This is a genomic window from Pedobacter borealis DSM 19626 (assembly GCF_000708285.2).
GTDB classification, from domain to species: Bacteria; Bacteroidota; Bacteroidia; order Sphingobacteriales; family Sphingobacteriaceae; genus Pedobacter; species Pedobacter borealis.
Genome location: NZ_JAUG01000016.1, coordinates 57,672 through 114,752, shown reverse-complemented (window position 1 = coordinate 114,752; position 57,081 = coordinate 57,672). Strand labels below are relative to the sequence as shown.

Here is a 57,081-nt window from a genome sequence, read left to right as displayed (position 1 = left end):
ACCAAGTTTAACTTTATTTAACAAGCTAATATATCCTCTTCATTGCAAACGATGACTTTTTTAAAGATTTGTTGCATCAGCTTTTTTTGACTGTGGCTTTTTTAAGTTTTGACCACAGACTTGTGTTAGCTAAACCCGATAGGAGCGAACACGTAGTGCAACGGAGTAAAGTGTATAGCGGGACTGAAAATCCCGATGAAAAACCGAAGCACTCATTTTTAAAAAAAATAAAAAGGTTGAAAAAGAACAAAATGATAATGAGTTCGGGATTAATACTTTAAAAAAAACTATCAGGTTTTTAAATGCTGAGCGGTTTGATCGAGATATTTTTGTTGATAAAATCTGACAAAACCACCTGTCAAATTCCTTATTTTTGAAGAACCGTTATTATTCTAAAACGGTTAATTCTTTGCTGCACAATATGTACTTAATTTTTGATACTGAAACCACTGGTTTGCCACGTAATTATAATGCACCCATTACCGATACGGATAATTGGCCGCGTTGTATACAGATTGCATGGCAACTGCACGATGAGATGGGGAGATTGGTTGAACATCAGGATTATCTGGTTAAACCAGAGGGGTTTAATATTCCGTACGATGCAGAACGGATCCATGGTATTTCTACCGAACTAGCGGCCGAACAAGGCATCGGTTTCGACGAAATGCTGGCCAAGTTTAACGAAGTTTTAGATAAAGCCAAGTTTATTGTAGGCCAGAATGTTGGTTTCGACGTAAACATTATGGGCTGTGAGTTTCACCGTTTTGGTGTAGCTAACCGTTTGGCCGAGATGCCTGTGTTAGATACCTGTACCGAAGTTACCGCCCAGCTTTTACAATTGCCGGGAGGTAGGGGCGGAAGGTTTAAACTGCCAACCTTAACCGAGTTACACGCTTATTTGTTTGGCGTTCCTTTTAACGAGGCCCACAACGCAACTGCCGATGTGGAAGCAACTACGCGTTGTTTCTTGGAATTGGTAAAAAGAGAGGTTTTTAAAAAAGAAGAACTACAGGTTGACGTAGAATATTTTCCTCGTTTTAGAGAGGTAAACCCAGCTACGATTGAAGGTGTTGGTTTAAAACACATCAATTTAAAAGCTGCTTCTGATGAAATCCGTAAGCGTTTACAAAAAGCCGAAGGCGGAGGAATCTCTAAACAGGAACTCGCCGGGAACAAACAGGAACTTGCAGCAGCAACTTTTGTACATTTACATAACCATACCCAGTTTTCGGTATTGCAAAGTACCATCAGTATCCCCGATCTGGTAAAAGCTGCAGCAGCACAAAAAATGCCTGCAGTAGCCATGACCGATCATGCGAACATGATGGGGGCTTTCCATTTTGTAAATCATGTTTTAAATCATAACAAAGCTGCTGAAGCAAAAAATGCTGCTGCTATTGAGGCAGGCGAGCGCCCTACGGAAGTGGTAATGACACCGATTGTTGGGGTAGAATTTTTTGTTTGTAATAATCACTTAGACCGGACCGCTAAAGATAATGGTTACCAGATGGTGCTGTTGGCGAAGAATAAAAAAGGCTATCACAATTTAGCTAAAATGTCTTCTATCGCTTATACCAAAGGTTTTTATTACGTGCCCCGTATTGATAGGGAGGTAATTGAACAGTATAAAGAGGATATTATCGTTCTATCGGGTAACCTATCCGGAGAGATTTCGAACAAAATTTTAAACATGGGCGAAACCCAGGCTGAAGAAGCGCTGATCTGGTGGAAGAACATGTTTGGCGATGATTTCTATGTGGAGGTAATGCGTCACAACCAAGAAGATGAAGACCGTGTAAACGAATCGTTGATTGCACTGGCAAGAAAGCATGCTGTTAAATTGGTAGCCACCAATAATACCTATTACATTAACAAGAAGGATGCAAATGCGCACGATATCTTGTTGTGTGTAAAAGATGGCGAAAAACAGGCAACGCCAATTGGCCGTGGTCGCGGTTACCGTTATGGTTTGCCCAATCAAGAATATTATTTCAAATCTGGTGATGAGATGAAATCGCTTTTTGCCGATTTGCCGGAGGCGATTGTAAATATTAAAGAAATTGTAGATAAGATCGAAATTTATAAACTTGCCCGCGAAGTACTCTTACCTAAATTCGATATTCCAGAAGAATTTTTAGTGACGGAAGATGAGGCCGATGGAGGGAAACGTGGGGAAAATAAATTTTTGCGTCACCTTACTTATGAGGGAGCCAAAAAACGTTATGGCGTGTTAACCCCTGAGGTTATCGAACGTTTAGATTTCGAATTGCAGACCATTGAAAAAACCGGTTATCCTGGTTATTTCCTAATTGTACAGGATTTTATTGCCGAAGCCCGCCGCAGGGATGTTTCGGTAGGACCTGGCCGTGGTTCTGCAGCCGGATCGGTGGTGGCTTATTGTTTGTGGATCACGAATATCGATCCCATTAAGTACGATCTCCTTTTTGAGCGTTTCTTAAATCCCGATCGTGTATCCATGCCCGATATTGATATCGATTTTGACGATGAGGGCCGTGGCCGTGTAATGGAATATGTAATTGGCAAATATGGCTCAAGCCAGGTTGCGCAGATTATCACTTATGGAACCATGGCCGCTAAATCTTCTATCCGTGATACAGCGAGGGTATTGGATCTGCCACTTTTTGAAGCAGATAAGATTGCCAAGCTGATCCCGAATATGAAGCTCGCAAAAATCTTCACACTGGATGAGAAAACATTGAAAGAAGCTTTGCGCCCTGATGAATATGAACGCGTTGTTGAATTGAAAAACCTTGGCGCATTAAAAGATTTGAGTGCCGAAACCATTCAACAGGCCCAGATTTTGGAAGGCTCTTTACGGAATACCGGTATTCATGCCTGTGGGGTAATTATTACGCCAAGCGATATTACCAATTTCGTTCCCGTTTCTACCGCAAAAGATTCTGACTTATATGTCACCCAATTTGATAACTCGGTTGTAGAAAGCGCGGGTTTATTAAAGATGGACTTTTTGGGTTTAAAAACCCTTACCCTGATAAAGGATACCGTAAAACTGGTTAAAAAGCGATTTGGTATCGATCTTGATCCGGATAATTTTCCAATTGATGATGTATTAACCTATGAGCTTTTCCAGCGTGGTGAAACCATCGGGATTTTCCAGTACGAGAGTCCGGGCATGCAGAAATACATGAAAGAGCTGAAACCAACGGTTTTCGATGATTTAATTGCAATGAACGCACTATATCGCCCGGGCCCGATGGAGTATATTCCAAGTTTCGTTCGCCGTAAAAATGGCGAAGAAGAAATTAAGTACGATTTGGATGCCTGCGAAGAGTATTTGAAAGAAACCTATGGAATTACCGTTTACCAGGAGCAGGTAATGCTTTTGTCGCAGAAACTGGCCGGATTTACCAAAGGTGAGGCCGACGTGCTGCGTAAGGCGATGGGTAAGAAACAGAAAGACGTTCTTGATAAAATGAAACCAAAGTTTGTGAAACAAGCGGCCGAAAAAGGTCACGATGCGACAACTTTAGAAAAAATATGGAAAGATTGGGAAGCATTTGCATCCTATGCTTTCAACAAATCGCACTCTACCTGTTATGCATGGATTGCCTATCAAACCGCATACTTAAAAGCACATTACCCTGCCGAATATATGGCTGCGGTACTGTCTAACAACATGAGTGATATTAAACAGGTAGCTTTCTTTATGGAAGAATGTCGCCAGATGAGTGTTACGGTATTAGGTCCCGACGTGAACGAATCCGATCTCAAATTCTCGGTAAATGCCAAGGGCGAAGTCCGTTTCGGGATGTCGGCAGTAAAAGGCGTGGGTGAAAAGGCGGTAGAAAGTATTATTGAAGAAAGATTGGCAAATGGACCTTATGGTAATGTGTACGATTTTGCCAAGCGTTCCAACACCCGGATTGTAAATAAAAAAGCTTACGAGAGTTTTGTGTACAGCGGTGCTTTCGATGCATTTGGTGGGCACAGGGCGCAGTATTTTTATATCGGCCCGAACGATAAAATGAATGGTATTGAAAAGATTATTAAATATGCGAACGATTTTCAGAATAATGAAAGTACGTCACAAGCTTCCTTATTCGGTGGCTCTAAGGCCGATCTTATTTTAGAACCAAGTTTGCCAGTTTCGCCAGAATGGACATTAATGGACAGGTTAAAGTACGAGAAAGATGCTATAGGAATTTTCCTTTCTGGCCACCCTTTAGATAATTATAAACTCGAACTCGATAAATTCTGTACCCATGGCGTTAAACAGCTGAGCATCATCAACAAGGTGCGTATGGGCGATAACAACGAAGATATATTGGCCGAATTTGAAAAATTAAAAAACCGTGAGCTTTGCGTAGGCGGACTGGTGGTCACAGCATCACAAAGGATTACCAAAACAGGTAAGCCATTTGGTACTTTTGTTTTCGAAGATTATGATGATGCAAGTGAAATGGCCTTGTTCGGGGAAGATTTTTTAAAGTTTAAATCGTTTTTAACCGAAGGATATTTCTTACAAATTAGGGGTCGGGTTGGTGAACGTTTCGGTAAAGCTGGAGATTGGGAGTTTAAAATCACCGCCATTAACTTAATGTCTGAGCTGAGGGATAAATTAGCTAAAAGTTTAACTATCCAGGTGCCGATTGAGCGGGTTAACGATCAACTGATGCGTGAGATTGAAGCCATATTAGCAGACAATAAGGCAAATTCTGAGCAACAAAACTGCCAACTTAACTTCGCTATTTTTGATCGGGAAAAGGAGATTATGTTGGATATGCCATCCAAAAATCTTAAAATAAATCCAAACAATAAGTTTTTAGAACAATTACTCGGGCTTAATGTTGTAAATTACAAGTTAAACTAAGGTGTAAGGCCTAAGGTGAAAGGTTATAGCGCCTAAACCTTATACCTTCCACCTTTAAGCCCTCTACCTCAAAATAATGTCAAATTGACACTACAGATGGGTTGGCATTACAATTGAATACATATATTTGAACATAAAAAAAATAATTATGGCATTAGAAATCACAGATGCAAACTTCGAGGAGCTTGTATTAAAATCAGATAAACCCGTATTAGTAGATTTTTGGGCAGAATGGTGTGGCCCTTGTCGGATGGTTGGTCCAGTAGTAGAAGAAATCGCAAAAGAATATGATGGCAAAGCGGTAGTTGGAAAAGTAAACGTTGATAACAATCCTCAAATTTCAATGCAGTTTGGTATCCGTAACATCCCGGCTTTATTATATTTTAAAGATGGTCAGGTTGTTGATAAACAAGTTGGTGCTGTTCCAAAATCAGTATTGGCAGAAAAATTAAACAAGCAATTGGCTTAAATAAAGGTGTAAGGCGAAAGGTTTAGGGTAAATCCAAATTAAAAACTTCACTAATAATATTACAAAAACCCAGGTTCATTTGATGGATTTGGGTTTTTTATTGCAAACATAATTTTGTTTCTTTAATAAAAAACTAACAATCATGTCTACTAACCTATTCAACAATAAAACTTTAGGTATTTTATTGGCAAGTTTAGCCCTAAACTGTGCAAATATTGCATGTGTATCGGCGCAGAATCCTGTTGAAACGAACGAACCATCAGCAGATTATAAACCTGCATTTGCCGGGCAGACCCGAATTGGAGGAGTAAAAACCAAAACCCCTCTTGATATTACGATTATTAATGAAAAGTTAGAAAATCCATGGGCCATTTCAGTTCTTCCAAACGGTGGTTTTTTAATTACACAAAAACAGGGTACAATGGTGATCCTTACTCCTGATGGGAAATTAAGCAAAAAGATAACCGGTTTACCCAAGGTAGATCCATCTGGCCAGGGAGGTTTATTAGATGTAACTTTAGATCCAAACTTTGCTAAAAACAGAATGATTTATTGGGCTTATTCAGAGCCACAGGATAAAGGTGTTTTATTAGCTATTGCCAAAGGTAAATTAGCAGCTAATGAAACTACAATAGAGAACCAAACCATTATTTATCGCGCTACACCAGCTTATGGCGGTAAACTTCAATACGGTTCGAGAATTGTCTTCGATAAGAATGGTAATTTATTTATAAGTACGGGCGAACGTTCTGGTAACGATATCAGAATTCAGGCGCAGTATTTAAATTCTTCTTTGGGTAAAATTTTACACTTAACTACCAATGGTAAAGCTGTGGCGAACGGACCATTTGCTGGCAAAGCAGATGCAAAACCAGAAATTTATGCCTATGGATTGCGAAATCCAGATGGCTTAGCGATTAATCCTTTAACCGGTGATTTATGGGAAGCTGAATTTGGCCCTAAAGGTGGCGATGAGGTGAATATTATTAAACCAGGCAAAAATTATGGCTGGCCAATTATTACCTACGGAACAGAATACAGTGGTAAAAAAGTAGGCGATGGTATTCAGCAGAAAGATGGCATGGAGCAACCTATTTATTATTGGAACCCAAGTATTTCTCCTGGCTGTATTGCGTTTTATAACAGCAATAGTATCGCCGAATGGAAAGGAAACTTGTTTGTAGGTGGTTTGGGTGGTTCGCATATTATCCGATTGGTAATAAAAGATGATAAAATTGTTGGTGAAGAGCGATTACTGGAAGGTAAAGGCGAACGTTTCCGCGATATGGTAGAAGGGAAGGACGGAGCGCTTTATTCTGTAACTGATAATGGCCATTTGTTTAGAATAGCTAAGAAGTAAAATTATTTAGAAGATGTTGATCCCGAATTCATTTATTGAGCTCGGGATTTTTTGTTTTAAATCATTTTATTTGTTTTTGAAAATGTTGGGTTCAGTTTTTCATCGGTGTTTTAAGTAGGGGCGGGCGGTTAAAATAATATGAACTTATTCGGAAAGGTGCTTTAGTTTGCTTGGGTTTGTTCAGTCCTGCTGTTCGCTGTAGCCCTCATACTTCGGGGCTGCCGCTGCCATCAGGTTTAAATTAATTAGGTTTGGTGGTACTTGGGCTGGGTTGCCTTTCTGGCGTTGATTACTCCCCTCCTTGTTTTAAGGAGGGGTGCCCGCAGGGCGGGGTGGTTAGCGTTAGGGATTGTAAGGGTTTAGTACCGACCCTTCATCGGTACCGGAGCGTAGCGCAGCCCTGGAAAGCCCGCCCCTTGCGTAGCTTGGGGAACGCCCATATCAATTTGCAGTCTGCAATTCACAGTTTGTAGTTAGCCGGCGCTTGGACCTTTGAAACTTCGAAAGTCTTGGGTAGCTTTTTTATAAATCTTTTATTAGCTTTACCATATGCAGGCCGTAAACTACGAAAACGAAACAAGCTATGGTAATTTAGAATTGCTTGCACAGCAAGTGGTAGAAGGTTTTATCACCGGGCTGCATAAAAGCCCATTTCATGGCTTTTCTGTCGAATTTGCAGAGCACCGCCAGTATAATAATGGCGATAATGTTAAAAATATCGACTGGAAATTATATGCCAAAACGGATAAACTTTACAGCAAACGTTTCGAGGAAGAAACCAATTTGCGCTGCCAGTTTGTGATTGATGTGTCCTCATCAATGTACTTTCCTGAACCTAAAAATAACAAACTGATTTTCTCGATACAGGCTGCTGCATCTTTGATGTACCTATTGAAGAAACAGCGTGATGCTTTTGGATTAAGCTTATTTACGGATGAAATACTGTTGAATTCGCCAGCAAAGTCGACTACCGTACATCAGAAATATTTATTTACACAATTGGAAGAGCTGTTACATAAACCCAAGGTAAATGCACAGACTAATTTAAGTGAAGCTTTGCATCAGGTGGCCGAATTGATTCATAAACGTTCATTGGTGATTGTTTTTAGCGACCTTTTTAACACACAAAGCAGCACAGATAAAACAGACGAGTTTTTTGATGCTTTGCAGCATTTAAAATTCAACAAACATGAAGTGGTGGTTTTTAACGTGGTAGATAAATCAAAAGAAGTTGATTTCAATTTTGAGAACCGCCCATACGAGTTTATTGATATGGAAACCGGCGAAACGATTAAAGTACATACCAACCAGGTAAAGGAAAATTATACAGCGGCAGTTTCCTCGTATCGACAGCAGATTGCGCTAAAATGCGCCCAATATAAAATCGACTTAATTGATGCCGATATGAACGATGGGTTTTACCCTGTCCTTCAGTCTTACTTAATCAAAAGGCAAAAATTAGGCTAAAATTTGTTGCAAACAAACGCAGATTCAGCATTGTTTAAATATGTTAGAAAAAGGCGCTATAGCACCAGATTTCGAATTGAATGCTACTCCCGATCAGAAAATAAAACTTAAAGATTTTAAAGGTAAAAATGTTATCCTGGTTTTTTATCCTGCCGATTGGAGCCCCGTATGCAGCGACCAAATGGCACTTTATAACGAAATGCTAAAATATTTTAACAAGTATGATGCACAGATTTTTGGTGTTTCTGTTGATAGTGTTTGGTGCCACCTCGCTTTTGAAGAAAATAGAAAGCTGCATTTTCCACTTTTGGCCGATTTTGAACCAAAAGGCGCAGTGTCAAAAGCTTATGGTGTATACGATGAAGAACTTGGCGAAAGCAAAAGGGCACTTTTTGTTATAGATAAAGAAGGAAAAATTGCCTGGAGTTATTTGTCGCCAATAGCTGTTAACCCTGGCGCTGACGGAATTTTAGACGCATTGGAGGAATTAAACAAGAAATAAGCTATGAGTACTTTAAAACCTGAGGTAAACAATCAGGATCACATCCAAGGTGATGATTCGGCTAGTGTAACCATTGTCGAATTTGGTGATTATCAATGCCCATATTGTGGTAATGCCTACCCGATTATGAAGGAAATTGAAGAAACATTCGGTCATCAGATCAAATTTATCTTCCGTCATTTTCCTTTGGCAAATGCCCATAAGTTTGCTTTTCCGGCTGCCATTGCTGCAGAAGCAGCAGGTTTACAAGGTAAGTTTTGGGAAATGCACGATGCACTCTACGAAAATCAATACCGCTTAGATGGCGAGCTGTTCGATGAATTGGCTGAAACGATTGGTTTAGATCTGGAACAGTTTCAGCAAGACAGTGCCTCTGAAGAAATCAAAAGAAAAATAGAAGAAAATTTTGATAGTGGTGTACGGAGTGGCGTAAACGGAACGCCTTCATTTTATGTAAACGGAACTAAGTTTGATGGAGGGGCAACCGATTTGTACCAGATGCTTAAAGAAAGTGGTGAATAAGATAAAACATGCAAAGTGGCAATCAATCTTTTATATACAAGCTTAATAATTTATAGGGCAAGCCTTTTTTAGTCGAGCGAAAAGTTAACTTCTATATTGTATTTGATGCGAAGGCTTTTGATCACATGAACCTCACAATCATCCTTAGCTAAACGCTGGGAAATGATGAATGATTGATTAGGCTTAAGGTTAATCTTCTGCTTTATATTATATGTTTTATTGCAGCCTTTAGCCACATAACCATCCAGACAAAAAGAAATATCAGTTATTACTTGTTTTGTTGTGTTTTTAATCGTGATTTTGGCAAATGTACCTGAATCGCTATTGTGTGTATATTTGACTTCTTTCACGTACACGGTGTTTCGCCTGTTGGTGGTATCATTTAACATTGATTTTGATAATTCAGGTTTTTGAAAAGCCGTGATTTTATCCTGTTTTACCTGTTTGCTTATTTCCTGAAATGGCATTTTCAAAACTCCACAACAGATAATCATTAATATTCCTAATTCTTTAGTAAGCATAATTTGAGTTGTTGTGGTTCAATAACCGTAAGTTATTGCTTTTATTTAAATAAACCTACTGCATAATTTATACCCTCATGGTACAGAATTTTTCATAAAAAAACCTCATGTATTTTGCAATACATGAGGTATCAGATAAGGGTAACCGGAAAACTAAAAAACTAATTATGAGTTTTTAGAATTTAACAAAATTGAAATCGCTTCGTGTTTTGTTATTTCAAAGGTGCACTTCAATTATGAAGTTTTAGTGAAGAAAACTAAACCTTATCGCTATAGTCCTGCTTATGTTACTTCGCGAAAATAAAAATGAAAAGCCAGCAATATCTTCCTGGCTTTTGGCTTATTAAATTTATTGTTTTCTCGAATAGATCCCTTGCAGATGCGTTAATGCCGCTACCAATTTTTCTTCATCACCAGCTAAACAATAATATCTAATTCCATTTTTATCGTTATCGGGCTCATCTTCGCCTTTGTCAAAAACCGGATAGATTGATTTGATTTTTGTGCTGGTCTGTTCCAAGCTAACTTTGAAGCCTTTCCAGACGTTTATTTGCGATTTGTTGGTGGTTTCTTCTTTGGCATTATCCGAACTGGCAAAGCTTTTTCCAACTGTAAAAACCCCATAATTCATTTCTTCATCAATATAAAATGAATTTGCTGTAATTGTAAACGTGGTTTCTATTCCCTTACGTAAAATACGATCGGTTCCGCCTATAGCTTTTGCCAATAGTTGGTTGATGTTTTTAACAGTTTCGGCTTTTGTTTGGGTGAAGCCATTAATGGATGCAGCCAGCAATAAGGCCAGCATTAGTTTTGTTCTCATAATTAAAAGGTTTAAATATTTGTGTGTATTTAAATTTAAAGAATTATTCGTCAATAATATTATTTGAAAAGTTTTAACAGACAATAAATGAAATGATATATTTACGTTTTAAAAAAATAACAATGAATTACCGTAAACTCTTTACTTTAAGTGTACTATCCATCCTGTTAATCACATCTTTACCAATATTTGCTCAAAATGCATCCGATCCGGAAAAAGAACAGCAAAAAAGTCAGTTCGTAGGTCTTTATAAATATTTGGCCGCTAAAGTGCCATATCCTTCTAAAGCATTATTTAGTAATTTACAGGGAACAACTACTTTTCTTTTTCAAGTGGAAAACGGCCAAATACAGAACGTAGAAACAGCCTTAAATTTAGAGGGACTGAGTGAAAACGTTAAAAATTTAATTTCCGCTTACACAGGACTGTCCAAAACCATAAATGGGAAATATTGCATTGATGTTGTATTTCAAATGGAAAACAAACAAAATACATTGGTGCAAGAAAAACCAATTATCCCAGCTGATTATATTAAGTTAAGTGGTTTGAATATTATGGCGGGAGGTAGCCCTAAGAATCAAAATGTACCAGACAATTCTACGTATAAGATTGAAGAAGTAGACACGCCACCTAATTTCCCGGGAGGATATAAAGCGCTTCAGGCATATTTCTCTGAAAACATTAAATACTCAGAAGAAGCATTAAAAAACAAAGTAGAAGGAAAAGTATACTTTAGTTTTAAAATAGATTACGATGGCGATGTTAGAGACGTTAAAATAGTAAGAGGTTTAGGTTTTGGCTTGGATGAAATAGTGAAAAAAGTAATAAAAGACTGCCCGAAATGGAATGCTGCCATGAAAAATGGCCAAACGGTAAGTACTAAATTCAGCTACTTTGCAGAATGCAGATTGCCAAATCCTTAAATATAATTTCTAAAAGAATAGAAGGAGTGCCAGTACAAAAATAGTATTGTCATTCTGAGGGGTAATTTATTTTATAAAAATCAATATAAATGACGTTTAAATTTCAGACGGTATATAATTCCCCTCTTTTAGAGGGGTGTCCGCAGGACGGGGTGTTTTATTTGTCCTAGCCGGACAGGCTTCTTTCTTTTTGATGTAAAAAAGAAACAAAAACCACCGGCTGAAAATTTTTCTTTCGAAGCCAGCAGGTAGGCTTGGGCAGTGCAGCCCGAAAAATTTGTTAGGCCGGATTTAAGTAGAACGGGGATACGGTGCTAGGGCCTAGTTGGGCGGAAATACAAAATCGACATAAATCGTTCATATTTAAATGATTACAAATAATGTCAATGGTAGCCTGTCGAAGGACTTCATTAAATGATAAAATTAACAAGGCAATCAGAATATCTGGTTGCCTTGTTAATGATGTAATGTTACAGATTACCTCTCAATTCCTGTTCGCGTTCTAACGATTCAAATAAGGCTTTAAAGTTACCTGCTCCAAAGCTTTGTGCGCCTTTACGCTGAATAATTTCGAAGAAAAGGGTAGGGCGGTCTTCAACCGGTTTAGTGAAAATCTGCAACAAATAGCCTTCTTCATCACAATCGACTAAAATACCCAGGCTTTCTAATAATGCTATTTCTTCATCAATTTTACCTACACGTTGTGGCATCATGTCGTAATAGGCCTCTGGTGGCGCACTTAAAAACTCCACACCACGTGCTTTCAGCTCTTTTACTGTTTTAACAATATCTTTGGTCGCCACGGCAATGTGCTGAACACCTTCACCTTCATAATATTCCAGGTATTCTTCAATCTGCGATTTCTTTTTGCCTTCAGCAGGTTCGTTAATCGGGAATTTCGAATAGCCATTTCCATTACTCATTACTTTACTCATCAAAGCCGAGTATTCAGTATTGATCTGCTTATCATCAAAAGATAAGATATTTACGAAGCCCATTACATCCTCATACCATTGTACGGCTTCATTCATGCGGTTCCAACCTACATTACCCACACAATGATCGATATATAAAAGACCAGCATCGGCAGGTTGATAATCGCTTTCCCATACACGATAACCTGGCATAAAGGTTCCATTATAATTTTTACGCTCAACAAACATGTGTATAGTTTCGCCATAAGTATAAATACCGCTCATCCGAACTTCACCATTTTCATCCGTTAAAGTTTGAGGAGCCAAATAGGGTTTCGCACCACGTTTTGTGGTTTCTTCAAAGGCGCTATAGGCATCATCTACCCAAAGGGCTAATACTTTTACCCCATCGCCATGTTTTTTTACATGCTCTGCTATTGGATGATCTGATTTTAATGCTGTTGTTAAGATCAATCTGATTTTACCCTGTTGCAATACATATGATGAACGATCGCGTACACCGGTTTCAGGTCCGGCATAAGCCAGGCTTTGAAACCCAAATGCAGTTTTGTAGTAGTGAGCCGCTTGTTTAGCATTACCTACATAAAATTCGATATAATCTGTTCCGTTAATAGGCAGAAAATCTGGTGCTTTTGATATTTTTTCTGCGAATGTTTGTGTTTCCATTGTTGTTGTTATTTTAAATGGTTAACCGCTTAATTGTTTAAATCGGTTAACTGTGCATGTTACTTTAAAGAGCTTAAATCCTATAATCCCGAAATCTTAATCATCCTAGCTTTACTCTATATTAATCTGCCAGCTTTTATGGTAATTTTCATCCTCGATATCCAAGGCATCCTGTGTAAGCATTAAAGGTTTAAAAGGATCGATCATCACCGCCAGCTCATCTGTTTTTTCTTTTCCGATCGATTTTTCTACGGTACCCGGGTGTGGCCCATGTGGAATACCTCCTGGGTGTAAGGTAATTTGCCCTTTAACCACGCTCTTACGGCTCATAAAATCACCATCTACATAATAAAGTACTTCGTCGCTATCTACATTGCTATGGTTGTAAGGTGCAGGGATAGAATCAGGATGATAATCGTATTTACGGGGAACAAAAGAGCAAACCACAAAATTGTGTCCTTCGAAAGTTTGGTGAACCGGGGGCGGTTGGTGCAAACGGCCTGTTATTGGCTCAAAATCGTGAATAGAGAAGGCATATGGATAATGATAACCGTCCCAGCCTACATAATCAAAAGGATGTGTACCATACGTATATGGATAAATTAACCCTTGTTTTTTAATCAGTACTTTAAAATCGCCGTATTCATCAAAGGTTTGCAGGTTTTCGGGTAATCTTAAATCACGCTCACAGTAAGGTGCGTGTTCCATTAGCTGTCCAAACTGATTTAAATATCTTTTTGGCGGTCTTAACGGACTAAAACTTTCCACAATGAACAACCGGTTTTGTTCATTATCAAACTCCATCTGGTAAATGGTTCCTCTCGGGATGATCAGATAATCGCCATAAGCAAACTTAATTTCTCCGAATCCTGTTTTCAGCTTTCCAGAACCTTCATGTATGAAGATCATCTCGTCAGCCTGGCTGTTTTTGTAGAAATAATCGGTCATCGATTTTCTCGGCGCTGCCAAAATGATGTGTAGATCGCTATTTACCAGAACGGCTTTTCTGCTTTTTAGAAAATCATCTTCAGGTTTAATATTGAAACCGATTAAACTCGTGTGTTTCAGGTGTTTTTCGCGTGCAATTTTTGGCTCAACACTGTATGCTTCGCCCAAATGTTTAACAATGGTTGGCGGGTGACAATGATAAACCAATGAATATAAACTCGAAAAACCTTCGGTTGATACCAATTCTTCGGCATAAAGATTTCCATCAGGTTTACGAAAAACCGTGTGACGCTTAGCTGGAATCTGCCCCAATTTATGATAAATAGGCATAATAAAATGTTGTTATGGTTAGAAAAGAAAAAATCCTAATGAATTAACAATCAAAACGGTAATGCGTTTCAATTAAAAAGAAAGGGTAAGTAAAAATTACAGAGAATATTGAGCCATGATCAGCTTGGATAGCATCTTATAGCGACGGGCAGCAATAGCGTCGTTTACTAGATTAATATGTAATGCTTTTAAGATCATGGTTTTAATGGCACTAAGGTAAGTATTTTATTTAAAAGTTGAAATTTTAATTACCTTTAATTACTTATATGATCATCCCGATGAAATTTATTTTTACATGCTTATTTTTTTTAGCCTTGAGCTATGCCACTTTTGCGCAACAAAATGCCAAGTACACCATTAGGGTTATAGACCGAAGTGGAAAAGCAACAAGGGGTTCTTTTTACGCTGCAGCCGATGATGGTTTAACAATTATCAGAAACCGGAAGGATACCATAAAATTAAGTGCCGATAGTATTAGCGCATTATACATTCACCGAAAAGGGGTAGCCGCACCACTGGCCATTGCCGGAGGTTTAACATTTTTTGTATTGGCCGCAAAAAGCGATAAATTGGTCGAGTCGGTAGTGCTTATTGCTGCAGGTGTACCTGTTGGCGTATCGGGTGGAATGTTAATTGGTGGTTTACTCTCCAACAAAAAACATTATAAAGCACTCCAGGCAAAAGATTTTCCTTTAATTAAATCAAACCTTCAGAAATACACTGTGTTAAAATAATAACGCTTAAGTTTTATTTTGAATGGCCTAATTTCTTAGCTTTACCGCATATTTAACCAAATCATATATGAAACTAGTATCTTATGAAACCGAAGACAGGGAGCATCTTGGTATATTTATTAACGGACATATTTATAACTTAAATAGTTGCGATAAATTGCTCCCAGATAATATGAGTACGTTTTTGCAAGGTGGCGAAGTGTTAATGGAAAGAGCAAAAAGGATAGACGATCAAATAAAAGATGGTAGTTTAGCTGCTAAAGAAGAAATTTTTTACGAGATTTTAGCCCCTGTTCCGCATCCTACCAGTTGTCGCGATGGATACGCTTTCAGACAGCATGTTGCTGCGGCGCGTAGAAACAGAAAGGTTGATATGATCCCTCAATTCGATGAGTATCCAATCTTTTATTTCACCAACCACAATGCTATTCAAGGTACGGGAGAAATTGAATGTATGCCAGATCATTTTGATAAACTGGATTTCGAATTAGAGGTTGCGATTGTTATTGGTAAAAAAGGTAGAAATATTAAAGCTGCTGAGGCTGATGAATACATTGCCGGTTACATGGTAATGAACGATATGAGTGCCCGTACTTTGCAGATGGAGGAGATGTTGTTGAATTTGGGCCCAGCCAAAGGAAAAGATTTTTCTACCGTGATTGGCCCATGGTTGGTAACGCCTGATGAATTATTGCAATATAAAGTTGCGCCTAAAGATGGACATGTTGGTAATGCTTACGACCTTAAAATGACCTGCCGGGTAAATGGCATCGAAGTTTCGAAAGGAAATGCTGCTGATATGGACTGGACTTTTGCTGAAATTATAGAACGTTGTGCTTATGGTGTAGATATTCTTCCTGGGGATGTAATTGGTTCAGGAACAGTAGGTACGGGTTGTTTCTTGGAATTAAACGGTACTGGTTTGCTTAACGATCCAAATTATAAAGTACAGTGGTTACAGCCAGGTGATGTTGTGGAAATGGAAATAACAGGGCTTGGTGCTTTAACCAATACAATTACTAAAGCAGATACCGATTTTTCGATTTTGGCATTGAAGAAGTAAAAAGGTTCTTTAAATTGATGATATTTATTTAGAGATAATTTATTTAATTCTAGATTAATTATTAAGGCGGTCGTCATCCTGAATTTAGTTCAGGATCTATCTGATCAGATGCTGACCACGTAGTAGCTACAAGACAATTGAAAATGCTACTTCTACTTGTAAAACAAGTTCAGCATGACGACCGTTGCGAAAACCTAGAGAAAAAATATCATCAAAAGGGATTCAGGTTTAAATTACTTGGGCTAACCTTTTAACTAAACCCGATAGTAGCGTTATCTCCCGATTTTTTATCGGGAATATAGCGCATAGCGGACTGCTGTTTCCCACTAACCATTGCATTTGTTTTCCAAAAACATAATTATAAAATTTAATCATTTAAAGTTTTGGTATCACTTAAAACCGAAGATTTAACCCCCGTAGAGCTGCAAAATTATTTGCAATACGCTATTGCTCCGCGACCGATCTGCTTTGCCTCAACTATAGATGCCGAAGGGAATATTAATTTAAGCCCCTTCAGTTTCTTTAATATGTTTAGTACGAATCCGCCGATCTGTATTTTTTCCCCGTCAAGAAGAGTGCGTGATAATACCACCAAACATAGCCTTGAAAATGTACTGCAGGTTAAAGAATGCGTTATTAATATTGTAAACTACGATATGGTGCAGCAAATGAGTTTGGCCAGTACCGAATATGCCAAAGGCGTAAACGAGTTCGAGAAAGCGGGATTTACCATGTTGAAATCTGATCTGGTTCGGCCACCAAGAGTTGCCGAAGCACCGGTGCAGTTTGAATGTGTTGTAAATGAGGTGATTTCATTAGGCGATCATCATGGTGCAGGAAACCTCGTGCTGGCTGAAATAAAAGTGATTCATATTAACGAAGCTATTTTAGATGAAAACGGTAGGATTGATCAACATAAAATCGATCTTGTAGCGCGTTTAGGTGGCGATTGGTACTGTAGGGTTACAAACGACAATTTGTTTAAAGTAGCTAAACCCCTCGCTAAATTGGGCATCGGTGTAGACCGTTTACCACATTCGGTCCGTTTTTCTAAAGTATTATCGGGCAATGACCTGGGCATGCTGGGAAACGTTGAACATTTACCGAGCGACGAAGAAATCGACCTGATCAGTACCCATACAGAAGTAAAAGAAGTGCTCGATGCTACCATAGGTGATACAACCAACCGCGAAAGAGAGCTGCACGAACTGGCAAAAAAGTTTCTTCATAACGGAGCGGTAGAACTTGCTTTAAAGGTAGTTTTACTTTAAATTTATTAAGGTAATTTTTAAGCTATGCAGACAATTGTTCAGGTAGATCAGTACATCATTAATTCGGCAGAATTTGCGATCCCCATTTTAGATCATTTAAGGAATCTGGTACATAAAGCCGATGCACGGATTGAAGAAAAAATGAAGTGGAGCATGCCATTCTTTGATTTTAAAGGTACGGTTTGTCATATGGCATCTTTTAAACACCACTGTGCCTTTGGTTTTTGGAAAGGATCGTTAATGCAAGATGAATACGGTATTTTTAAAGAACGTTCTGAAGCGATGGGTTTGTTAGGGAAAATAACATCTTTGGAAGATTTACCTTCAGATGAGATCCTGATTGCTTATATACAACAGGCAATTAAATTAAATGAGGATGATGTAAAATTGCCGGCAAAGCCAAAATCTACAGCGCAGAAAGAACTGATTATTCCCGAATATTTGATCGAAGCATTAAAAGATGATCCTAAGGCCTTAGCCGTATTTCAGAATTTTAGCTTATCCAATAAAAAGGAGTATGTTATGTGGCTTGAGGAAGCTAAAACAGAGGCAACTAAGCAAAAACGACTGGATACCACATTGGAATGGCTCGCAGAGGGTAAAACAAGAATGTGGAAATATAAAAAGTAAGTTATATAATACTTACAATTTTCATGAAACGGGCCTTATAATGGCCATCAAGATCCGTAATGGTTACCTGATGCACTTTACCCGAAGAGGAGTGGATAAATTTGATCCCGTTTTCATCAATAGAATAAACAATCCCAACATGACCGATTCTTCTTATTCTTGAATTACTGCCTGTAAAAATCAATACATCGCCTACTTTTGCGTTTTCCAAGCTGGTTTCTTTACCCGCATAGCTAAACTCGCGTGAAGAACGTGGAACCTTAAAACCAAAATTGCTGAATACATAACTTACAAAGCCAGAGCAATCGAAACCAACTTTAGGGTTACTTGTTGCATAACGATAAGGGATGCCTAACATGCTTTTAGCAAAGTCTATTAAACTTTCAGATTGTTTAGCCGACGAATTGTTTGATGGTTTATCCTCTTTAGGGAGGCTGGCAACGAGCTTTTTAACTAACTCCTGGTACTGAGCCGGGATGATGGTTTGGGATTTTCCTGCCGTGGCAGACAAAATGAAAAACGCAATCGGGACTATTATTTTCTTCATATGTAGGAACCAAAGATATAAAAAATATCCAAAGTCGATTAAAATGTTGAAAATGAGTGCAAATAAAACAAGGCTGTATCATAAATATAGAATTGTCATCCTGTCCAAAGGACTTCTACGGAGAGCCTGTCGAAGGACCTGTTTAAAATATGTCGCAAGACGTTTCGACAAGCTCAACGTGACAAATTCGAATGGAATTACAATTTAGGATACAGCCCTAATAATTAAAATATTGTTTTCGATTAAATACTTGGGAACATGGTTTGTGCTTTATCTCCAATGAGTGGCAATGCTTTCTGCTCACTATTATTTGCGCTAACGGCACCCAAAATGATAAAAATAATGTAAACAATGTACACCAGATAGCTTAGGTATCCTAAAATTGCCGTTGGCAAAATCATGATAATTATCGTTAAGGCCACATTAATCACAATAATACCCAAATGCAGTAACAGAGATTGCCTTAAATGATAACTTGATAACGCTGTTTTGTTGTCTTTGTACATCGCAAAGTACGATACTAGCCAGCCAATAAGGAAAATGTAACTAACAATTGCTGCATTTTTTCCACTATCGGCTGTTTTAAAAGGTGAGTTTGTTTCCATAGGTTTTTTTAGTTTTTCGATTTAGCACGTAAATTACTAAATAATATGGATATTATGGCGTGGTAACAGCAACAGGTAAAATCTTTCCATTAAAGAATTTATGTCCGGTTTTAGCAAAGTCGGTAACATATTTCCCCATTTCGAATGCCATAACCGGGCTTTGGTAACCAGGGAAAGCAGCTTCAAGCATTTCCGTTTGTGCCGACCCTAATGCAAGACAATTGATTTTGATTCCTGTTTCAGCCAATTCGAACGCCAAACATTCAGTTAAGGTGTGCAGCGCTGCTTTACTCGCCGAGTAAGCTGAAAGTCCTGGGAATTTAACGCTCCCTTGAAAACCACCCATACTGCCGATGTTTACAATGTGGCTTCCGCTTTGCATTAAGGGTAAAATATGCTGAATCATTCTGAAGTGTGAAATCACATTGCTCTGTAACATTTCACCCAGATCAATTTCTGTGGTTTCTAAAAAAGGTTTATTAATTAAGGCCCCTGCATTGTTAATTAAGATATCAACAGATCCTAATCGTTCCTTTAAAAATGGAATTAATGCGGCATAATCATCATTTACAATGTCAAATTCTACTGGTAAAAGTGTACAGTCAGGATTAATGCCTTTAGCAATTTCTAAGAGTTTACGCAGTTTATCTGCCGATCGGGCAATGGCTACAATTTTGTTCTCTTTCTGTAAGCTAAACTCTAAAGCAGTTTCGAAACCGATTCCACTACTTGCACCTGTAATTATAATGTTCATTAAAAAATTTAAAAATTGTTGTAAAGTTAAAAGGTTTAAATGTTCCGAACCTGATGAAATCAAAGTTAGAAAAAAAAGAGTAAGTCAACTAGAACCATGTTTGCAAGGATTAGAGCATAGCGATTACATCACTTGATTTACACATTATGTTGCAAACGTGGTTGTCAGTCGTCCTCGTTATAAATAAGGATGATTGGAATTAATAATTAATTTAAGGTATTTGAAAGATAAGTTCGTCATGCTGAATTTATTTTACAAGTAGAAGTAGCATTTTCAATTGTCTTGTAGCTACTACGTGGTCAGCATCTATTTTGCATGAAGACCCTGAAATAAATTACCTTCGGTGAGCTCGCTAAGGCGCGGTTCAGGGTGATAACCGACTTTTAACCCCTTCCTAATTGCAACCTATCAGTTAATTTCCCACTCATCTCTTAAATCACTTTGCCATTTAGACGGATCTTTAATGTCTTTAAACATAATGTTACCTTCAGTATTATCAATTGCCTTTTTTAATTTTTGGTATGATCCTTTTGGTTCTTCCACCATATTTGGCTGATGGTTTTTTATATCAACATCTTCTACAAAAGATAATGCCTTAAGCATCTTTTCGAGAAGCGCAGCATTTTGTTCGTTATCTACTTGTACTGTGATGGTTGTCATAACGTAAAGTTAATGAAATTATAGAGATAAATCAATCCTCTGTAATCAGTTGACTCACCGGGTTTTTAATTACATGTAAGCCATCGCTGATCAATTTCGTATGATCAAGCTCTCTGCCAGCTTTTATTTCCAGATAAACCTGAATTTCCTTTTCCAACTGATGATAAATCTTTTTATGGTAAATAATCTCCAGAATTTCCAATGCACAAAGCCAATCCTGCCTATGGTTCGATTTTAGTTGTGCGAAAATTTCGGCGAGCTTATCCAAACCTTCGCCACTTTCCCTAATCGCTCTAACCGTTTGGTATAAGCCGTGCAGTTTTAAAGTCTTATCATCATAAGTAATCTGATGCGTTTTCTCGTTACTAATTAACGTAATTTCTTCGTAAGCGTCTTTATCTGCAGCCCCATTAAAAACTGAAACAATGGTTTCGCCTATGGCCATATCATAAATGCCCCATTCGGGTTTAAACAAGATATTCCCATTGCGCTCTGTAACTGTACAGTCTTTAAAGCCAATTAAAAGGAGCTTGTTACTTTCGGTAATAATGTCCTTAACCACGCCAATTACTATAATGCCGCTTTCAAACAAAAGTTCAGTTTTTTTACCTGTAATTATCCCCAAAGCCTGTAATTCAGCTGTGCTGTAATCTTCCAGTGCTTTTGGAGCATCTTTTAACCGACCAACAGGAGATGAAAAACCATCAGCGTGGTAATCTTTCCCATGGCCGCTCAATTGTTTTCCCTTAAAAGCCAATGCCGAAGGACCGGTTGTTTTAATAAAGGTTACCTCATCTTTTGTACCCACACCAATATCGGTAAATACACCGCTTACCTGTAAGCCCGAACTATAAACTGCTGTGGCCACATTTTTACAGGCAATTGCTTTCATAATGCTTTCGGTGCCACCTTTTCTAAAGGCCATGGTATTGGCAAAGGTTTCCAAAACATCGATAAGATTTTGGAATGTTTCGGTTACAAAAAGCTGCGGCTGTGGCTTGGTAATATCGTAAGCGTAATTAATCGTATCGATGTTATACCAAAGTTTCTCCACATCATTTTGCATACAGGTTGCACTTTCACCAATAGAAGAAAGCAAACCAGCACCATAAATTTTTGGATTTTCTAAAGTACCAATCAGTCCATACTCAACCGTCCACCAGTGCAAGCGACCAAGTAAAGCCATTTCAGAAGGTTCGCCCATGTTTTCGCTGATGTAGCGCAGCTCTTTTTCTGCCTTGGCAATCTGAAACTCATCTGCATCTATGGCTTCCTTCAAAATGGATAATTTCCTAATGGCCTCGTAAAGTTCAAAATCTTTCGCCGAAAACATGGCTTTTGCGCCAATTGAACCAAAATAACTTAAATAATTATTGTAATCCGTATCGGCAATAATAGGTGCGTGACCAGCACTTTCATGTATAATATCTGGTGCAGGTGTATATTCAATGTGATTAATCTGGCGGATATCGGCAGCAATTACCAGTACACGGTAGGCCTGATATTCCATAAAAGCAGCTGGTGGAATAAAGCCATCAACAGTTACGGCGCCCCAGCCAATCTTGCCCAGATTGTCGTTCATGGTTTGCAGATCGGGAATGTGTTCGATACTTAAACCCGCTCGTTGTAAGCCTTTTATGTAAGGGTAGTAGGCAACATTTTTAAGATAGCTATAATTCTGACGCATCACATAACGCCACACCGCTTGATCGATCGGCGTGTATTTTTCGTAATTCTGGGCAACAATAAATTGCTTTAAATGATTGGGCAATTTTGCTACCTGCGCATTATTAAAATCATTAAAATGGCTCATGGTTAATCTGTAAATAAGTTGGTCGGCAGCTAAGTTATGATGTTGTTTTTATCTTATCAAGAAAGTGCTTGGATAAATTAACAGGCGAAAGTAATAAAGGTTTTAGTCGGGTAAAATGATGGCTTAATCATTAGAAAAGGTGCTGTCGTGTTTCATCGGCGAGGTTCGGTCGGGCTGTTTGCTATATCTTTTGCTGCCCTTCGACACCGCCCCGGCTGACCGCAAAAGGATATCGCTTCCATCCCGTTTAGGTGCAAAAGCTTGTGCTGATGAACCTTGTTTTTTTTCTGCATTTTGCTGAAAAAAACGAAAATAGGAGCAATACTGTGGCCATTTAAACCCGACTGTAACGTAAAGCCCGGAACGAGGTACGAGTGAGGACTTGATTAAAGGCGGGACTGAAGAAGCCGAAATACTCCTGTAATTGCTTTCCAAAAAATAGATAAAATTAAAAGCAATTTATAACAGATCCAGTAAAGTCGTCATCTCGACCGAAGCACTGCGGAGTGTTCCAAAGGAACTCCTTCGGAGGAGAGATCTTTGAACGGTGCCTCCATGGCAAACAATTATTGAGGGTTATTAATGCTTCTTCTCCTCCTTTTTACTCCCGATTTTTTTAACGCTAAACGTAAAGTAGTGCTGATAGAGGTAACTGAAAAGTGCCATTAAAACTGAAACCAGTATTCTCGAAAGCATTGCCAAAGTTGGGTAATCTCTTAAAAGTTCCAGCAAAAACTTCAACAAAACATAGTTGGCCAGTATGTTTATGAACTGGAGGTTTAAAAACCTAAAAAGCTGAACCCTGCCCTTTAATTCGCTATGTGTAAATATGATGTATTTGTTGAGCAAAAAACTGGTTGGGATGGCAACGGCATAGTCAACCAATAGCGATGCGGTTTCTCTTTGAAGTACAATTATCCCAAAATCTACTTCTTCGGTTTTAAAAATGAAAAAGTAAGCAAAATAATAACTTAAGATCCCTAACAGCAAAGTAGCGCCACCAGTGGCCAGGTACCTGAAATTATGTAAGGAAATAAATTTTTTAAAAGGAGGGTGAAAAAAATCTATTACGGCTAAAATTATTTTGCGCATTACTTAAAACTGTTCGTTGTTATTATTGGGCTTCACCAAATTGCATAAGCGGTCGTCATCCTGAATTTATTTCAGGATCTTTCCTGCGATAAAGATGCTGAAACGAGTTCAGCAGGACGTGATGGCCTTGAAATATGCGATTTGTTGTGCAAGCGTTATTACTGGGCGCAATTTACAATTAAATTTTTATTGCTACGGTTAATGAGATAATTTATCGATTTATTGATTATTAGCATAAGAAGCAGCTTGTGCAACAAAATCAATTACTGCGCACCAGGTATAAGAGGGGTGGGGCTGTATGCTTACGCCAACGGTATTGAGCTTGTATTTTTGATCAAGTAAATTAAAGCGGTGACCAAGAGAAGGTACGCCACAATCTAACAACAGGTGGCAAACAATATCTAAACTGTTAGAGTAGCCAAAATCGATATTTTCGCTCATGGCCTTGTTAGGGAAGTATCTGGATAACCGTTTAGAAAATTTATCTCCGTTACTGCTTTCATGTGTATCTAGATTATTCCTGTTTAAATCCTGCGCATGGCTCCTGCTTAACGATGTTAATTTATCATCAGGATAAAATAGCTGCAGGTTTTTTACGCCACGTAAATGTTTAAGTAAGGAAGTGTAATAGGAATTATTTCGGGTAATCCGGAGTTCATTGTAATTTCTGTACTTCCGCACTTTAGCATTGTAGTTATTGATATAGTCTTCTAAAAACGTATAATAAAACTTTTCGCCATCAATGCGGATCAGGTTCATATACATCACTATATTTTTTTCCTCATTGCTTAAATAAGATGCATTTGTTGCGGTATTGGCTTTGCGGAATTCGGCATCTGTCCATTTTTGGGCATTAACCTGGCTGGAAAAAAATAAGAGCAAAAGGACAGGTAGAAGTATTTTAAACATAGGATGATTTTCATGGATAACGTCTTTTAATTTTTTTTATTTCTCGTTTTTTAAAATAATATCGCGTAAGCAATTAGTTATAGCCTTTACCTGATAAGGCAATGTGAATATGCGTATTTTTAGTTTTAGAAAACGATGATGAAAAGAATATTAGTATTAGGCTGTTTATTAAATTTTGCGGTTTCCTTAAAGGCGCAGGTTGATACGGCAGCATATAGAACGGTTTCGAATCAGGTAAGGAAAGAATTTGCTGCAGATAAACGGTCTGTTTATTTTAATATTGATGAACGTGAAAGTAAAACCCTGGTGAGTGCTAAACGTTTTCTAAACCAGATTGGTACGTCTGAAATTACAAGGGTTGATCGACATAACTGGTATGGAATCCCAGCTTATTAACGGTTGGGTATAAAGCAGATGTTCAAGAGGTTGTATCACAATTATAGGTTTGTCATCCTGAGCTTGTCGAAGGACCTTTTAAAATACTCTTTAAGGTGTTTCGACAAGCTCAACATGACATCATCTAAGGTGAAATCTTCTTTATGATACAATTCGAGTTGAGACAGAAGTTGTGGCTACAAACTTAAAGCTGAGACTACAAAAACATACCACCCGATACTTCAATGCGTTGTGCATTAATCCATCTGGCATCTTCGGTACATAAAAAGGCCACCACTCCACCAATATCATCTGGCAAACCTACGCGGCCTAAGGCAGTATTTGAGGCGATTCCTGCATTTATTTGCTCGTTATCGCGCACTACACCACCTCCAAAATCAGTTTCAATGGCACCTGGAGCAACAACGTTAACTCTGATTCCTCTTAAACCTAGTTCTTTAGCCTCATACCTTGTTAAGGTTTCCACAGCACCTTTCATCGATGCATAAGCTGCGTAGCCAGGGGTAGCAAAACGTGCCAAACCAGTAGAAAGATTAATAATCCCACTGCCATCATTTAATAACGTTAAAGCCTTTTGGGTTAAAAAGAAAGTCCCTTTAAAGTGGATGTTTACCAAAGTATCAAATTGTTCTTCGGTAGTTTCGGCAAAAGATGCATGAATGCCGATTCCTGCATTATTGATTAGAAAATCGAATTTTTCAGCATTAAAAACGGATTTCAGTACAGCTTTAACTGATATGAAAAAAGCATCGAAAGTTGTGGTGTCGGCTACATTTAACTGTATCGCGGCAGCTTGTACCCCTAGCTGTTTTATTTCGTTAACAGTAGCTTCTGCTTCTTCTTTTTTAGATTGGTACGTAACAATCACGCCAATTCCTTTTGCCGCAATTTTTAAAGCAGCATTTTTTCCTAATCCGCGGCTACCACCGGTTATCAGGGCGATTTTATTTTGTGTTTCCATTTTCTTTTAATTTATTAAACAAAGTTAGATGGAAACCCGCTGTAAAAATGGTGATAGCTTAAGTATAAATGGTGACTGTTTAAGTTTTATATGGTGACAATTTCCTTATTTGTGGCCAAAGACTGAAAATAAGCTTCTCTGTACTGTTTGGGTGTTTGGCCAGAGAAATGTTTAAAAAACTTGGTAAAGTTAGATGGATCGTAAGTTAGTGTCCTTGCAATTTCGGCAATAGGCATACTTAATATTCTGTAACATTGCTTTGGAAATTTCCATTAAACGCTCTTCAAAAAAGAAACATGGCGAATGACCAGTAGCAGCTTTAATCGTATTACTTAAATGAGTTGGGTGTACATGGATTAAATCGGCAAAATCTCTTACCTCAAACATTTCTGTCGCACGGCCAGATACAATGTCATCAAGGTGCTTATCTAATTCTTTTAAATAATCTGCCGCAATTTCATGTCGACGGGCAAAAAACTTCTGTGGAATTTTCATATAAATGATTTTGATCGCTAAACAAATATACCATTCAAGCCATTGATTAAGAAATTACCTAATGAGCATTTGTTTTTTGTGACTGAAGGATTACTGGGTGTTGAAGAGGAGGCGTGGCCCCCGTTGTTTATTGAAACTACACTTGAGCCTCGTTTATTATTTTGTTAACCGGAGATAAAAGATTCCGTCTATTGTTTTTTTTATGGCTCCGCCATAATCGGTTGCAATAAAATAGAAAGTTCCTTTAATTCTATCTTCAGTTACGCTGAGAATTTTTACGCTTCCGTCAATTAAGACATAATTTTCTTCTTTTTGGCTACCTAAGGCCTTTTTACCATAAGCACCAACTACTTGTCTTCGATTATCACTTAAAAAGTATTCGCCAACCCCACTATAATCGTTAATGTTTATGTTAATCATGCTAACAGGACCATCGCCCACTATTCGCATCATTTTGCCACTCGAACTGGTCATAAAGTTGCTGTTAACTACAGAATTGTAGGTAAAATTCTCTAAATTACCATCTATATTTACCGTAAAAATGTCTTTTTCAGGTGCAGGTGTTTCTTTTTTGCAGGATGAGGTAATTAAGAGGCATACCAATGCCATTAAAGATATTTTTAAGGGTGTTTTCACAGCGTTAATTTGTTTGGTTAATCCGTTTGCGAATATAAAGAAAACTGATGCAGTTTTTTAACATATTTTTCCCGCTGGTACCAATCGTTATAAACCAATTCTACCTGTTTCACCTCAAAAGTGCCAAAATCAAAGTCCCTGTATTTTTCGATAAGACTAAGCAAAGCGTTTATATGGATTAACTCCGATCTGAAACGGATTACGGTAGCGTGGGCGGTTTGGATAGCATAACGTTTATCGATACTCTGCTGCAGATCTGAATTTTTAAAGCCAGCTCGCAAATCATCTCTGATTTCGTTTAAGGTATCGGTTAAAAAACCTTGAATTAAAATGCAGGATGCCGATGCCGTAAGTCCTTTAAACTGAATCTTGAAACGCTTATGTCTGGCTAAAACCTGTTGGATGAGTTGAATGTAATCCTCAACATGGATATTCTTTAAGTCGAAGCCCTCGTAACAGGAAATGATAGACATTAGGGTAATGTGTATGTCAGTATTCTGATAATAATATTGATCAGGTTCAATTGCTTTTGCTTCAGTTAAAAGCTGCTGGATTTTACCTTTCGTTGCAGCATCTGGTCTGATTACCAGCGTGATTCCAAAACGCTGATCGGTATCCGAATCGATTAAATGATCTGTTTCATAATTTCCGGCAGCTATCTTTGCGATTGATTCGGTATAAAGTTTATGGTAATGCTCGGCTAAATTCATTTTTTCATACACAAAAAGAAAGCGTATCACCGATACAGGATTGTCATACTGAGGGGTAATTTATTTTGTAAAAATCAATATAAATGACATAAGGATTTTTAGCGTATTATAAGCTGCGAGGAATCGTCATTGCGAGAAGGCTTTTTCAGCCGACGAAGCAATCTTACAACGATCGCTACAAGCGTGCGCATTAAGATTGCTTCGTGCCTCGCAAGGACGACCTTTCTATGGAGGTCTGTCAATGGTAGCCTGTCGAAGGACCTACTTAGATTTGTAGTAAAGCGTTTCGACAGGCTTTCCGTAGGAGTCCTTTGGACAACGTGACAGATTGAGGGAAAATTAACTTATGATATACCCTCAAATATTATAAATCTACCTTAGACGCCCTCAGGTGTCTAAGGTGGTTAAAATTATGCCAACAAAGTTTTCCAGCTTACTGCTGATCCTATTATGTTTCCTAAATCGGCAATGGCTACACGTTCTTGCTCCATGCTGTCGCGATGGCGGATAGTAACCGTATTGTCTTCTAAACTCTGGTGATCAACAGTGATACAGAAAGGTGTACCAACAGCATCCTGACGGCGGTAACGTTTACCGATAGCATCTTTCTCTTCATAAATACAGTTAAAATCAAATTTCAAGGTATCCATAATCTCACGGGCCTTTTCAGGTAAACCATCTTTTTTGGTCAATGGGAAAACAGCCACTTTGTATGGCGCCAAAGCTGGATGTAAACGCAATAACGTACGACTATCCTGTTTATCATCGGAGCTTAAATCCTGCTCTTCAAATGCATTAATCATGGTTAACAAGAACATACGATCTAAACCAATAGAAGTTTCAATTACGTATGGAACGTAGTTGCCATAAGGCTTACCTTCTTCATTTAAATCGTTATCGAAATATTGCATTTTCTTGCCAGAAAACTCCTGGTGCTGCTTTAAATCGAAATCGGTACGGCTATGGATCCCCTCAACTTCTTTAAATCCGAATGGGAATTCGAATTCAATATCAGTAGCCGCATTGGCATAGTGTGCTAATTTTACGTGGTCATGGTAACGGTATTTTTCGGGCGAAGTACCTAAAGCCTTGTGCCATTTCAAACGTGCTTCTTTCCAGTATTCGAACCATTTTTTGTCTTCACCCGGGCGAACAAAAAATTGCATTTCCATTTGCTCAAATTCGCGCATACGCATAATAAACTGGCGGGCAATTACTTCATTTCTGAAAGCCTTACCAATTTGCGCAATACCGAAAGGAATTTTCATTCTTCCCGATTTTTGAACATTTAAAAAGTTTACGAAAATACCCTGTGCTGTTTCCGGACGAAGATAAACCTCATCGCTTCCTTCAGCCATTGCACCAAATTGTGTGCTAAACATGAGGTTAAACTGGCGCACATCAGTCCAGTTAGAAGTTTTAGAAATCGGGCAGATTACTTTGTAATCAACAATTAAATCTTTTAGCTGTGCTAAATTTTCAGATTTAAGCGCAAGGTTCATTTCCACTTCAAGCGTTAAACCCTTTTTAACAAATCTCCAGCTCGCTTCCTCAACAAAAGGATATTTACTATGATCTAAAATCGTTTCCTCATCTTTAAATGTTGGCACCCAGCTCGCCTGACCTTCATCACTTAAACCCAATATTTCTTGTTGAAATTCTTCAAATTTTGCTTTGTTTTCTGCACTGAAATTGGCCAGTTCCGAATATAGTTCATCAATTTTATTCTCTAATAACTGATCGGCTCGGTAACGTTTTTTTGAATCCTTGTTGTCGATCATTGGGTCGTTAAAACCATCAACGTGTCCGCTGGCTTTCCAAACCTTAGGGTGCATAAAAATTGCAGAATCAATCCCTACAATGTTTTCATGCATTTGTACCATGGCTTTCCACCAGTAGGTTTTAATGTTGTTTTTTAACTCGGCGCCCAATTGGCCATAATCGTAAACGGCACTTAAGCCATCATATATTTCGCTGCTCTGGAATACAAAACCGTATTCTTTAGCGTGTGATATTACATTTTTAAATTGTTCGTCGTTATTCTTTTGAGCCATAATGCAGCAAAGATAATAAAAAGGCGGAGGGTTTAAAGGTATAAGGCTGAAGGTTTTTGATCAAGCTAAAAAAACAATGCGATCGTCCTGCTGACCTGAAGCGAAGCGGAAAGCTACGAAGTAAATTTATTTCAGCATCTTTCAAAGGAATCAGATATGCGACCAATTAGCTTATATGCCCTTAAATCTCTTATATGGTTCAAAATAATTAGGAAAGCAATAGTCGTGCTAATCGGTTTCGGAGCTCCTGCTTTCCGCTTTAATCGTTACACTCGTGCTCGCTTCAATCAGGTTTAGGTGGCTAGAAATGTGAAACTATTAATGTTTAGACATAGGATGCAAAAAAATCGGTGCAACTAAATGTCACACCGATTTTTAAAATTAAGAGAGTGATTAGGTTTTTGTTGGCTTAAATGCTGATGTCCCTTTCCTCTTCAACACTTAATACACCATCAATTTTTTTGATATCTGCAATTTTATGATTGCCCGGAACAATTACGATTACACCAATTGAATCTAAAGCCTCGATATCTTTAACACCGATTTCCTTGAGTTCTTTAACTACTAAATCCATTGTGTTATCCTTTACAGATATTAACCATTTTGTTTTCATCTTATAATTTTTTCAATTGGACCAATTGGATCGATAGGGAATTTCGGATTAACTAAAATTGGGAATTTATCAATCGGGAATCTATCAATTGGGTATTTTATCAATCTTGTTTTTGTAGGCGCTTGTACCAATCCTGCACCTACATCTCTACCAGGTAAAGGTAACGTTTTCGCAGTTGAGGTTAATTTTCTCCATAAATTAATTCCTCTCAGGCCCGATGCCTGTGCCCATAGTGCGGCAATACCGGCAACATGTGGGGTAGCCATACTGGTTCCGTTCCAGCTTGCATACTTAGTAGGCAGTTTTGTAGAAGAATATACATTAACGCCTGGAGCAGCAATATCTACAGCACCATAAGTTGGGTAAAGGCCTCCGTTAGAAAAAGCGGCTACGTTCATATTTACATCTACAGCACCCACAGCCATTATTGATGGGCAATTTGCAGGGTGCATTACCTGTCTAACAGTGCCTGGTCTTGCCGAATCGTTTCCTGCAGCAGCAATAATTAAAGTACCTTGTGCTAAAGCACGGGCGGCAGCGGTTTCAAAAACAGCAGAATAGCCTGCTCCGGTTACAAAGCCTCTTAACGACATGCTTACCACATCACAACGGTTGGCAATTGCCCAGTTAATGCCGGCAAGAATGCCCCCATCTCCACCAGAACCACCATTGCTTAAAACTTTTCCGATATAAATACTGGCGGCATAAGCAATACCGTATCTTTCTGTTGCCGATGGCGAACTAGAAGGACCACAGGCAGTACCTGTACAATGTGTGCCATGGCCATGTCCATCCTGTGTACTTTCGCCGCTAATAAAACTTTGATGAACAATAGGACGGCCAGCAAAATCAGGGTGGTTAAAGTCGAAACCAGTATCCAATATGGCTACTTTAATGCCTGCACCATTGTAAGGGTTATACCTTAAAAAGCTGGTTGGTACCACATTGGTTGCTTTTAATCCCCAGGTAGCACCAACAGATTCTACTTCCGATTCTTGCTCTTCATAGTTGTAATCTTCCGTTTCGGTTCCAACCAATACATTTGTCATTTGGTTTACCGCATCTCTGTAACCCTCTACATAATTTTGGGTACTTTCATCCAGCATTCCAATAGCATAAACTACCCTTTCCTTTTCTACAATCATTTCACTTTCGCCTAAACTGCTGATTGAATTTTCAATTTTTGGTTTTTCGTTTACGATAGCGATTCCCAGCTTGTCTAGTACAATGCCATCAGTTTTAGCGAGGTCTTTATCTGTGAAAAACTCGTTTTCAAATTCTAAAGAGCTTTTTAGGTTCAGTCCGCTAATAGAATTGATCTGGTTAATAGAATCGGAGGTGTTGGATCCTTCTGGTAGTAGTACAAGGTATCTTCCTGTGTACTCTACTTTTTCTTCTTTTTTCAAGGTTTTTGACATGGTTTAAGTTTTTTAAGTTTTGCCTACTCTATTCAGGATTTTCGGCTTATTCCCATTGGTGTTTTTTGTTGTTAAACACTAATCCAAAGTTGAAACAGTTGGCGAAGAAAAACCTTAGGTAAACCACTAGAAATCAATGGTGAAAGCAACAAAATAAAAAGCGGTAAAAACAACAATAAAATATGGGGAAAACCCCATCTGTTATCTATAAAAGTTTTATCACATTTGGGAATAAAAGTTAACTTTAATTAAAACTCAAAAAATTATGGAAATGCAACATCTACCTAGCTATGCTATCGTATTTTTATGTGGGGCACTAGTATGTTATCTGTTACTAAAACTAATCGATCTTATGAAAACAAATGAAAGGCGGGGACGTCCAAATACGATGGATCCGGTAATAATTCAACAAATGGTAGATAATTACCGCAACAACCATTTAGCAGCAATTAATAAAGTATTGGGAATAAACGATGCCCATTCTGTTTCTTTCGGTTTAAAAACCCTAAAAAAATTCATCGCTGATATCGAATTTTTTAGTAAAAAAGTAGATCCGCGCATTGTTGATGGTTCATTGGGTATCCGTTTCTATTACGCTGCCTATCCAAAAGACAACGAATGGAATGGTTTTGAGGAGGAGAAATCGATAGGAAAAAATTATGCCCAAAAACATACACTTGTTATGATTCCTACTTTAAAGAAGAAGAGCAGTGATGGAAGTTACCAGGATTACGACTTTAACCCTTTAGACCGTACTACTTTCCCGCTAAAAGAAAGAGAAAAAGAGCAACCCATTACCTTAATGGCCATGAGTTCGGATAGTAGTGACAGTCAATCGCGTGAGGTAATGGCTCAAAACCATGGACAAACCATTCCACCAGCCGATTCAGCAATAGAAACTTATTAATATCTTAATGAAATGAGCGACTTCCAGAAATTTCTGAGCGACATTTTTCTCTGGATTGAAGGAGGGGCTGCATTGATTGCGTTTTGCTATTTTAAACGGTTAAAGGGACAGCATTGGAGGTATTTTATCTATTATCTGACCACTATTTTTATCTGTGAAGTAATTGGGAAATGGGGAGGAGAATATATCAGCTTTTCAAAAACTAAATATTATAACTACATCGTTATCCCTTTCCAGTTTATCTTTTTTTACTGGCTTTATGCCGTAAAATCATTTAAGGATAAAAGACTATTTTGGATACTCTCTTTGTTGTACATAATTTCATTTATACTCAGCAGATTATTCTTTAAGGAAAGTAAAGTATATTTTTCCTTTAGCTATACTTTTGGATGTTTACTCTTAATGTTTTTGGTTATCAAAGAATATTATAATCAGGTAAACTCAATCAACATTCTCAACTTTCAAGAAAATAGAATGTTTTATATTAATTTAGGCGTAACCTTATTCTATATCGGTACATTACCTTTTCTTACGTTTTATTCGTTATTGCGGGCTTATATCCAGATCTGGAATATTTATTTCGATTATTTTCTGGTATCAGGGATTGTAATGTATGTATTATTCTCAATTTCATTTATATGGGGAAAACAGAGCTCTTAATTACCATCATCCTTTTTAACCTGTTTTTCGTGCTCTTTGTAGTCGCCATTATGGTCTATATTAAAAAATATAAAGAACGGAAAAGGGAATATCTGAATGAAATCAAAATCACCAACGAAATACACCAGAAGGAACTTTTAACTACCCAGTTAGAAATACAACAGGCCACCATGCAGCAGATTGGCCGTGAATTACACGATAATATCGGGCAGAAATTAACATTGGTGAGTCTTTATACCCAACAACTGGTGCACGAAAACAAAGTGCCTCAGGCAAGTAAAAGAATTGAGCAGATTTATCAGATCATTAATTCATCGTTGCAAGACTTGAGGAGTTTGTCGAAAAACTTAACAAACGATAATATAAGTGAAAATGAAATTGTAACTTTAATACAGGAAGAAGTGAACAACCTCAATGCTTTGAAAAAATGTAAGGTAACCTTTCAATACAATTTCGAAAGTATAGATCTGGAGTTTGTGAAAAAGAATGTATTATTAAGGATAACCCAAGAATTTCTTCAAAATAGCTTAAAACATGCACATTGCAGCAATATCATGATCCGGTTAGATTCTTCTCCTGAAACTTTTTTAACGTTAAAAATACAGGATGATGGGGTAGGATTTGATTATGGTAAAATCACTTCTGATGGTATAGGATTAAAAAACATGAAAAAAAGAGCCGAAATTATCGGTGGACAATTTAATTTAGAAAGCAAACCCGATTTAGGCACTACACTTACTATTATTTTAAATGGCCCGGCATGAAAAAAACTATAGTTATTGTTGATGATCATATCCTGATTGCAAAGGCACTTCAGGGCATTATAGATAATTTTGCAGCATTTGAGGTGATGTATGTTTGTGAGAACGGAAAAGAGCTGATTAAAAACTTCGAAAACAGCAATAAAATTCCCGATATTTTGCTTTTGGATATTAGTATGCCCATTATGGATGGTTTTGAAACCGTAACCTGGGTAACTGCACACCATCCGGAGGTAAAAGTAATGGCCCTGAGTATGCAGGGTGAAGAAAAGAGTGTGATTAAAATGGTTAGCAACGGTGCTAAAGGTTACCTGTTAAAAAATGCGCATCCGGTAGAGCTCGAAAACGCGCTCACAAAATTGAATATCAACGGATTTTTTTACCCTGACTGGGCATCAAAAATCATTTTCTCCAGCCTAAATAAAACCAAAGATGCTGAGATCAAAATTTCAGATCGGGAGAAAGAGTTTTTAAAATACACCGTTACCGAGCTTAATTATAAGGAAATAGCCGATAAAATGTTCTGTAGCCCACGTACTGTTGAAAGCTATCGCGATCAGTTATGCGAAAAACTCGAACTTAAAACCAGGGTAGGGTTGGCTGTTTTTGCCATCAAAAATGGCTTTGCTTAGTTTGGTTAATTGTTAAACTGTATAAATTGGTTAATTGTATATGGCATTTAAGATAAGGGGATTGTTTAATAGTTGCAATAAGCAATTAACCGATTTAAACAATTAACCATTTAACCACCTCAACAATTAACCAATTAACCTTACTTTTGAAGCATGAAATTCCATCATTTGCTGTTTTTGGTTATGGTTGCGGTTTTTACCTCATGCAAATCAGAAGAAAAAAGCCATCAATATATTAAGTTTAATACACCAACGGAGTTATATCAATTCTTAAAATGGTCGCCAGAAAACCGTTTTCCATTAGTCAGTGCCCATCGTGGAGGTCCAATGCCTGGTTTTCCTGAAAACTGCATCGAAACTTTCGATAATGCTACTACCTATAATCCAGTAATTATCGAGTTCGACATTGCTTACAGTAAAGATTCGGTGATGGTGATTATGCACGATGATCAGCTCGATCGTACGTCGACAGGAAAAGGGCCGATTGGCAATTATACTTGCGAAGAATTAAAGGCTTTCAATCTTAAAGACGATGAGGGCAAAGAAACAAAATTTAAAATCCCAACTTTAGATAGTGTATTGAGCTGGAGCAAAGGAAAAGTTCTATTAACCATCGATTTGAAAAAGGGTGTTTCTTATGCCAAAGTGATCAAAAAGGTAAGACAATATAAAGTAGAAAGTAATTCAATAATCATTACCTATACTGCAGATCAGGCAAAGGAGGTACATCAATTGGCTCCCGAACTCATGATTTCGGCCTCTGTTCAAAAGAAGGCTGAATTAAAACGTTTAAATAATTTGGGCATTCCCAATAACCGTATTGTCGCTTTTGTTGGTGTTTCTGCTCCAGATAAAGAATTGTACCAATACCTGCACAACAAAGGCATTACCACTATTTTAGGCACTATGGGGAATATCGATAAAAGCGCCATTGCCAGTCCGGTAAAAAATGTTTATTATCATTTGGTTAACAATGGTGCAGATATTTTATCGGGCGATAATTTACCGCAGGCATCAGAAGAACTGGATAAGTTTAGGTACAATAAGAAATTAAGTTCAGCGCGCATAAATTAACCACAGATGGAAAGGATGAACACAGATCGGTTTAATCAATTATGAAATCTGTGTTTATCTTTGCAAATCTGTGGTAAAAAACATAAAATGAGTATTTCAGTTAAAAATCTTTCTAAACACTACGATAAGCAAAAGGCGGTCGATTCGATTAGCTTTGAAGCTAAACCAGGCCGTATTTTGGGTTTTCTTGGGCCTAATGGAGCTGGTAAATCTACCACCATGCGTATGCTTACCGGTTATTTAGAACCTACCTCAGGTGAGGCTGAAATTTCTGGTAAAAGCATTCTTTACGATGCCATTGAAGCTAAAAAGCATATTGGCTACCTCCCTGAAAATACGCCGCTTTACGCGGATATGTATGTAAAGGAATTTTTAAATTTTGTTGGTCAAACGTATAAACTTCCCAATTTACCTACACGGATTGATGAAGTTATCAAAATGGTAGGCTTAACACCAGAGCAGCATAAAAAAATCGGTATGCTATCCAAAGGGTATCGTCAAAGGGTAGGTTTGGCCCAGGCGATAATTCATAATCCAGCGGTTTTAATTTTAGATGAGCCCACATCCGGTTTAGATCCGAACCAATTGGTTGATATCAGGCAGCTGATCAAAACATTAGGTGCAGCTAAAACGGTTGTCATTTCTACCCACATTATGCAAGAGGTTGAAGCCATTTGCGATGATATCATCATCATTAGCAAAGGTAAAATCGTAGCGAAAGATTCGCTCGAAGGCCTAAAAAAAATGCACCATCAACTATCATTAGAAGATATTTTCAGAAAACTTACTGCTTAATTCATGCTTTGCCAAAAAATAAAAAACACGTTAATAGTTCTTCTATTTTTAACACCTGTTATATTGAAAGCCCAAAATACCCCTAATATTGGTATTGGTGCCGAAATAGGTTTGCCATCAGGAAACTTCGTTAATTTATCCGGAATAGGTTTAGGTGCATCAATAAAAGCTGATTTCCCAATAGCTGCTGATTTTGCCATATCCTTAAACGGAGGTTTTATGAATTTTTTTGGTAAACGAAACCAGCTTTTTAAGGTTCAGGATTTAACTTATATACCTGTTAAAGCCGGGTTGAAATATCAGCTGGGAGAAAGTTTTTACGCCGAAGGGCAGTTAGGGGCGGCATTTCCATTAAATAATGGACAAAAAACGTTATTTGTTTGGTCGCCTGGTATAGGGAATCAATTTAAGCTATCTGGCGAAAATAAACTCGATTTAGGGATAAGATATGAAGCATGGACAGGTAAAAATGAATTGTCTGATTTAAATAAGACAAATACCAAAGGCTTTGTTGGAATCAGATTTGCATATATATATGGATTATAACTCGTAATTAAGAGGACAAATTATTGTTTTTAATTCAATTAATTCGTGATAAACATACAATTATTTGTGCTTTTTCGGTGTGATTACAACTTTCCGGAATGGAATAAAGATAGATTGGATGTAATAATCAGTAAATCAGCGGGAATCTTAATATCGTCATCTCGACCGAAGCAAAGCGGAGCGGAGAGATCTTTGGATCTATGTTAAAAGATCTCTCCTCCAAAGGAGTTCCTTTGGAACACTACGGTCGAGATGACGATACTTCTAATCGACTCAACTCTTTAAAATTCTCCTGTCATTTATATTGATTTTATACAATTAATTAACCCTCAGGATGACAATTCGAAATTTATGATATGGCCTCTTTTAAAATTTAAATATTGCTGATTTGATAATACATTCATTTAATCAATTCCTTTTAAATTTACAGGAATAAATGGTTAACTTCGGCGTTTTAATAGCACATGTACGCAGTTTTTAAACGCGAGTTATTCAGTTTCTTAAGTTCGATGGTTGCTTATATTACCATTGGCATTTTTCTATTGGTTTCTGGCCTGTTACTCTGGTTTTTTCCTGATACCTCGGTACTTGATTATGGTTATGCCGAACTTGATGGTTTTTTCAGTTTAGTGCCTTATCTTTTCATGTTTCTTATTCCGGCTATTACCATGCGCTCTTTTGCCGAAGAGCGGAGAGAGGGGACCTATGAACTTTTAATTACCCGGCCCATCCAAATCTGGCAGATTGTTGTGGCAAAGTATTTAGCAAGTTTGGTTCTGGTACTTTTTGCCCTAATTCCAACATTAATTTATTACTACAGCATTTCAAAACTGGGTTTTCCTGAAGGAAATATCGACTCCGGATCAGTTATTGGCTCATATATCGGTTTATTTTTATTGGGTGCTGCCTTTACGTCCATGGGCATTTTCTCATCGGCATTGACTAAAAATCAGGTGATTGCTTTTGTGATCAGTGCTGCTTTATGTGCATTCGCTTTTTTAGGCTTCGATTACAGCAGTCAGCTTGCTGCATTTCAAAGTATGGAGAACGTCGTCAGCAGTTTGGGGATTAATCAACATTATACTTCGATAAGCCGTGGTGTTTTAGACACCAGAGATCTAATTTACTTTATTTCATTTTCTGTGCTGTTTTTATTGTTCACCAAAATAATAATAGGAGGGAAACGATAATGAAGCGGAAGAATAAATGGCTTAATGCTATCATCGTTATATCTGCGCTAATTATTTTAAATATCGTGGGTCAGTATGCTTTTCATCGTTTTGATTTTACTGCCGATAAGCGTTTTACTTTAAGTGATAAAACGAAATCCTTATTGGAGCACAATAAAAAACCGGTAATCATTACTGTATTTTTAGCGGGAGAGTTACCACCTGCTTTTAAAAGGTTGCAGGCTGCGGTGTCAGATATTTTAGCTGATGATCAGGCCTACGCTAAAGCAGAAGTTAAGGTGGTTTTTGTTGACCCTTTAGCAGGGCTTAGTCAGGCCGATCAAGATACAGTAATCAATAATTTGTACGAAAGCGGTATAGAAGCAACCAATTTAAGTGTTAAAACTGAAAGTGGGTTAACGCAGAAGCTCGTATTTCCGATGGCCATGATGGAAAGTGAAGGGAAAGAATTTCCCATTAAACTCTTTCAAAATTTAGATACCCGCGGAAATTACGAAGACAATATAAACCGCTCTATTGAAAACCTGGAGTATATTTTTACTTCGAGTTTAAAGAAAGTACTTTCGGGTGATAACCCTCGGATTGGATTCACGGAATCAAATGGCGAACTATCTGATTTACAATTGGCTGATGCCATTCACACCCTATCTAGCAGTTATCTGGTTGGCCGTATTGATTTAAATAGCATTGATAAAACAGGGCTTGATAAATTGAAAATGTTGATTATCGCCAAACCCAAAAAACCTTTTACAGAGACTGAGAAATACAAAATCAATTATTTTGTGATGAACGGCGGGAGGGTACTTTGGAGTATTGATCAGGTAAGTGCCGAATTGGATAGCTTGCGGGGAAAAAGTAGGCAGATGGCAGTTAACAGCAATTTGAACCTTGATGATATGCTTTTTATGTATGGTGCAAGGATTAATTATAATATTATTGCCGATCCGGCAAACAGTGCCGAGATTCCGGTTTCTACAGGTGTTGTAGGCGGGCAGAACCAGATGCAATTGGTGCCCTGGATTTATTACCCGATTTTATTACCGGATACTGTAGAAAGCGTTGTGAAAAAGCTGGATGGTGTGAAATCTGAATTTCCTAGTACAGTAGATACTATTGGTGTTAAAGACGTAAAGAAATCGTATATTTTAGCTACATCTCGCTATAATAAAGTGTATAATGTACCGAAATTGTTTAGCTTGCAAATGGTGAGCGAACAGTTAGATCCACGGTCTTTCCAAAGTAAACCACAGCATGTTGGTTTAATGTTAGAAGGTAATTTTCCATCGGTTTTTGCCGGGCGCCCCTTACCAGCTACCGTTACGCAACCTTACACCCTGGAAAGTATAAGTAAACCGGCTAAAATGATTGTGATAGGAGATGGCGATATTTTTAAAAACCAGGTATCGGAGCAAAATGGAACGCCTTTTCCACTAGGTTTCGACCGTTATTCGCAGCGTACTTTTGGTAATAAGGCATTATTGCTCAATATTGTTGATTATTTTACGGATAACGACAACTTAATTGCGCTACGAAATAAAGAAGTAAAAATCAGATTGTTGGATAAAGCCAAAATTAAGCTCGAAAAAACGAAATGGCAATTTATAAATGTGGTGGCACCCTTGCTATTGTTAATATTCTTTGCGATTTTTCAACATTATCACCGCAAATACAAGTACGCTAAATAATTTTTATATTTTTGAAGAAGACTAAATAATATCATGAGATTTATTGTATCCACATCAACTCTATTAAAACACTTACAAACCGTAAATGGTGCATCAAGCAGCAGTACGGTTTTGCCTATATTAGAAAATTTTCTCTTCGAAATTAAAGATGGAAACTTAACTATCTCTGCTACCGATCTGCAAACCAGCATGACAACTGCTTTGGCTGTAGAATCAAAGGAAGAAGGTAAAGTAGCTGTTCCATCTAAAATTTTATTAGATACGCTTAAAACATTGCCAGATCAGCCTATCTCATTTAATATCGATGATAGTACTTTTGCGATCGAGATCAGTGCGGGAGATGGTAAGTATAAATTAAGTGGGGAAAATGGTGATGATTTTCCGAAGATTCCAGTAGTGGAAAACGCATCTTCTGTAAACTTACCTGCGTCTGTTTTAACTGAAGCCATTACAAAAACTATTTTTGCGGTAAGTAACGATGAGTTGCGCCCGGCTATGACAGGTGTATTCTGTCAGTTATCTCCTCAGCACATTACCTTTGTAGCTACCGATGCACACAAATTGGTGAGATACCGCCGTATGGATAGCAAGGCAGATAAAGCAACCTCATTCATTCTCCCTAAAAAAGCTTTAACCCTTTTGAAGGCTGCTTTACCTTCAACTGATATTAATGTATCAGTAGATTATAATGCAACAAGTGCTTTCTTTAAGTTCGAAAATATCAATTTAGTGTGTCGTTTAATAGACGAGCGTTATCCAGATTATGAGGCGGTAATTCCAACCAATAACCCTAACAAACTAATTATCGACAGAAGTTTGTTTTTAAATACGCTTCGCAGGGTTGTAATTTTTGCGAATAAAACGACACATCAGGTAAGACTGAAAATTAGCGGAAGCGAATTAAATATCTCTTCAGAGGATTTAGATTTTGCTAATGAAGCACACGAGCGTTTAAGCTGCCAATATGATGGTGAAGACCTCGAAATAGGCTTTAATGCACGCTTTTTAATCGAAATGTTGAGTAATTTAAGTGGTGATGAAGTTACTTTAGAACTTTCAACACCAAACAGAGCGGGGCTTTTAATTCCACAAACCAACGATGAAAATGAAGACGTTTTAATGTTGGTGATGCCTGTGATGCTAAATAATAGTTATTAAAAAAAAAACTAATTTATTAGTTTTATTAACAAAGTGGCTTGGTTTTTGACCGAGCCATTTTTGTTTATAATCAACTCACACAACCAATGAAAATCTATAACAATCTCTCGAAATCACTGATTTTGCTCGCTGTCTTATGTAGTATAGGCCTATCATCCTGTAAAAAGGACAATCCAGATGAAGTAGTAAAAGGCCAGGCCAAGGTAAAAATGGTCAATGCGTCTCAGGCAGATGTGCATCAGGATGTTTATTTAGATAATGAAAAACTAACCACTATTGCTTTAGCCTTTGGCGAAACCAGCGATTATGTAAAAATACCTTCTGGTAATAGAAACGTTTCTTATGCCGGCACAAATAATACAACTACTGATACCGCTTTAAACTTTACACCATCTATTACTTACACTACTTTTTTGGTTACCAATAAAAAAGGAGAGATGGAAATAGTGAGTTATGAAGATAATTTAAGTAATACAGAATCAGATAAAGCTAAAATCAAACTAATTAATCTGACGCCAAATTTTGCCACTGGCATAAATGTTATGGTACAAGGCGGTACCCAATTTGTAAATGGATTGGCTTTTAAAGAGGCATCTAACTATTTTGCAGTAGATACAGGATTTAATTTAAGATATACAGTAGTGGGTTCTGGTAATGTTAAAACCATTCAAAGTACGGCTTTAGAAGGGGGAAAGATATATACCATTTGGTTTAGCGGCACAACAGCAGCAACCTTAGAAGCACATATCATTACCGATAATTAATTTCAAAGTTTAATATGCTTTCTGCTATCTTTACGTTTTATTAGCATCAGCGATTAATTATGAAAAACAAAGTATTGTTTCCTAAAATATTTCTTCTTCTTATACTTGCCGTTTTAATCAGCTCATGCATCAAAAACGATAATTTAATTGAAGGTGATGCTAAAGTGAGGTATTTCCAGTCTGTAGTAACTGATACTACGCAAAACTTTTTCTTAAATGGTATCCAATCGGGTGCTTCAACAACTTATGGATCAAATAGTAATTATGTTGTTGTTGCAGGAGATTCAACGTATGCAATCACTTCTAAAAATATAAATACAGGGACAGATGTGGCAAGCACAAGTTATAAGTTTGAAATTGGTGCTAATTATTCAGTCTTCTATACTAGAAAAACAACTAGCAGTCCACCTCAGCTAACCGTTTTTAAAGATGATGTAAAACAGAATTTGGATTCGGTAAAACTAACCTTTTTAAACCTTGGTTATACCTTAGGGTCGGATGTGATTGTTAAAGATGATGGCGGTGCTTTCCCTCAGTTTACAATGAAATATGGTGATAGGCTGAGCCATACCATCAAAGTAAGCAAAGCAACAAAGATTTCTTTTGCACTAACAACGCCTATATCAACTCAGCCAATTTTAAATACTTTAGATTCGCTTGCAACCAGCACTACTGCTTCAAAATCTCTAGCAATTTCAAAGGGAGTAGTTTATACCGTTTTGCTTGATGGAACTAAGCTCGGAGAGTTGCAAGTGCGATTGGTTCCAGCCAACTAATTTTATTGCAATATACTAGCATTTAATCCCTTTGATATTCATACTTTTGCCGAAAATTAGATAAATGGAACTACTACAGCAGCTTATAGATTTTATTCTTCATATAGACGTACATTTAGCTGAAATTGTTAACGAATACCGTACCTGGACTTACCTCATTTTATTCCTGATTATTTTTGCCGAAACTGGTTTTGTGGTAACACCGTTCCTTCCTGGCGATTCGTTGCTTTTTGCAATGGGCGCTTTAATTGCAGGTGAACATGAAACTGGTTTAAATATCTGGATCATGCTCATTATTCTAATAGTAGCAGCAATTTTAGGAAACACAGTTAACTATAAACTCGGGAGTGTTTTAGGCGCAGGTGTATTTAAAGAAAAAAATAAGATTTTGAAGCTTAAATATTATCATCAATCTCACGAATTTTTTGAGAAACATGGTGGTAAGGCCATTATGTTGAGTAGGTTTTTGCCAATTTTCAGAACCATTGCACCATTTGTAGCTGGAATAGCCAAAATGCCTTTCGGTCGTTTTACCTATTATAACATTATTGGTGGCGTAGCCTGGATATTTGCATTATTGTTAGGCGGTTATTTATTAGGACAGATTCCGGTAATTAAAAACAACTTCGAACTGGTTATTATTTTTATTGCTGTGGTAACTTTTGTTCCCGCCATCTGGGCAGCCATCAGAAGCCGTTTTCAACCTAAAAGGATTGAGGCAATTATTGAAGGAGAGGATACAAAGGCATAATTATAGTTCCCTACCAATTAGGGAACCATTTTGATATTTCCTTTCTACCGCTTCACTTTCTATTTTCTCATCAGGTAATAATGCTGTTTTAATCAGGTTTTTAAGTACTGGCTGACCCGCATCAACCCAGGCAGAATACCAGAATGATCCCGTTTTTAATATGGCAGCACGCATTTGCTTTTCTACCATGTTATTCATTTTAGTATGGTAAGCTTTTGAATAGGCCATAGCGTATTGTTTCAGTACAGTATTATTCCTTTCAGAAAAGCTATACTTTTTGTCGGAAGGAAATGATGCATTCAGTTCAGCTTCGAAAGTTAATACGGTATCAACCAAACTGTGCGTGTGTTTAAGTATTTTCCAGATTTCTTGTAATGGGTTTTTAATATAATCTGCTTTGCCAACAACAAAATTGTAATGAGTTGAAAACAATTCGGGTAAACGGCTTTCCCAAAAGGCATGTATACCTACCTGGTTGGTGAGTTGACCATTGTGGTTTGCGGTAGTATGTAAAGGAACGTGAGCATCGCCAATGTAATGGCCCAGGTCTGCAGAATATTTTAGGATTTTTACCGAATCACGCATTTTAAAGGCTTTAACTAAACCATAATAACTACGTTGTATTTGCCAGGGGATAATACCATCAGTGCTTAATTTCTTTTTGCCATACTTAGCTAAGGCATCATCCCATTTTTCGGGAATACTATCAATATTTTTCTCATAGTTCTCCACATCGAGGTAATGCCGTGGCGCTTCGAGCGTATCAGCATACCTGCGTTTATCTGGGTCAACGGCATGTTCGGTAATGTATTTGATATTCTTTTTATAGAAACCGATCATATCAGAAGGCAAAGTGAAAACAGCAAGGTTGTTTATCCTTTGATGTGCAAAGAACCCCCAAGAGGTACAAAGAAATATAGGGATGATTAACGCGGTTAAAATCGTTAATCTTTTCATATACCCTAAGATAAGCAATTTTCTTTGTAACTCAAAGGGTGTAGAAGTTAAAAATTATGCCTCTTCCATTTTTTTCATATCAAGCTTTTTCATTTTCATAACGGCGTCCATTACTCTTTTTGCTCTTTTGGGCGTTGCCATTAGCTCACCGATGTTTGATGGAACAATTTGCCATGAAAGTCCGAATTTATCCTTTAGCCATCCGCAAACGCTCTCTGTGCCCCCGTCATTTAAGAAAGTATCCCAATAATAGTCTATTTCTTCCTGACTGTCGCAGTTTACCATAAGGGAAATAGCTTCATCGAATTTAAACTGTGGACCGCCATTAAGGCCCATAAATTTATTTCCGTTTAATTCGAAAGTAACAACCATAGGAGTTACTTGTGTAATTTTGGAATCTTTAAAAACTGTACAATAGTATTTTGCTGCTGCTTCGGCTTGTCCGTCAAACCAAAGGCATGTTACAAGTGGTTTTGCCATTTTATATAATTTTTTTGTGTTAGCACAAGTTAGGCAAGATTTTTAGCCTGCGTAAGGTTTAAAAGTGACGATTTAAGGGGGCAATTTGGACAATAATTTGCTGTTATGTTCTTAGCTAAGCTCCGAATTGTGCTAAATGGTGGTCCAGGTGTTTATAAAACATATTGTTCCACTCCGTTTTTGCTAACGGCCCAAATGAATGTGATTCTTTCCCATCGAAATGATTTTCGCCGAGTTGTTGGGTTTGATTAATGTAATCGATTAAACGCATCTTCTCTTTTTCAAAATCTTTTTCACCCTTAATAATAAATTGAGGAGCAGTCTGATTATTTTTAGGATAAGGTTTTTCGTTTACTACTTTGCTTTTGACTAGTTTTTTCAGGATAAACCTCATTATTGGCCCCGGTTTTGGATGAATGTCATTGTAAACCATTTCGTAAGTTACATTGCAATGTGCCAGCATCTGTGCAACGTTCATTTTACCCCAAAGCTGAGTGGTAGTAGGGGTAAGCTTGTTAATTCTTTCAATAATTTCGCTAGTTACTGCGGGTTGGAAAATGTTCTTCATGGTTTGTTTATAGCTCGAGTGCCTAATTTTACTTTACTAAATATAAGAATGTATTTTTATAAGGGTGCGGAAAATTTGGTAAATGAGTCGAGGAATGCTCTTATCACCCTTTCCCCTCCTAAATATGAGGGAACAGGAAGTGCTGAGGCAAGGTTGGCCCATGGTATTAAGGTTTATAGTTTACCGTTTTGTCATATTTAAAATTTACCAGGTGAATCAGCTCTCCTCCTTATTTTCAAGGAGGGGTTGGGGGTGGTTATTAGTCATTTGTTTTTAAAATGATTTTTAATGGCTTCACAAACCAGTTCTTCAGATTCGAAAACTTCAAGATTATCAAATCTGACTACTTTAATTCCCTTGTCGTTTAAAAAATCAGTTCGTTCTTTGTCGTATATTTCTGCTGAATAATCATCATGACTACTGCCATCAACTTCAATAGCTAATTTTTCTGATGGACAGTAAAAATCTAAAATATAATTTCCAACACTGTGTTGGCGTCTGAATTTTTTGCCATCAAGTTTTGAATTTTGCAGATACATCCACATGGTAGCCTCAGCAGGGGTGAGGTTGTTTCTCAGCTCCTTTCTTTTATCTTTTAGATATTTAAGATTATGGATTGCCATCATTCAATATAACCATTTTTAAATTAATTTTTGCTCAGTTTACCACCCCCTTGCCCCTCCTAAAATAGGAGGGGAGTAGAAACTGCTGGGGGCAAGATTAGTTCCTGTTGTTTGCGTTTGTAGTTTGAACCCTTTGACTAACATTTTACAAGATGAATCAGCTCCCCTCCTTATTTTCAAGGAGGGGTTGGGGGTGGTTATTAGTCATTTGTTTTTAAAATGATTTTTAATGGCTTCACAAACAGTTCTTCAGATTCGAAAACTTCAAGATTATCAAATCTGACTACTTTAATTCCCTTGTCGTTTAAAAAATCAGTTCGTTCTTTGTCGTATATTTCTGCTGAATAATCATCATGACTACTGCCATCTACTTCGATAGCGAGTTTTTCTGATGGACAGTAAAAATCTAAAATATAATTTCCAACACTGTGTTGGCGTCTGAATTTTTTGCCATCAAGTCTTGAATTTTGCAGATACATCCACATGGTAGCCTCAGCAGGGGTGAGGTTGTTTCTCAGCTCCTTTCTTTTATCTTTTAGATATTTAAGATTATGGATTGCCATGATTCAATATAACCATTTTTAATTTAATTTTTGCTCAGTTTACCACCCCTTGCCCCTCCTAAAATATGAGGGGAGTAGAAACTGCTGGGGCAAGGTTAGTTCCTGTTGTTTGCGTTTGTAGTTTGAACCCGTTGCCATATATATATTACTAGATGAATCAGCTCCCCTCCTTATTTTCAAGGAGGGGTTGGGGGTGGTTTTTTATTGGATTGTATACACATTAAATTAATTCGCTAATTTTACGGTAAAATTGTCCCTATGGAATTATCTTGCCCGGTATCAGCAGAAAGAGTAAATGAAAATGTAGTTAGGATTATTGCCTTTATAGTTGCTGTGATCGCAATTACTTGTGTTGTGTTTTCAAATTATTGGGCAATTGTTTTTCTAATATTTGATTTTGCTTTAAGGGCATTTACAATAGGTAAATTTAGTTTGTTGAAATTTATTGCGATTAAAATATCTGACGCACTTTCGCTTTCGCCGAAAATGAAGGATCTGGCCCCAAAAAAGTTCGCGGCAACCTTGGGCTTTGGATTCTGCCTTTTGATTACCGCGGTATTTTTATTTGATTTTTATAATGCAGCGCTGATTTTTACCTCCATCATGATCGTTTTCGCTTTGTTAGAGAGCTTATTCGCTATTTGTATAGGTTGTTATATCTATTCTTTTTTGCAGATTTTCACTAAAAAGAATGAGGCTTAATTTATTTCTTTAAAGCCTCGCGTACTTTTGGCGCAATTTTGCTTCCGAATAATTCAATTGATTTCATTAAGGCTGTGTGAGATGGGCCTCCTACATCCATATGTGCTGAGAAACGTGTTAAACCAAAGGTTTCTTCCATGGCTAAAATCTTCTCTACCGATTCGTTTACATCGCCAATAATTAAAGCACCACCACTGTTTCGGCCAGCGTCGAACTGATTGCGTTGATAAGGTGCCCAACCGCGTGATTTACCGATCCTGTTCATCTGAGCAGAATAAAGTGGGTAATAGTAATCTACAACTTCGCTACTGTTTTCGCCAAATAAAGCGTGCATATGCACACCTACTTCAACTTTACTCTTGTCGTGCCCATGAGAAGAGTAAACATTTAGTTGTGCGCCCTGCAACCTGAGTTTTTTATACTAGCCCGAGTTAGCTAAACCCGATTATAGCGAACATCCCGATTTTTTCATCGGGATAAAGCGGTAAGCGGGGCTTTCGGAGCCGATAAAGCATTGCCTTTGCTTTCCAGATAAAAGTTCGGAATGAAAATTGTAAACAGATTTGAACCATATAAGGAACATAAGATCATATCAGTTTATAGCTGGAAAGATCCTGAAACAAATCCGATAGCTATCGGATCAGGATGACGCGATTATATTAAAGTGCTAACTGAAAACTGGCGATTGAAATTGTTTATGCACCCTGCAACCTGATTTTTTTATGCTAGCCCGAGTTAGCTATAAAGCGTTAAGCGGGGCTTTCGGAGCCGATAAACATTGGCATTGCTTTCCGAACCAAAAAAAACAAATGTATTAGCCTCAATAGCAAGAAAGATTCTGAAACAAGTTCAGAATGACGCAACTAGGTTAAAATCGACAACTGTTAACTAAAAACTGACAATTGCAACTGTAAACTACTCTATCTTCTTACCTTTCATGGCGGTAGAAATCGCTGCATCCATTACACGCTCGGCAAAGGGGCGGGTAAATTCGTTTAGTTCATCTGCTTTCTTCAAAATGGTATCTTTTTCTTGAGTAGCTAAAGCCGTTTTAAGTGCTTCGATGTGCACTTTAGTATCTGAAATTTCTTCTTCAGTTAAATGCTCGGCATGTTTTTCGATAAAACGTTCGGCGGTATAAAGCAATTGCTCACCCTCACTTCTCGCTTCAATGAGCATACGTTGCTCCACATCACTTTTGGCATGTTCTATACTGTCGAGAAGCATTTTCTCTACTGTATCGTCACTTAAGCCATAACTTGGCGTAATTTCGATCTCTTGTTTAACGCCAGAGCGTAATTCTATCGCCTGAACAGTTAAAATTCCATCGGCATTCAGTAAAAAATTGATATCTACTTTTGGCAAACCCGCAGGCATTGCAGGAATTCCCTTTAAGTCGAACTCAGCCAGTTTTCTGTTTTCTTTCACTAAATCGCGCTCACCCTGATAAACAGAGATTTTCATATTTACCTGTCCATCTATCGAAGTGGTGTATTGACGGCCGGCTTTAGTAGGTACTTTACTGTTACGGGCAATAATTACATCCATTAGGCCACCCATGGTTTCGATACCCAAAGAAAGTGGCGTAACATCTAACAACAAGATATCAGAACGGTTTCCTGCCAAAACATCGGCCTGAATGGCTGCACCAAGTGCTACTACTTCATCAGGATTAATATTATCCTGTGGTTTTTTACCAAAGAAATTTTCTACAGCCTGTTTTACAAAAGGTGTACGGGTTGAACCTCCCACTAAAATTACCTCATCTATATCACTGGCTGATAGATCTGCATCCTTTAATGCATTTTTACAAGCAGTGATGGTTTCTTCAACCTTCGCTGAAATTAACTGCTCAAAAGTTTGTTTATCAAGTGTGCACCAGATTTCGCCAACTTGCTCGTTGTATAAGTTCTGGGTAGATAGTGCTTTTTTAGCAGCCTCAGCCTGTAGACGTAAGGTTTGCATCAAAATATTGTCCTGAGCAACTACGGTTACATCTAGGTTGTTTTTCTCCAACCAGTAGTGTAAAATGGCCCTATCGAAATCATCACCACCCAAATAAGTATTGCCGTTTGTGGCCAATACCTCGAAAATTCCATTCTGGATCTGCAGAATAGAAACATCAAATGTTCCACCTCCTAAGTCGTAAACCGCTATTGTTTTTTGTTGAGCAGGATCTAAACCAATTCCGTAAGCCAAACTTGCTGCGGTAGGTTCATTTACAATACGCATCACATCCAAACCGGCCAGTTTCCCGGCATCTCGTGTGGCCTGACGTTGACTATCGTTAAAATATGCAGGAACGGTGATTACAGCCCTGTTAACTGGTGTTTTTAAGGCATGTTCTGCTCTTGCTTTAAGTTCTTTCAAAATTTCTCCCGATAATTCGATCGGTGTGTAGAAACGGTCGCCAGCATGGATTTTCACCAAAGCATCGCTATCATCGTCTATAATTTTGTAAGAAAAAATAGCTGCGTGTTCGGCTACATCTTTGTAAGAGCGGCCAAGTAATCTTTTAACTGAAAAAATGGTGTTTGAAGGATCAGAGGTTAAGTATTCTTTCGCCTCGTTACCTACAATGGCTTCATTCTGGCCATTAAAGTATACCACCGATGGTACCAATATTCCTTTACCTGCATCGTTAATTACCTGCGGATTTTTATCTGGATTGATAAACGCCACCAAACTATTGGTTGTGCCTAAATCTATTCCAACTATAATTTCTTCCTTTTGAAACGAACCTGTAGCAAGGTTAATTGATATTTTTGCCATGGCTGCAAATTTACAATAATGTTGTGCTAAAATTGTTGTTAAGTTGTAAGTTTTAGTTGAAAAAGTCCGAGGTCGGAGGTCCGAAAGCCGGGAATTTTATTGATATCGCTATATCTTCGGACTCCCGACTTCGGACTAAAGACTCTGGACTACTTTCTATTTTTCTCTTCAATCCACAACGACATATATTTGGTGCTTTGTGCGGTGTGGTGGTTTAAAATCTGTCCGAAAAAGTTATTTTGCCGGTGTGCCGTTAAATGTGAAGCTAATCTTTCAACTTCTTGTATGAATTGATCTGTAAAATATTTAGCAGAATACCTGTGGTTAATAATCTGTACGCCATTCTGTTGTGCAATTTGCCAAGAGTTTTTAACCTGATATAACTTTACAGCTTCATCAATAAATAGCTCCAAATTATCTTCAATGCTGCCGTTCCAATCTAAATTGCCTTTCATGGCTTCTGCACCGACAGATGTGGTAACCGAGGGTGTACCTACCTGCATGGCATCGATAAATTTACCTTTTACACCTGCACCGAACTGAATAGGGGCGAGCAATATTCTATGTTTAGCAATGGTTTCCTTAGCATCTAAAGCTCTTCCTTTAATTAAGAACTTTTCGCCTTTGTTATCCAGTTGCAGTACTTTTTGCGAGGTATAAGACCCAAATATATTCAAATTCGCATTTGGAAACCTTTTTCTGAGCACTGGCCAGATCTTAGTTTTTAAAACCTGAACGGTATTCCAATTGGGCTCATGAAGGAAATTGCCAATGAAAACAAAATCTGCCCGATCTTCAAAGGGAATCCATTTTTCGATAACTTGCTGATCGATTTCTTCTTCGAGAAATGGTAAATAATAAATCAGTGAAGGATCAATTTTGAATTGATTTTTCAGTATATCCATCTCCACTTCCGAAATCATTATAGATAAATCGCAGCGTAAAATTGAAGCAATTTCTCTTTTGGCAGTGTCCGAAAATAAATCTAAAACTTGTTTCTTCTTGTCGCTTTGCTGGCGGGCGTTTCTCAGACAATGTAAATCTTCTGTATCTAAAATCCTAACTGCATTAGGGCATTCCTGCTGAACCCGCCAGCCATATTGCTCTTCTACCATAAAGCGATCGAACAACACTATTTCGGGGTTTAATTCTTTCAGAAATAGGTTGAAACTTTCGTCGTTTAGTTTGATTTGTTGCTCAACAACGCTAGTCTTACTAAAATCATAACTGAAATCGCTTTTTGATGCTGCCGATGCAAAAGTAATCTGATAACCTTTATGCAGAAATAAATCAACCAATTGGATCATCCTCGTGCCCGCTGCCGATGAAGTGGGTTCGGGCCAAACAAATCCAATAATTAATAATTTCTTAGCGCTCGTATTCATTTACCTGCAAAATAAGTTCTTTTTTTTGGCTCCCACATATAAATGTGATTTTCGCGGAGTGAAATGTAAAATCTGCATCATCTTTAAATCTGCGGTAGATATAAACGTATCTTAAATATTCTTAATTTTGCAGCTCAATTACAAGCACTACATGTTAGGATTAAAATTATTGACAGACCCACGTTGGGCAAATATTGCGGAATCAAATCTAGAAGAAATTTTATCTGACCATGCCTGGTGCGAACAAAAAGCGGCAACCAATGCCATTACTTTAATTACTCAAAATTCCGAGCATCAAGATCTTGTAGATGAATTAACAGCGATTGCCATTGAAGAAATGCAGCATTTCCAAATGGTAATTGAAATTATAAAAAAACGTGGTTATACTTTAAGTCGCGAGCGGAAAGATGATTACGTTGGTCGTTTGGTAAAATTTAGCATAAAAGACGGAAGCCGGAATATGGCTTTTGTTGACCGGTTATTATTTGCGGCGATGATTGAAGCCAGAAGCTGCGAGCGTTTCAGGGTACTTTCGTTAAATATAAAAGATCAGGAGCTGGCCAAGTTTTACCACGAACTGATGGTGTCAGAAGCCGGGCATTATACCACATTTTTGAATTTTGCACGTAAATACAGTACCGATGTTGATGTAGATAAACGTTGGAAAGAATGGTTAGATTTTGAAGGAGAATTAATTCAGCGTTTTGGAACTAAAGAAGCGATACACGGATAGTTCAGTTTTCGGTTTGCAGTTTTATCATTAACTGTTAATTGGCAACTGTCAACTCCTTTTTATGTATATTCCATAGCCAGATTACAATATCCTGATAACTATCGATTCCTTTTTTCTGATTGTTCAGTTTTAAGAAACTGTCGAATGCGGCATCCATATAGCCGAACATATCGCCATTGTATTTTCGCCAGAATTCTTTTTCGGTTTTGAAATCGGCTAAAACCCGCGGTAAAAGTTTCAAATAAAGTAATTTATAATCGTCGGGAGATTTCATCCTGATCTCAAACAAAATATACCGCAACATTTCATAATTGGCAGAATATTGGTAATTCAGATCAACGCTGTTGCTTGCCGTGAGATAACCCAAAAGATTGGCTTCATCCTCATAAGCGACGCCCAATTGATGACCTATTTCGTGGCAGCTTACATAAGGTTTAACGAAATCTGGTAAATTCATATTCATATTGGCTTCACCAGAAAGTGGGGCGTAATAGCCTTCGATGCCAATTTTACTGATCAGCCATGAATTTAAAACCGATTTTAAACAAGGATTTTGATATTGGAATAATTTATTTTTTCGCAACATAAGCGAATAGGCTGCTGCCGATTTTGATTCCAGTTCTTTGAGCGTGTAAGCTGGAATTTTGCCTTGCTTCAGTTTTAGATTATTGGTTTTTTGGATAAAATAATCGCCAAGAATAACTAATTCTTTAACGTTATATTTTTCATTGCCAATACCCAGTTCTTCGCTAACACTTGGTCGACTGTAATTTAAACCCCATACAATTTTGAATATGATATAGAGCATCAGGAAGAAGTTGAGAACCTGTAAGGGAACAAGAATCCTGTCAGTCCTTTTTAGCGATTTTCGTCGCTTATAAAACCTCAGGATCTTATAAAGCACAAAGCCAATTAGCAAAGCATAAATGATATCGCCGATGGCAAAAGGAAAAATAGATGATATAAACCTTAATGCCGAAGAGATGTAAGGATAAAAACCTGTTGAATAATATTTTTGGACCAGACCAGGGTAAAAACCAAAGAGGTAAATGAGTATAGCGAGGCTGATTAGAATAATCAGTTTTGTATGTTTAAAATGCTTAATCACCCCTTAATAATGGCCTTTTAGGGATTGAATTTCCAGGATGACAATTAATCCATCGTTGTGAATTTCATAAATAATGCGATGTTCTTCATTTATTCTACGAGACCAAGAGCCTGATAACTCATATTTAAGTGGCTCTGGTTTGCCAATCCCTTCAAACGGATTTTCTTGAATTGCTATAATTAACTGCTCAATTTTTTTCTGAATAGCTTTGTTACCCGATTTCTTCCAATAGTTTAAGTGCTCAATTGCCTTTGGAGCAAATATTACTTCCATAAATCTTCGACTGCAATTTTTACGCCTTTGCCATTTTTGATATCTTCTTTTGCTTTTAATATTTCTTTAACAAACTCAGGATTGTATGGGCTTTTTTCAGTCTCGAAATCAATCTTCAAAACTTTCATAACTGCTTTTAAAGCTGTTGATTGTTCTTCGTTTTTTGGATGTACGATTAGTGTTTCCATGTTATTTCATTGTGATAAAACAAATATAACAAATCTATCTTGCAAAAGTTAGGCGTTTTCCAATCTGATCGGTCGTAAATTTGCCATTTTGATAAGCCAAATTGCCTGAAACAAAGGTATGTGTAATACTGGCCTGGAAGGTATCTCCATCGAACGGACTCCAACCACACTTATAGAAATTATTAAGTTTGGTTACTGTCCAGGAATCTTTCAGGTCTACCAGCACTAAGTCTGCCCAATATCCTTCACGGATGAAACCGCGTTTTTCGATATCAAAACAGATGGCCAGGTTGTGTGCTGTTTTTTCAACAATTTTCTCTAAAGAGATTTTACCCTGTAAATGCATTTCTAGTAGTGCTGGTAAGGCATGTTGTACCAATGGACCACCAGATGGGGCTTGAGTGTAAGGCTGCTGCTTTTCTGCCAATGTGTGTGGCGCGTGATCTGTCGCAATTACATCAATATAATCTTCAAGAACACCTTTAAGCACGCCTTTTTGATCGTCTTCGGTTTTTACTGCAGGATTCCATTTAATGAAATTTCCTTTTGAAGCGTAATCTTTATCGTTAAACCAAAGGTGGTGCACGCAAGCTTCTGCCGTAATTTTTTTATCCTTTAATGGCGTAATATTATCGAATAATGCTATTTCTTTTGCGGTAGAAATATGTAAGATATGCAAGCGTGTTTGATAAGTTTTAGCCAGTTCGACCGCTAGTGATGATGATTTATAACAGGCCTCTGCGCTGCGGATTAAAGGATGCATCTCTATGGTTAAATCTTCGCCGTATTTGGTTTTAAATTCGGCCAGATTATGTCGTATGGTTGCTTCATCTTCACAATGGGTAGCCACTAATATCGGTGCCTTACTAAAAATGTTTTCTAAGGTTTTTTCGTTATCCACCAGCATATTCCCGGTTGATGAACCCATAAAAACCTTAATTCCGCAAACATTTTTGGGATCGGTTTTTAAAACCTCTTCAATATTGTCGTTGCTGGCTCCCATATAAAATGAATAATTCGCTAACGAAGTTTGGGTAGCAATTTCATATTTATCAGCTAATAAGCTTTGTGTTAAGGTATTGGGCACGGTATTGGGCATTTCCATGAAAGAGGTAATTCCTCCGGCTACAGCGGCCATGCTTTCTGTAAAAATATCGGCTTTATGGGTTAAACCTGGTTCGCGGAAATGGACCTGATCGTCAATCATCCCTGGTAAAAGGTATTGTCCTTCTGCGTTAATTTCTTGCGCATCAGGTGCAGATAGATTTTGACCGATTTTGGCTATCAATCCATCTTTTATCAATACATCGGCAACAATTTTTTGTCCTTCATTTACAATTGTGGCAGCTTTTATCAGGTAAGTATTCATGGTTTCAAAGGTAGTAATTTAGTGTTAAGTAGCTAGTATCAAGTATCAAGATTTTGATGCTGTGGATAGGGGGAATTGAGTTTTATGTTACTGTTTTTGGTTAAATAAACCTGATAGTAGTGGACATCCCGATTTTCATCGGGATAAAACGGATAGCAGGGCTGCCCGAACCGAAGAATTACTGAAATTGCTTTACTCCTAATTCTGATAAAAAGAAGCTTAGATTCTGCATCGGACTGAAACCTTCTGCCTTACACCTTCTAACCGTCAACCTTAATCACTATCTTTGTGCGCTATGGCAAAATCGTTCGAAGAATTTAAGTTAAACAGGCAAATTTTAAATGCAGTTGCCGATGCAGGTTACACCGTTGCCACGCCGATACAGGAAAAAGCAATTGCACCAGTATTATCTGGACAGGATATTTTTGGTATTGCCGAAACTGGTACAGGAAAAACCGCTGCTTTTGTTTTGCCAATTTTAATGCAATTGAAATATGCTCAGGGCGATAATCCAAGGGCGCTGATTTTATCTCCAACACGCGAACTGGCAATGCAGATTGCCGAGCAGGTAAAGTTGTTTTCTACTTATACAGATTTACGTTCTTTGGTAATTTTTGGTGGAATCGGTCCGAAAACACAGAAAGAGCAAATTGCTAAAGGCGTTGATATCCTGATTGCTACACCCGGAAGGTTCCTGGATTTATATTTAGCTGGTGATATTAATACACAGAGCCTAAAATTTTTGGTATTGGATGAAGCAGATAAAATGATGGATATGGGCTTTATTGGCTCTATACACCGGATTTTGGAAATCGTTCCGCGTAAACGCCAAAATTTATTGTTTTCGGCAACCATGAGCGACCTGGTACAGAAAATTGCCGGTGATTTTTTGAATAATCCACTTGTGATTGAAGCATCTGCGCAAGCAACTCCTGCAGCAAACGTAACGCAGACTTTGTATTACGTTCCGAATTTCAAAACGAAAATTAACCTATTGCAGCATTTGTTGAAGAATGATGAGGCTTTTAACCGTCTGATCATTTTCTGTAAAACAAAAACCGTTGCCGATAATATTTACAGTTTTATTGAACGCAGATATGGTGCTGAGAATGTTCGTGTAATCCACGCCAATAAAGGACAAAACACCAGGATTAACTCAATAAATAGCTTCAAAGAAGGTAATATTAGGGTTCTGGTGGCTACAGATGTGGCAAGTAGGGGTATTGATGTGAGTGATGTAAGTCATGTAATTAATTTCGATGTGCCGATCATTATCGAAGATTATGTACACCGTATTGGCCGTACCGGTAGGGCTTTTGCCAAAGGTGATGCGATTACCTTTGCAACGGATGCCGAAAAATATTATATCCGCAAGATCGAAAAATTGATCCGCCAATATATTCCTGTGGCTGAAATTCCGGAAGGTGTTTACATTGATGAAACGCCTTACGAGGAGCGTCAGCATATTGCGAAGGAAATCGATATGCAGAAACGCAAGGAAGATCCTGATTTTAAAGGGGCTTTCCATGAGAAAAAACATGCTGCTGCGATAGAGAAAAAGGTAAGAGAAAAAGCTAAAGCAAAGGCCGGCAAACAGGTAAAGACTTTTAAAAAAGGTAAAAAATTCGATAAGAAAAAGTAATGAACCTGACACAATTAAAATAATTATTGATTTCTAAATAATTATTTCAATTGTCAAAGGCTCCATCTGACAATTGAAAACAAATAAATAAACACAGATGAACTTTAGGATTACGCCTTTAAATATCGTTAGCGCCATTGGTTTGGGATTAGTGGCTGTAAATTTAGTTTCAGAGAAAAGCACAGCACCACGCCATGTGGATATGAGCGGCTTTTATCTCCTGATTTTAGGTTGCCTTATTCTTGTAACCTTTATTACAGATATGATTTTCCGATTCACCTTAAAAGATATTAAAAGGATCTGGGTGGTTGAATTGATATTTATCGTTATTGCAGCT

At 37.7% G+C, this 57,081-nt stretch carries 62 protein-coding genes (2 of these 62 running past the window's edge); 29 read left to right on the top strand and 33 right to left on the bottom strand.

The genetic code is table 11. The features are described from left to right. Positions 1-5 carry the 5' end (the start) of a DUF6624 domain-containing protein gene (locus AW17_RS07095; protein WP_051691675.1) on the bottom strand. The gene continues 769 nt to the left of window position 1, outside the view, so only the first 5 of its 774 coding nucleotides appear in the window; it begins with the start codon at positions 3-5; the stop codon falls past the left edge of the window. A 416-nt stretch (positions 6-421) separates the two neighbouring features. Between AW17_RS07095 and dnaE the strand changes: the two genes are divergently transcribed. The 6 genes from dnaE to AW17_RS07065 all read left to right on the top strand — a co-directional run bounded on the left by dnaE (position 422) and on the right by AW17_RS07065 (position 9,175). Further along, positions 422-4,855: a DNA polymerase III subunit alpha gene (gene dnaE, locus AW17_RS07090; protein ID WP_029275429.1), complete on the top strand. Its 4,434-nt coding sequence runs from the start codon at positions 422-424 to the stop codon at positions 4,853-4,855. Positions 4,856-5,003: 148 nt separating this feature from the next. Further along, entirely contained in the window at positions 5,004-5,324 is a 321-nt protein-coding gene (trxA, locus tag AW17_RS07085) for a thioredoxin (RefSeq protein WP_029275428.1), read from the top strand. Between the two features lie 142 nt (positions 5,325-5,466). Beyond that, positions 5,467-6,684, top strand: coding sequence for a PQQ-dependent sugar dehydrogenase (locus AW17_RS07080; protein WP_029275427.1), 1,218 nt, complete (start codon positions 5,467-5,469; stop codon positions 6,682-6,684). Positions 6,685-7,233: 549 nt separating this feature from the next. Next, positions 7,234-8,151, top strand: coding sequence for a DUF58 domain-containing protein (locus AW17_RS07075; protein WP_029275426.1), 918 nt, complete (start codon positions 7,234-7,236; stop codon positions 8,149-8,151). 40 nt (positions 8,152-8,191) lie between these two features. Continuing rightward, on the top strand, positions 8,192-8,653 hold the full coding sequence (locus tag AW17_RS07070) for a redoxin domain-containing protein (protein ID WP_029275425.1): 462 nt from the start codon (positions 8,192-8,194) through the stop codon (positions 8,651-8,653). 3 nt (positions 8,654-8,656) lie between these two features. Then, positions 8,657-9,175: a DsbA family protein gene (locus tag AW17_RS07065; RefSeq protein WP_029275424.1), complete on the top strand. Its 519-nt coding sequence runs from the start codon at positions 8,657-8,659 to the stop codon at positions 9,173-9,175. A 68-nt stretch (positions 9,176-9,243) separates the two neighbouring features. Here the strand turns inward: AW17_RS07065 and AW17_RS07060 are convergent, their stop codons facing one another. Beyond that, entirely contained in the window at positions 9,244-9,696 is a 453-nt protein-coding gene (locus AW17_RS07060) for a hypothetical protein (protein ID WP_157280233.1), read from the bottom strand. A gap of 349 nt (positions 9,697-10,045) precedes the next feature. Continuing rightward, complete coding sequence (locus tag AW17_RS07055) at positions 10,046-10,519, bottom strand: hypothetical protein (RefSeq protein ID WP_157280232.1); 474 nt, start codon at positions 10,517-10,519, stop codon at positions 10,046-10,048. 122 nt (positions 10,520-10,641) lie between these two features. Between AW17_RS07055 and AW17_RS07050 the strand changes: the two genes are divergently transcribed. Continuing rightward, positions 10,642-11,442, top strand: a complete 801-nt coding sequence (locus tag AW17_RS07050; protein ID WP_029275421.1) for an energy transducer TonB — start codon at positions 10,642-10,644, stop codon at positions 11,440-11,442. A gap of 470 nt (positions 11,443-11,912) precedes the next feature. Here the strand turns inward: AW17_RS07050 and hppD are convergent, their stop codons facing one another. Together hppD and AW17_RS07040 are read right to left on the bottom strand one after the other, a co-directional pair. Then, on the bottom strand, positions 11,913-13,043 hold the full coding sequence (gene hppD, locus AW17_RS07045; protein ID WP_029275420.1) for a 4-hydroxyphenylpyruvate dioxygenase: 1,131 nt from the start codon (positions 13,041-13,043) through the stop codon (positions 11,913-11,915). A 111-nt stretch (positions 13,044-13,154) separates the two neighbouring features. Then, positions 13,155-14,321, bottom strand: a complete 1,167-nt coding sequence (locus AW17_RS07040) for a homogentisate 1,2-dioxygenase (protein WP_029275419.1) — start codon at positions 14,319-14,321, stop codon at positions 13,155-13,157. Positions 14,322-14,599: 278 nt separating this feature from the next. Here AW17_RS07040 and AW17_RS07035 point away from each other — a divergent pair, with 278 nt between their 5' ends. From AW17_RS07035 to AW17_RS07020, 4 genes are all read left to right on the top strand, one after another. Further along, positions 14,600-15,055, top strand: a complete 456-nt coding sequence (locus tag AW17_RS07035) for a hypothetical protein (RefSeq protein WP_157280231.1) — start codon at positions 14,600-14,602, stop codon at positions 15,053-15,055. A 67-nt stretch (positions 15,056-15,122) separates the two neighbouring features. Further along, positions 15,123-16,118, top strand: coding sequence for a fumarylacetoacetate hydrolase family protein (locus tag AW17_RS07030; RefSeq protein WP_029275417.1), 996 nt, complete (start codon positions 15,123-15,125; stop codon positions 16,116-16,118). Between the two features lie 383 nt (positions 16,119-16,501). Next, the gene (locus tag AW17_RS07025; RefSeq protein ID WP_029275416.1) at positions 16,502-17,389 is read left to right on the top strand and encodes a flavin reductase family protein; all 888 of its coding nucleotides are present in this window, start codon (positions 16,502-16,504) and stop codon (positions 17,387-17,389) included. Between the two features lie 24 nt (positions 17,390-17,413). After that, positions 17,414-18,019 carry a YdeI/OmpD-associated family protein gene (locus tag AW17_RS07020; RefSeq protein ID WP_029275415.1) on the top strand — a complete coding sequence of 202 codons (606 nt, stop codon included), beginning with the start codon at positions 17,414-17,416 and terminating at the stop codon, positions 18,017-18,019. A 1-nt stretch (position 18,020) separates the two neighbouring features. Here AW17_RS07020 and AW17_RS07015 read toward each other — a convergent pair whose 3' ends face one another. The 7 genes from AW17_RS07015 to AW17_RS06980 form a co-directional block, all read right to left on the bottom strand. Then, entirely contained in the window at positions 18,021-18,566 is a 546-nt protein-coding gene (locus AW17_RS07015; RefSeq protein WP_029275414.1) for a C40 family peptidase, read from the bottom strand. Between the two features lie 242 nt (positions 18,567-18,808). Further along, entirely contained in the window at positions 18,809-19,171 is a 363-nt protein-coding gene (locus tag AW17_RS07010; protein WP_029275413.1) for a magnetosome magnetite crystal formation protein family, read from the bottom strand. Positions 19,172-19,223: 52 nt separating this feature from the next. Continuing rightward, entirely contained in the window at positions 19,224-19,925 is a 702-nt protein-coding gene (locus tag AW17_RS07005) for an SDR family oxidoreductase (protein WP_029275412.1), read from the bottom strand. Between the two features lie 408 nt (positions 19,926-20,333). Then, positions 20,334-20,585, bottom strand: coding sequence for a hypothetical protein (locus AW17_RS07000; RefSeq protein ID WP_029275411.1), 252 nt, complete (start codon positions 20,583-20,585; stop codon positions 20,334-20,336). 31 nt (positions 20,586-20,616) lie between these two features. After that, positions 20,617-22,398, bottom strand: a complete 1,782-nt coding sequence (locus AW17_RS06995; RefSeq protein WP_029275410.1) for an aromatic amino acid hydroxylase — start codon at positions 22,396-22,398, stop codon at positions 20,617-20,619. A gap of 579 nt (positions 22,399-22,977) precedes the next feature. Further along, positions 22,978-23,490, bottom strand: coding sequence for a GtrA family protein (locus tag AW17_RS06985; protein ID WP_029275408.1), 513 nt, complete (start codon positions 23,488-23,490; stop codon positions 22,978-22,980). A 219-nt stretch (positions 23,491-23,709) separates the two neighbouring features. Further along, positions 23,710-24,399 (bottom strand): CAP domain-containing protein, encoded by a 690-nt coding sequence (locus AW17_RS06980; RefSeq protein WP_029275407.1) that lies wholly within the window; start codon positions 24,397-24,399, stop codon positions 23,710-23,712. 138 nt (positions 24,400-24,537) lie between these two features. On the opposite strand from AW17_RS06980, the gene AW17_RS06975 reads away from it, so the two are divergent. Next, positions 24,538-24,795: a hypothetical protein gene (locus AW17_RS06975; RefSeq protein ID WP_029275406.1), complete on the top strand. Its 258-nt coding sequence runs from the start codon at positions 24,538-24,540 to the stop codon at positions 24,793-24,795. Between the two features lie 196 nt (positions 24,796-24,991). Here AW17_RS06975 and AW17_RS06970 read toward each other — a convergent pair whose 3' ends face one another. The 8 genes from AW17_RS06970 to AW17_RS06940 all read right to left on the bottom strand — a co-directional run bounded on the left by AW17_RS06970 (position 24,992) and on the right by AW17_RS06940 (position 31,682). Next, entirely contained in the window at positions 24,992-25,756 is a 765-nt protein-coding gene (locus AW17_RS06970; RefSeq protein WP_029275405.1) for an SDR family oxidoreductase, read from the bottom strand. A gap of 86 nt (positions 25,757-25,842) precedes the next feature. Continuing rightward, positions 25,843-25,992: a helix-turn-helix domain-containing protein gene (locus tag AW17_RS24860; protein WP_245235018.1), complete on the bottom strand. Its 150-nt coding sequence runs from the start codon at positions 25,990-25,992 to the stop codon at positions 25,843-25,845. After that, positions 25,946-26,251 carry a helix-turn-helix domain-containing protein gene (locus AW17_RS06965; RefSeq protein WP_245235017.1) on the bottom strand — a complete coding sequence of 102 codons (306 nt, stop codon included), beginning with the start codon at positions 26,249-26,251 and terminating at the stop codon, positions 25,946-25,948. The genes AW17_RS24860 and AW17_RS06965 overlap by 47 nt, the downstream gene beginning before the upstream one ends. A 156-nt stretch (positions 26,252-26,407) precedes the next feature. After that, the gene (locus AW17_RS06960; protein WP_157280230.1) at positions 26,408-26,887 is read right to left on the bottom strand and encodes a hypothetical protein; all 480 of its coding nucleotides are present in this window, start codon (positions 26,885-26,887) and stop codon (positions 26,408-26,410) included. A gap of 17 nt (positions 26,888-26,904) precedes the next feature. After that, complete coding sequence (locus AW17_RS06955; protein WP_029275403.1) at positions 26,905-27,597, bottom strand: 2'-5' RNA ligase family protein; 693 nt, start codon at positions 27,595-27,597, stop codon at positions 26,905-26,907. A gap of 410 nt (positions 27,598-28,007) precedes the next feature. Continuing rightward, positions 28,008-29,651: a glycine--tRNA ligase gene (locus tag AW17_RS06950; protein ID WP_029275402.1), complete on the bottom strand. Its 1,644-nt coding sequence runs from the start codon at positions 29,649-29,651 to the stop codon at positions 28,008-28,010. A gap of 409 nt (positions 29,652-30,060) precedes the next feature. Then, positions 30,061-30,264 carry a hypothetical protein gene (locus AW17_RS06945; protein ID WP_029275401.1) on the bottom strand — a complete coding sequence of 68 codons (204 nt, stop codon included), beginning with the start codon at positions 30,262-30,264 and terminating at the stop codon, positions 30,061-30,063. After that, positions 30,261-31,682 carry a S8 family peptidase gene (locus AW17_RS06940; protein WP_083488643.1) on the bottom strand — a complete coding sequence of 474 codons (1,422 nt, stop codon included), beginning with the start codon at positions 31,680-31,682 and terminating at the stop codon, positions 30,261-30,263. Before AW17_RS06940 ends, AW17_RS06945 begins: the two co-directional genes overlap by 4 nt. Before the next feature lie 352 nt (positions 31,683-32,034). Between AW17_RS06940 and AW17_RS06935 the strand changes: the two genes are divergently transcribed. From AW17_RS06935 to AW17_RS06910, 6 genes are all read left to right on the top strand, one after another. Further along, positions 32,035-32,589 carry a hypothetical protein gene (locus AW17_RS06935; protein WP_051691674.1) on the top strand — a complete coding sequence of 185 codons (555 nt, stop codon included), beginning with the start codon at positions 32,035-32,037 and terminating at the stop codon, positions 32,587-32,589. 12 nt (positions 32,590-32,601) lie between these two features. Next, complete coding sequence (locus tag AW17_RS06930; RefSeq protein WP_029275398.1) at positions 32,602-33,249, top strand: hypothetical protein; 648 nt, start codon at positions 32,602-32,604, stop codon at positions 33,247-33,249. After that, on the top strand, positions 33,228-34,013 hold the full coding sequence (locus AW17_RS06925; RefSeq protein ID WP_029275397.1) for a sensor histidine kinase: 786 nt from the start codon (positions 33,228-33,230) through the stop codon (positions 34,011-34,013). The genes AW17_RS06930 and AW17_RS06925 overlap by 22 nt, the downstream gene beginning before the upstream one ends. Next, the gene (locus AW17_RS06920; RefSeq protein ID WP_029275396.1) at positions 34,010-34,642 is read left to right on the top strand and encodes a response regulator transcription factor; all 633 of its coding nucleotides are present in this window, start codon (positions 34,010-34,012) and stop codon (positions 34,640-34,642) included. The genes AW17_RS06925 and AW17_RS06920 overlap by 4 nt, the downstream gene beginning before the upstream one ends. A gap of 153 nt (positions 34,643-34,795) precedes the next feature. Continuing rightward, on the top strand, positions 34,796-35,716 hold the full coding sequence (locus tag AW17_RS06915; protein ID WP_029275395.1) for a glycerophosphodiester phosphodiesterase family protein: 921 nt from the start codon (positions 34,796-34,798) through the stop codon (positions 35,714-35,716). An 87-nt stretch (positions 35,717-35,803) separates the two neighbouring features. Next, a complete protein-coding gene (locus AW17_RS06910; RefSeq protein ID WP_029275394.1) occupies positions 35,804-36,511 on the top strand; it encodes an ATP-binding cassette domain-containing protein in 708 nt (235 codons plus the stop codon). Here the strand turns inward: AW17_RS06910 and AW17_RS06905 are convergent. Then, the gene (locus tag AW17_RS06905) at positions 36,508-36,711 is read right to left on the bottom strand and encodes a hypothetical protein (protein ID WP_051691673.1); all 204 of its coding nucleotides are present in this window, start codon (positions 36,709-36,711) and stop codon (positions 36,508-36,510) included. The genes AW17_RS06910 and AW17_RS06905 overlap by 4 nt on opposite strands. Positions 36,712-36,730: 19 nt before the next feature. On the opposite strand from AW17_RS06905, the gene AW17_RS06900 reads away from it, so the two are divergent. The 7 genes from AW17_RS06900 (at position 36,731) to AW17_RS06870 (ending at position 43,381) form a co-directional block, all read left to right on the top strand. Next, positions 36,731-37,057 carry a hypothetical protein gene (locus AW17_RS06900; RefSeq protein ID WP_051691672.1) on the top strand — a complete coding sequence of 109 codons (327 nt, stop codon included), beginning with the start codon at positions 36,731-36,733 and terminating at the stop codon, positions 37,055-37,057. Between the two features lie 464 nt (positions 37,058-37,521). Further along, positions 37,522-38,247, top strand: a complete 726-nt coding sequence (gene gldF / locus AW17_RS06895; RefSeq protein ID WP_029275392.1) for a gliding motility-associated ABC transporter permease subunit GldF — start codon at positions 37,522-37,524, stop codon at positions 38,245-38,247. Continuing rightward, positions 38,247-39,932: a gliding motility-associated ABC transporter substrate-binding protein GldG gene (gene gldG / locus AW17_RS06890; protein WP_029275391.1), complete on the top strand. Its 1,686-nt coding sequence runs from the start codon at positions 38,247-38,249 to the stop codon at positions 39,930-39,932. Before gldF ends, gldG begins: the two co-directional genes overlap by 1 nt. A gap of 33 nt (positions 39,933-39,965) precedes the next feature. Further along, positions 39,966-41,090, top strand: coding sequence for a DNA polymerase III subunit beta (dnaN, locus tag AW17_RS06885; protein WP_029275390.1), 1,125 nt, complete (start codon positions 39,966-39,968; stop codon positions 41,088-41,090). Between the two features lie 86 nt (positions 41,091-41,176). Then, positions 41,177-41,854 carry a DUF4397 domain-containing protein gene (locus AW17_RS06880; RefSeq protein ID WP_029275389.1) on the top strand — a complete coding sequence of 226 codons (678 nt, stop codon included), beginning with the start codon at positions 41,177-41,179 and terminating at the stop codon, positions 41,852-41,854. Between the two features lie 59 nt (positions 41,855-41,913). Continuing rightward, on the top strand, positions 41,914-42,630 hold the full coding sequence (locus AW17_RS06875) for a DUF4397 domain-containing protein (RefSeq protein ID WP_029275388.1): 717 nt from the start codon (positions 41,914-41,916) through the stop codon (positions 42,628-42,630). 64 nt (positions 42,631-42,694) lie between these two features. Further along, positions 42,695-43,381 (top strand): DedA family protein, encoded by a 687-nt coding sequence (locus tag AW17_RS06870; protein WP_029275387.1) that lies wholly within the window; start codon positions 42,695-42,697, stop codon positions 43,379-43,381. Here AW17_RS06870 and AW17_RS06865 read toward each other — a convergent pair whose 3' ends face one another. The 5 genes from AW17_RS06865 to AW17_RS06845 all read right to left on the bottom strand — a co-directional run bounded on the left by AW17_RS06865 (position 43,382) and on the right by AW17_RS06845 (position 46,572). After that, positions 43,382-44,338, bottom strand: coding sequence for a zinc dependent phospholipase C family protein (locus AW17_RS06865; RefSeq protein ID WP_029275386.1), 957 nt, complete (start codon positions 44,336-44,338; stop codon positions 43,382-43,384). A 54-nt stretch (positions 44,339-44,392) separates the two neighbouring features. Beyond that, entirely contained in the window at positions 44,393-44,818 is a 426-nt protein-coding gene (locus tag AW17_RS06860; RefSeq protein ID WP_029275385.1) for a VOC family protein, read from the bottom strand. 115 nt (positions 44,819-44,933) lie between these two features. After that, entirely contained in the window at positions 44,934-45,386 is a 453-nt protein-coding gene (locus AW17_RS06855) for a DUF1569 domain-containing protein (RefSeq protein WP_029275384.1), read from the bottom strand. 263 nt (positions 45,387-45,649) lie between these two features. Further along, the gene (locus AW17_RS06850) at positions 45,650-46,009 is read right to left on the bottom strand and encodes an endonuclease domain-containing protein (RefSeq protein ID WP_036669254.1); all 360 of its coding nucleotides are present in this window, start codon (positions 46,007-46,009) and stop codon (positions 45,650-45,652) included. Positions 46,010-46,209: 200 nt separating this feature from the next. Beyond that, positions 46,210-46,572: an endonuclease domain-containing protein gene (locus AW17_RS06845; RefSeq protein ID WP_029275382.1), complete on the bottom strand. Its 363-nt coding sequence runs from the start codon at positions 46,570-46,572 to the stop codon at positions 46,210-46,212. A 258-nt stretch (positions 46,573-46,830) separates the two neighbouring features. On the opposite strand from AW17_RS06845, the gene AW17_RS06840 reads away from it, so the two are divergent. Beyond that, positions 46,831-47,274, top strand: coding sequence for a DUF4395 domain-containing protein (locus AW17_RS06840; RefSeq protein WP_029275381.1), 444 nt, complete (start codon positions 46,831-46,833; stop codon positions 47,272-47,274). Position 47,275: 1 nt separating this feature from the next. On the opposite strand, the gene AW17_RS06835 is transcribed toward AW17_RS06840, so the two are convergent. The 3 genes from AW17_RS06835 to AW17_RS06825 form a co-directional block, all read right to left on the bottom strand. After that, on the bottom strand, positions 47,276-47,680 hold the full coding sequence (locus AW17_RS06835; RefSeq protein WP_029275380.1) for an LLM class oxidoreductase: 405 nt from the start codon (positions 47,678-47,680) through the stop codon (positions 47,276-47,278). Between the two features lie 509 nt (positions 47,681-48,189). Next, complete coding sequence (dnaK, locus tag AW17_RS06830; protein ID WP_029275379.1) at positions 48,190-50,046, bottom strand: molecular chaperone DnaK; 1,857 nt, start codon at positions 50,044-50,046, stop codon at positions 48,190-48,192. Between the two features lie 149 nt (positions 50,047-50,195). Further along, positions 50,196-51,431, bottom strand: a complete 1,236-nt coding sequence (locus tag AW17_RS06825; RefSeq protein WP_029275378.1) for a glycosyltransferase — start codon at positions 51,429-51,431, stop codon at positions 50,196-50,198. A 151-nt stretch (positions 51,432-51,582) separates the two neighbouring features. Here AW17_RS06825 and AW17_RS06820 point away from each other — a divergent pair, with 151 nt between their 5' ends. Beyond that, positions 51,583-52,164, top strand: a complete 582-nt coding sequence (locus AW17_RS06820) for a MiaE family protein (RefSeq protein WP_029275377.1) — start codon at positions 51,583-51,585, stop codon at positions 52,162-52,164. A gap of 34 nt (positions 52,165-52,198) precedes the next feature. Here AW17_RS06820 and AW17_RS06815 read toward each other — a convergent pair whose 3' ends face one another. Genes AW17_RS06815 through AW17_RS06800 form a run of 4 tightly spaced genes read right to left on the bottom strand, consistent with a single transcriptional unit; the run spans position 52,199 to position 55,102 of the window. Then, positions 52,199-53,272: a DUF3810 domain-containing protein gene (locus tag AW17_RS06815; protein WP_029275376.1), complete on the bottom strand. Its 1,074-nt coding sequence runs from the start codon at positions 53,270-53,272 to the stop codon at positions 52,199-52,201. A 3-nt stretch (positions 53,273-53,275) separates the two neighbouring features. Then, positions 53,276-53,545 (bottom strand): Txe/YoeB family addiction module toxin, encoded by a 270-nt coding sequence (locus AW17_RS06810; protein WP_029275375.1) that lies wholly within the window; start codon positions 53,543-53,545, stop codon positions 53,276-53,278. Continuing rightward, a complete protein-coding gene (locus AW17_RS06805; RefSeq protein ID WP_029275374.1) occupies positions 53,536-53,733 on the bottom strand; it encodes a DUF2683 family protein in 198 nt (65 codons plus the stop codon). The genes AW17_RS06810 and AW17_RS06805 overlap by 10 nt, the downstream gene beginning before the upstream one ends. Before the next feature lie 34 nt (positions 53,734-53,767). After that, positions 53,768-55,102, bottom strand: coding sequence for a dihydroorotase (locus AW17_RS06800; RefSeq protein ID WP_029275373.1), 1,335 nt, complete (start codon positions 55,100-55,102; stop codon positions 53,768-53,770). Between the two features lie 295 nt (positions 55,103-55,397). Here AW17_RS06800 and AW17_RS06795 point away from each other — a divergent pair, with 295 nt between their 5' ends. Together AW17_RS06795 and AW17_RS06790 are read left to right on the top strand one after the other, a co-directional pair. After that, complete coding sequence (locus AW17_RS06795; RefSeq protein ID WP_029275372.1) at positions 55,398-56,744, top strand: DEAD/DEAH box helicase; 1,347 nt, start codon at positions 55,398-55,400, stop codon at positions 56,742-56,744. A 97-nt stretch (positions 56,745-56,841) separates the two neighbouring features. Continuing rightward, positions 56,842-57,081 carry the 5' portion of a hypothetical protein gene (locus AW17_RS06790; protein WP_029275371.1) on the top strand. Its footprint extends 33 nt past the window's final position, so 240 of the gene's 273 nt are visible here — the first part of the coding sequence; its start codon is at positions 56,842-56,844; its stop codon lies off the right edge, out of view.

What these genes read in the sequence shown, in the direction of transcription:
- dnaE (WP_029275429.1), top strand. Translation starts at nt 422, where the DNA reads ATGTACTTAATTTTTGATACTGAAACCACTGGTTTGCCACGTAATTAT.
- trxA (WP_029275428.1), top strand. Translation starts at nt 5,004, where the DNA reads ATGGCATTAGAAATCACAGATGCAAACTTCGAGGAGCTTGTATTAAAA.
- AW17_RS07080 (WP_029275427.1), top strand. Translation starts at nt 5,467, where the DNA reads ATGTCTACTAACCTATTCAACAATAAAACTTTAGGTATTTTATTGGCA.
- AW17_RS07075 (WP_029275426.1), top strand. Translation starts at nt 7,234, where the DNA reads ATGCAGGCCGTAAACTACGAAAACGAAACAAGCTATGGTAATTTAGAA.
- AW17_RS07070 (WP_029275425.1), top strand. Translation starts at nt 8,192, where the DNA reads ATGTTAGAAAAAGGCGCTATAGCACCAGATTTCGAATTGAATGCTACT.
- AW17_RS07065 (WP_029275424.1), top strand. Translation starts at nt 8,657, where the DNA reads ATGAGTACTTTAAAACCTGAGGTAAACAATCAGGATCACATCCAAGGT.
- AW17_RS07060 (WP_157280233.1), bottom strand. Translation starts at nt 9,696, where the DNA reads ATGCTTACTAAAGAATTAGGAATATTAATGATTATCTGTTGTGGAGTT.
- AW17_RS07055 (WP_157280232.1), bottom strand. Translation starts at nt 10,519, where the DNA reads ATGAGAACAAAACTAATGCTGGCCTTATTGCTGGCTGCATCCATTAAT.
- AW17_RS07050 (WP_029275421.1), top strand. Translation starts at nt 10,642, where the DNA reads ATGAATTACCGTAAACTCTTTACTTTAAGTGTACTATCCATCCTGTTA.
- hppD (WP_029275420.1), bottom strand. Translation starts at nt 13,043, where the DNA reads ATGGAAACACAAACATTCGCAGAAAAAATATCAAAAGCACCAGATTTT.
- AW17_RS07040 (WP_029275419.1), bottom strand. Translation starts at nt 14,321, where the DNA reads ATGCCTATTTATCATAAATTGGGGCAGATTCCAGCTAAGCGTCACACG.
- AW17_RS07035 (WP_157280231.1), top strand. Translation starts at nt 14,600, where the DNA reads ATGAAATTTATTTTTACATGCTTATTTTTTTTAGCCTTGAGCTATGCC.
- AW17_RS07030 (WP_029275417.1), top strand. Translation starts at nt 15,123, where the DNA reads ATGAAACTAGTATCTTATGAAACCGAAGACAGGGAGCATCTTGGTATA.
- AW17_RS07020 (WP_029275415.1), top strand. Translation starts at nt 17,414, where the DNA reads ATGCAGACAATTGTTCAGGTAGATCAGTACATCATTAATTCGGCAGAA.
- AW17_RS07015 (WP_029275414.1), bottom strand. Translation starts at nt 18,566, where the DNA reads ATGAAGAAAATAATAGTCCCGATTGCGTTTTTCATTTTGTCTGCCACG.
- AW17_RS07010 (WP_029275413.1), bottom strand. Translation starts at nt 19,171, where the DNA reads ATGGAAACAAACTCACCTTTTAAAACAGCCGATAGTGGAAAAAATGCA.
- AW17_RS07005 (WP_029275412.1), bottom strand. Translation starts at nt 19,925, where the DNA reads ATGAACATTATAATTACAGGTGCAAGTAGTGGAATCGGTTTCGAAACT.
- AW17_RS07000 (WP_029275411.1), bottom strand. Translation starts at nt 20,585, where the DNA reads ATGACAACCATCACAGTACAAGTAGATAACGAACAAAATGCTGCGCTT.
- AW17_RS06995 (WP_029275410.1), bottom strand. Translation starts at nt 22,398, where the DNA reads ATGAGCCATTTTAATGATTTTAATAATGCGCAGGTAGCAAAATTGCCC.
- AW17_RS06985 (WP_029275408.1), bottom strand. Translation starts at nt 23,490, where the DNA reads ATGCGCAAAATAATTTTAGCCGTAATAGATTTTTTTCACCCTCCTTTT.
- AW17_RS06980 (WP_029275407.1), bottom strand. Translation starts at nt 24,399, where the DNA reads ATGTTTAAAATACTTCTACCTGTCCTTTTGCTCTTATTTTTTTCCAGC.
- AW17_RS06975 (WP_029275406.1), top strand. Translation starts at nt 24,538, where the DNA reads ATGAAAAGAATATTAGTATTAGGCTGTTTATTAAATTTTGCGGTTTCC.
- AW17_RS06970 (WP_029275405.1), bottom strand. Translation starts at nt 25,756, where the DNA reads ATGGAAACACAAAATAAAATCGCCCTGATAACCGGTGGTAGCCGCGGA.
- AW17_RS24860 (WP_245235018.1), bottom strand. Translation starts at nt 25,992, where the DNA reads ATGCCTATTGCCGAAATTGCAAGGACACTAACTTACGATCCATCTAAC.
- AW17_RS06965 (WP_245235017.1), bottom strand. Translation starts at nt 26,251, where the DNA reads ATGAAAATTCCACAGAAGTTTTTTGCCCGTCGACATGAAATTGCGGCA.
- AW17_RS06955 (WP_029275403.1), bottom strand. Translation starts at nt 27,597, where the DNA reads ATGAATTTAGCCGAGCATTACCATAAACTTTATACCGAATCAATCGCA.
- AW17_RS06950 (WP_029275402.1), bottom strand. Translation starts at nt 29,651, where the DNA reads ATGGCTCAAAAGAATAACGACGAACAATTTAAAAATGTAATATCACAC.
- AW17_RS06945 (WP_029275401.1), bottom strand. Translation starts at nt 30,264, where the DNA reads ATGAAAACAAAATGGTTAATATCTGTAAAGGATAACACAATGGATTTA.
- AW17_RS06940 (WP_083488643.1), bottom strand. Translation starts at nt 31,682, where the DNA reads ATGTCAAAAACCTTGAAAAAAGAAGAAAAAGTAGAGTACACAGGAAGA.
- AW17_RS06935 (WP_051691674.1), top strand. Translation starts at nt 32,035, where the DNA reads ATGAAAACAAATGAAAGGCGGGGACGTCCAAATACGATGGATCCGGTA.
- AW17_RS06930 (WP_029275398.1), top strand. Translation starts at nt 32,602, where the DNA reads ATGAGCGACTTCCAGAAATTTCTGAGCGACATTTTTCTCTGGATTGAA.
- AW17_RS06925 (WP_029275397.1), top strand. Translation starts at nt 33,228, where the DNA reads ATGGGGAAAACAGAGCTCTTAATTACCATCATCCTTTTTAACCTGTTT.
- AW17_RS06920 (WP_029275396.1), top strand. Translation starts at nt 34,010, where the DNA reads ATGAAAAAAACTATAGTTATTGTTGATGATCATATCCTGATTGCAAAG.
- AW17_RS06915 (WP_029275395.1), top strand. Translation starts at nt 34,796, where the DNA reads ATGAAATTCCATCATTTGCTGTTTTTGGTTATGGTTGCGGTTTTTACC.
- AW17_RS06910 (WP_029275394.1), top strand. Translation starts at nt 35,804, where the DNA reads ATGAGTATTTCAGTTAAAAATCTTTCTAAACACTACGATAAGCAAAAG.
- AW17_RS06905 (WP_051691673.1), bottom strand. Translation starts at nt 36,711, where the DNA reads ATGGCAAAATCAGCAGCTATTGGGAAATCAGCTTTTATTGATGCACCT.
- AW17_RS06900 (WP_051691672.1), top strand. Translation starts at nt 36,731, where the DNA reads ATGAATTTTTTTGGTAAACGAAACCAGCTTTTTAAGGTTCAGGATTTA.
- gldF (WP_029275392.1), top strand. Translation starts at nt 37,522, where the DNA reads ATGTACGCAGTTTTTAAACGCGAGTTATTCAGTTTCTTAAGTTCGATG.
- gldG (WP_029275391.1), top strand. Translation starts at nt 38,247, where the DNA reads ATGAAGCGGAAGAATAAATGGCTTAATGCTATCATCGTTATATCTGCG.
- dnaN (WP_029275390.1), top strand. Translation starts at nt 39,966, where the DNA reads ATGAGATTTATTGTATCCACATCAACTCTATTAAAACACTTACAAACC.
- AW17_RS06880 (WP_029275389.1), top strand. Translation starts at nt 41,177, where the DNA reads ATGAAAATCTATAACAATCTCTCGAAATCACTGATTTTGCTCGCTGTC.
- AW17_RS06875 (WP_029275388.1), top strand. Translation starts at nt 41,914, where the DNA reads ATGAAAAACAAAGTATTGTTTCCTAAAATATTTCTTCTTCTTATACTT.
- AW17_RS06870 (WP_029275387.1), top strand. Translation starts at nt 42,695, where the DNA reads ATGGAACTACTACAGCAGCTTATAGATTTTATTCTTCATATAGACGTA.
- AW17_RS06865 (WP_029275386.1), bottom strand. Translation starts at nt 44,338, where the DNA reads ATGAAAAGATTAACGATTTTAACCGCGTTAATCATCCCTATATTTCTT.
- AW17_RS06860 (WP_029275385.1), bottom strand. Translation starts at nt 44,818, where the DNA reads ATGGCAAAACCACTTGTAACATGCCTTTGGTTTGACGGACAAGCCGAA.
- AW17_RS06855 (WP_029275384.1), bottom strand. Translation starts at nt 45,386, where the DNA reads ATGAAGAACATTTTCCAACCCGCAGTAACTAGCGAAATTATTGAAAGA.
- AW17_RS06850 (WP_036669254.1), bottom strand. Translation starts at nt 46,009, where the DNA reads ATGGCAATCCATAATCTTAAATATCTAAAAGATAAAAGAAAGGAGCTG.
- AW17_RS06845 (WP_029275382.1), bottom strand. Translation starts at nt 46,572, where the DNA reads ATGGCAATCCATAATCTTAAATATCTAAAAGATAAAAGAAAGGAGCTG.
- AW17_RS06840 (WP_029275381.1), top strand. Translation starts at nt 46,831, where the DNA reads ATGGAATTATCTTGCCCGGTATCAGCAGAAAGAGTAAATGAAAATGTA.
- dnaK (WP_029275379.1), bottom strand. Translation starts at nt 50,046, where the DNA reads ATGGCAAAAATATCAATTAACCTTGCTACAGGTTCGTTTCAAAAGGAA.
- AW17_RS06825 (WP_029275378.1), bottom strand. Translation starts at nt 51,431, where the DNA reads ATGAATACGAGCGCTAAGAAATTATTAATTATTGGATTTGTTTGGCCC.
- AW17_RS06820 (WP_029275377.1), top strand. Translation starts at nt 51,583, where the DNA reads ATGTTAGGATTAAAATTATTGACAGACCCACGTTGGGCAAATATTGCG.
- AW17_RS06810 (WP_029275375.1), bottom strand. Translation starts at nt 53,545, where the DNA reads ATGGAAGTAATATTTGCTCCAAAGGCAATTGAGCACTTAAACTATTGG.
- AW17_RS06805 (WP_029275374.1), bottom strand. Translation starts at nt 53,733, where the DNA reads ATGGAAACACTAATCGTACATCCAAAAAACGAAGAACAATCAACAGCT.
- AW17_RS06800 (WP_029275373.1), bottom strand. Translation starts at nt 55,102, where the DNA reads ATGAATACTTACCTGATAAAAGCTGCCACAATTGTAAATGAAGGACAA.
- AW17_RS06795 (WP_029275372.1), top strand. Translation starts at nt 55,398, where the DNA reads ATGGCAAAATCGTTCGAAGAATTTAAGTTAAACAGGCAAATTTTAAAT.